The 54,429-nt window shown below is 71.3% G+C and carries 57 protein-coding genes (2 of these 57 only partly in view); 34 read left to right on the plus strand and 23 right to left on the minus strand.

Translation table 11 applies throughout. The features are described 5' to 3' along the window. Positions 1-173 carry the 5' portion of an FAD/NAD(P)-binding protein gene (locus OF850_RS16150; RefSeq protein ID WP_301591337.1) on the minus strand. Its footprint begins 1,279 nt before the window's first position, so the window shows 173 of its 1,452 coding nt (coding positions 1-173); it begins with the start codon at positions 171-173; the stop codon falls past the left edge of the window. A gap of 119 nt (positions 174-292) precedes the next feature. On the opposite strand from OF850_RS16150, the gene OF850_RS16155 reads away from it, so the two are divergent. Next, on the plus strand, positions 293-1,276 hold the full coding sequence (locus OF850_RS16155) for a Bug family tripartite tricarboxylate transporter substrate binding protein (protein WP_301591338.1): 984 nt from the start codon (positions 293-295) through the stop codon (positions 1,274-1,276). 7 nt (positions 1,277-1,283) lie between these two features. Here OF850_RS16155 and OF850_RS16160 read toward each other — a convergent pair whose 3' ends face one another. The 3 genes from OF850_RS16160 to OF850_RS16170 form a co-directional block, all read right to left on the minus strand. Beyond that, on the minus strand, positions 1,284-1,829 hold the full coding sequence (locus OF850_RS16160; RefSeq protein WP_301591339.1) for a DUF3576 domain-containing protein: 546 nt from the start codon (positions 1,827-1,829) through the stop codon (positions 1,284-1,286). A gap of 95 nt (positions 1,830-1,924) precedes the next feature. Continuing rightward, positions 1,925-3,334, minus strand: a complete 1,410-nt coding sequence (locus tag OF850_RS16165) for a porin (protein WP_301591340.1) — start codon at positions 3,332-3,334, stop codon at positions 1,925-1,927. A gap of 202 nt (positions 3,335-3,536) precedes the next feature. Then, the gene (locus tag OF850_RS16170) at positions 3,537-4,097 is read right to left on the minus strand and encodes a thiamine phosphate synthase (protein WP_301591341.1); all 561 of its coding nucleotides are present in this window, start codon (positions 4,095-4,097) and stop codon (positions 3,537-3,539) included. Positions 4,098-4,125: 28 nt separating this feature from the next. Here OF850_RS16170 and OF850_RS16175 point away from each other — a divergent pair, with 28 nt between their 5' ends. Further along, the gene (locus OF850_RS16175; RefSeq protein ID WP_301591413.1) at positions 4,126-4,800 is read left to right on the plus strand and encodes a YggS family pyridoxal phosphate-dependent enzyme; all 675 of its coding nucleotides are present in this window, start codon (positions 4,126-4,128) and stop codon (positions 4,798-4,800) included. Here the strand turns inward: OF850_RS16175 and OF850_RS16180 are convergent. After that, a complete protein-coding gene (locus OF850_RS16180; protein WP_301591342.1) occupies positions 4,797-5,261 on the minus strand; it encodes a hypothetical protein in 465 nt (154 codons plus the stop codon). The genes OF850_RS16175 and OF850_RS16180 overlap by 4 nt on opposite strands. 134 nt (positions 5,262-5,395) lie before the next feature. Between OF850_RS16180 and OF850_RS16185 the strand changes: the two genes are divergently transcribed. Together OF850_RS16185 and OF850_RS16190 are read left to right on the plus strand one after the other, a co-directional pair. Then, the gene (locus tag OF850_RS16185) at positions 5,396-5,956 is read left to right on the plus strand and encodes a NifU family protein (RefSeq protein WP_301591344.1); all 561 of its coding nucleotides are present in this window, start codon (positions 5,396-5,398) and stop codon (positions 5,954-5,956) included. Between the two features lie 90 nt (positions 5,957-6,046). Then, positions 6,047-6,370, plus strand: coding sequence for a DMT family transporter (locus OF850_RS16190; RefSeq protein WP_301591345.1), 324 nt, complete (start codon positions 6,047-6,049; stop codon positions 6,368-6,370). A 4-nt stretch (positions 6,371-6,374) separates the two neighbouring features. On the opposite strand, the gene OF850_RS16195 is transcribed toward OF850_RS16190, so the two are convergent. Further along, positions 6,375-7,205 (minus strand): aldo/keto reductase, encoded by an 831-nt coding sequence (locus OF850_RS16195; protein WP_301591346.1) that lies wholly within the window; start codon positions 7,203-7,205, stop codon positions 6,375-6,377. 39 nt (positions 7,206-7,244) lie between these two features. Here OF850_RS16195 and OF850_RS16200 point away from each other — a divergent pair, with 39 nt between their 5' ends. From OF850_RS16200 to OF850_RS16220, 5 genes are all read left to right on the plus strand, one after another. Beyond that, entirely contained in the window at positions 7,245-7,856 is a 612-nt protein-coding gene (locus OF850_RS16200; protein ID WP_301591347.1) for a hypothetical protein, read from the plus strand. After that, on the plus strand, positions 7,853-8,368 hold the full coding sequence (locus OF850_RS16205; RefSeq protein ID WP_301591348.1) for a sigma-70 family RNA polymerase sigma factor: 516 nt from the start codon (positions 7,853-7,855) through the stop codon (positions 8,366-8,368). Before OF850_RS16200 ends, OF850_RS16205 begins: the two co-directional genes overlap by 4 nt. After that, a complete protein-coding gene (locus OF850_RS16210) occupies positions 8,365-9,021 on the plus strand; it encodes an anti-sigma factor (protein WP_301591349.1) in 657 nt (218 codons plus the stop codon). Before OF850_RS16205 ends, OF850_RS16210 begins: the two co-directional genes overlap by 4 nt. Positions 9,022-9,119: 98 nt before the next feature. Beyond that, the gene (locus OF850_RS16215; protein WP_301591350.1) at positions 9,120-9,899 is read left to right on the plus strand and encodes a DUF4394 domain-containing protein; all 780 of its coding nucleotides are present in this window, start codon (positions 9,120-9,122) and stop codon (positions 9,897-9,899) included. A 74-nt stretch (positions 9,900-9,973) separates the two neighbouring features. Next, the gene (locus OF850_RS16220; RefSeq protein WP_301591351.1) at positions 9,974-10,456 is read left to right on the plus strand and encodes a DUF1203 domain-containing protein; all 483 of its coding nucleotides are present in this window, start codon (positions 9,974-9,976) and stop codon (positions 10,454-10,456) included. 9 nt (positions 10,457-10,465) lie between these two features. Here the strand turns inward: OF850_RS16220 and OF850_RS16225 are convergent, their stop codons facing one another. Together OF850_RS16225 and OF850_RS16230 are read right to left on the minus strand one after the other, a co-directional pair. Continuing rightward, complete coding sequence (locus OF850_RS16225) at positions 10,466-11,218, minus strand: hypothetical protein (protein ID WP_301591353.1); 753 nt, start codon at positions 11,216-11,218, stop codon at positions 10,466-10,468. 31 nt (positions 11,219-11,249) lie between these two features. Next, on the minus strand, positions 11,250-12,179 hold the full coding sequence (locus OF850_RS16230) for a BKACE family enzyme (protein WP_301591354.1): 930 nt from the start codon (positions 12,177-12,179) through the stop codon (positions 11,250-11,252). A gap of 104 nt (positions 12,180-12,283) precedes the next feature. On the opposite strand from OF850_RS16230, the gene bla reads away from it, so the two are divergent. Together bla and OF850_RS16240 are read left to right on the plus strand one after the other, a co-directional pair. Continuing rightward, positions 12,284-13,132 carry a class A beta-lactamase gene (bla, locus tag OF850_RS16235; protein WP_301591355.1) on the plus strand — a complete coding sequence of 283 codons (849 nt, stop codon included), beginning with the start codon at positions 12,284-12,286 and terminating at the stop codon, positions 13,130-13,132. 40 nt (positions 13,133-13,172) lie between these two features. Continuing rightward, positions 13,173-13,978, plus strand: a protein-coding gene (locus OF850_RS16240; protein ID WP_301591356.1) for an IS5 family transposase whose coding sequence is annotated in 2 segments (ribosomal slippage) — positions 13,173-13,500 and positions 13,500-13,978 — 807 coding nt in all. Because the reading frame shifts where the segments join, the coding sequence is not laid out codon by codon here. A gap of 69 nt (positions 13,979-14,047) precedes the next feature. On the opposite strand, the gene OF850_RS16245 is transcribed toward OF850_RS16240, so the two are convergent. The 3 genes from OF850_RS16245 to OF850_RS16255 are packed head-to-tail and all read right to left on the minus strand — an operon-like array spanning position 14,048 to position 17,693. Next, positions 14,048-15,355, minus strand: coding sequence for an ABC transporter permease (locus tag OF850_RS16245; protein WP_301591357.1), 1,308 nt, complete (start codon positions 15,353-15,355; stop codon positions 14,048-14,050). After that, the gene (locus OF850_RS16250) at positions 15,352-16,077 is read right to left on the minus strand and encodes an ABC transporter ATP-binding protein (protein ID WP_301591359.1); all 726 of its coding nucleotides are present in this window, start codon (positions 16,075-16,077) and stop codon (positions 15,352-15,354) included. Before OF850_RS16250 ends, OF850_RS16245 begins: the two co-directional genes overlap by 4 nt. Then, positions 16,077-17,693 carry an efflux RND transporter periplasmic adaptor subunit gene (locus OF850_RS16255; RefSeq protein ID WP_301591361.1) on the minus strand — a complete coding sequence of 539 codons (1,617 nt, stop codon included), beginning with the start codon at positions 17,691-17,693 and terminating at the stop codon, positions 16,077-16,079. Before OF850_RS16255 ends, OF850_RS16250 begins: the two co-directional genes overlap by 1 nt. 63 nt (positions 17,694-17,756) lie before the next feature. Here OF850_RS16255 and OF850_RS16260 point away from each other — a divergent pair, with 63 nt between their 5' ends. Further along, a complete protein-coding gene (locus OF850_RS16260; RefSeq protein WP_301591362.1) occupies positions 17,757-18,662 on the plus strand; it encodes a 2-dehydropantoate 2-reductase in 906 nt (301 codons plus the stop codon). Between the two features lie 13 nt (positions 18,663-18,675). Here OF850_RS16260 and OF850_RS16265 read toward each other — a convergent pair whose 3' ends face one another. The 3 genes from OF850_RS16265 to OF850_RS16275 all read right to left on the minus strand — a co-directional run bounded on the left by OF850_RS16265 (position 18,676) and on the right by OF850_RS16275 (position 21,896). After that, positions 18,676-20,331, minus strand: coding sequence for a histidine kinase dimerization/phosphoacceptor domain -containing protein (locus tag OF850_RS16265; protein WP_301591414.1), 1,656 nt, complete (start codon positions 20,329-20,331; stop codon positions 18,676-18,678). Positions 20,332-20,598: 267 nt separating this feature from the next. Then, entirely contained in the window at positions 20,599-21,210 is a 612-nt protein-coding gene (locus OF850_RS16270) for a sigma-70 family RNA polymerase sigma factor (protein WP_301591415.1), read from the minus strand. Positions 21,211-21,371: 161 nt separating this feature from the next. Next, on the minus strand, positions 21,372-21,896 hold the full coding sequence (locus OF850_RS16275) for a sigma-70 family RNA polymerase sigma factor (protein ID WP_301591364.1): 525 nt from the start codon (positions 21,894-21,896) through the stop codon (positions 21,372-21,374). Positions 21,897-21,946: 50 nt separating this feature from the next. Between OF850_RS16275 and OF850_RS16280 the strand changes: the two genes are divergently transcribed. From OF850_RS16280 to OF850_RS16295, 4 genes are all read left to right on the plus strand, one after another. Then, entirely contained in the window at positions 21,947-22,666 is a 720-nt protein-coding gene (locus OF850_RS16280; protein ID WP_301591365.1) for a response regulator, read from the plus strand. Between the two features lie 161 nt (positions 22,667-22,827). Beyond that, entirely contained in the window at positions 22,828-22,992 is a 165-nt protein-coding gene (locus OF850_RS16285; RefSeq protein ID WP_301591367.1) for a DUF1328 domain-containing protein, read from the plus strand. A gap of 2 nt (positions 22,993-22,994) precedes the next feature. After that, entirely contained in the window at positions 22,995-23,630 is a 636-nt protein-coding gene (locus OF850_RS16290; RefSeq protein ID WP_301591368.1) for a hypothetical protein, read from the plus strand. Next, positions 23,627-25,498: an ABC transporter ATP-binding protein/permease gene (locus tag OF850_RS16295; RefSeq protein ID WP_301591369.1), complete on the plus strand. Its 1,872-nt coding sequence runs from the start codon at positions 23,627-23,629 to the stop codon at positions 25,496-25,498. Before OF850_RS16290 ends, OF850_RS16295 begins: the two co-directional genes overlap by 4 nt. Here the strand turns inward: OF850_RS16295 and OF850_RS16300 are convergent, their stop codons facing one another. The 3 genes from OF850_RS16300 to pnp form a co-directional block, all read right to left on the minus strand. Next, entirely contained in the window at positions 25,499-26,080 is a 582-nt protein-coding gene (locus OF850_RS16300) for a hypothetical protein (RefSeq protein WP_301591371.1), read from the minus strand. 76 nt (positions 26,081-26,156) lie between these two features. After that, the gene (locus OF850_RS16305) at positions 26,157-27,557 is read right to left on the minus strand and encodes an NAD(P)H-dependent flavin oxidoreductase (protein WP_301591372.1); all 1,401 of its coding nucleotides are present in this window, start codon (positions 27,555-27,557) and stop codon (positions 26,157-26,159) included. A 95-nt stretch (positions 27,558-27,652) separates the two neighbouring features. After that, the gene (gene pnp, locus OF850_RS16310) at positions 27,653-29,887 is read right to left on the minus strand and encodes a polyribonucleotide nucleotidyltransferase (RefSeq protein ID WP_301591374.1); all 2,235 of its coding nucleotides are present in this window, start codon (positions 29,885-29,887) and stop codon (positions 27,653-27,655) included. A 389-nt stretch (positions 29,888-30,276) separates the two neighbouring features. On the opposite strand from pnp, the gene rimP reads away from it, so the two are divergent. From rimP to rpsO, 7 genes are all read left to right on the plus strand, one after another. After that, positions 30,277-30,816 (plus strand): ribosome maturation factor RimP, encoded by a 540-nt coding sequence (gene rimP, locus OF850_RS16315; protein WP_301591375.1) that lies wholly within the window; start codon positions 30,277-30,279, stop codon positions 30,814-30,816. Between the two features lies 1 nt (position 30,817). Further along, positions 30,818-32,353: a transcription termination factor NusA gene (gene nusA, locus OF850_RS16320; RefSeq protein WP_301591376.1), complete on the plus strand. Its 1,536-nt coding sequence runs from the start codon at positions 30,818-30,820 to the stop codon at positions 32,351-32,353. Then, on the plus strand, positions 32,334-33,035 hold the full coding sequence (locus OF850_RS16325; RefSeq protein WP_301591377.1) for an RNA-binding protein: 702 nt from the start codon (positions 32,334-32,336) through the stop codon (positions 33,033-33,035). The genes nusA and OF850_RS16325 overlap by 20 nt, the downstream gene beginning before the upstream one ends. A 58-nt stretch (positions 33,036-33,093) precedes the next feature. Next, positions 33,094-35,850, plus strand: a complete 2,757-nt coding sequence (infB, locus tag OF850_RS16330; RefSeq protein WP_301591378.1) for a translation initiation factor IF-2 — start codon at positions 33,094-33,096, stop codon at positions 35,848-35,850. 161 nt (positions 35,851-36,011) lie between these two features. Further along, complete coding sequence (rbfA, locus tag OF850_RS16335) at positions 36,012-36,434, plus strand: 30S ribosome-binding factor RbfA (protein ID WP_301591379.1); 423 nt, start codon at positions 36,012-36,014, stop codon at positions 36,432-36,434. Then, positions 36,427-37,368 (plus strand): tRNA pseudouridine(55) synthase TruB, encoded by a 942-nt coding sequence (truB, locus tag OF850_RS16340; RefSeq protein ID WP_301591380.1) that lies wholly within the window; start codon positions 36,427-36,429, stop codon positions 37,366-37,368. The genes rbfA and truB overlap by 8 nt, the downstream gene beginning before the upstream one ends. A 47-nt stretch (positions 37,369-37,415) precedes the next feature. Continuing rightward, positions 37,416-37,685 carry a 30S ribosomal protein S15 gene (gene rpsO / locus OF850_RS16345; RefSeq protein WP_301591381.1) on the plus strand — a complete coding sequence of 90 codons (270 nt, stop codon included), beginning with the start codon at positions 37,416-37,418 and terminating at the stop codon, positions 37,683-37,685. A gap of 48 nt (positions 37,686-37,733) precedes the next feature. Here rpsO and trmB read toward each other — a convergent pair whose 3' ends face one another. The 3 genes from trmB to OF850_RS16360 form a co-directional block, all read right to left on the minus strand. Then, positions 37,734-38,405 carry a tRNA (guanine(46)-N(7))-methyltransferase TrmB gene (trmB, locus tag OF850_RS16350; RefSeq protein ID WP_301591382.1) on the minus strand — a complete coding sequence of 224 codons (672 nt, stop codon included), beginning with the start codon at positions 38,403-38,405 and terminating at the stop codon, positions 37,734-37,736. Positions 38,406-38,482: 77 nt separating this feature from the next. Then, on the minus strand, positions 38,483-39,670 hold the full coding sequence (gene metK / locus OF850_RS16355) for a methionine adenosyltransferase (protein ID WP_301591383.1): 1,188 nt from the start codon (positions 39,668-39,670) through the stop codon (positions 38,483-38,485). 108 nt (positions 39,671-39,778) lie between these two features. Beyond that, on the minus strand, positions 39,779-41,119 hold the full coding sequence (locus OF850_RS16360) for a D-amino acid dehydrogenase (RefSeq protein WP_301591384.1): 1,341 nt from the start codon (positions 41,117-41,119) through the stop codon (positions 39,779-39,781). Between OF850_RS16360 and OF850_RS16365 the strand changes: the two genes are divergently transcribed. From OF850_RS16365 to OF850_RS16375, 3 genes are all read left to right on the plus strand, one after another. Beyond that, complete coding sequence (locus tag OF850_RS16365; RefSeq protein WP_301591385.1) at positions 41,118-41,852, plus strand: class I SAM-dependent methyltransferase; 735 nt, start codon at positions 41,118-41,120, stop codon at positions 41,850-41,852. The genes OF850_RS16360 and OF850_RS16365 overlap by 2 nt on opposite strands. Further along, the gene (locus OF850_RS16370; RefSeq protein ID WP_301591386.1) at positions 41,849-43,024 is read left to right on the plus strand and encodes a BaiN/RdsA family NAD(P)/FAD-dependent oxidoreductase; all 1,176 of its coding nucleotides are present in this window, start codon (positions 41,849-41,851) and stop codon (positions 43,022-43,024) included. Before OF850_RS16365 ends, OF850_RS16370 begins: the two co-directional genes overlap by 4 nt. A gap of 84 nt (positions 43,025-43,108) precedes the next feature. Further along, a complete protein-coding gene (locus tag OF850_RS16375) occupies positions 43,109-45,514 on the plus strand; it encodes a PAS domain-containing protein (RefSeq protein ID WP_301591387.1) in 2,406 nt (801 codons plus the stop codon). Between the two features lie 18 nt (positions 45,515-45,532). On the opposite strand, the gene OF850_RS16380 is transcribed toward OF850_RS16375, so the two are convergent. After that, positions 45,533-47,242, minus strand: coding sequence for an AI-2E family transporter (locus tag OF850_RS16380; RefSeq protein ID WP_301591388.1), 1,710 nt, complete (start codon positions 47,240-47,242; stop codon positions 45,533-45,535). 84 nt (positions 47,243-47,326) lie between these two features. Between OF850_RS16380 and OF850_RS16385 the strand changes: the two genes are divergently transcribed. The 7 genes from OF850_RS16385 (at position 47,327) to OF850_RS16415 (ending at position 52,202) form a co-directional block, all read left to right on the plus strand. Beyond that, entirely contained in the window at positions 47,327-47,773 is a 447-nt protein-coding gene (locus OF850_RS16385) for a Dps family protein (protein WP_301591389.1), read from the plus strand. Positions 47,774-47,823: 50 nt separating this feature from the next. Then, positions 47,824-48,219, plus strand: coding sequence for a hypothetical protein (locus OF850_RS16390; protein WP_301591391.1), 396 nt, complete (start codon positions 47,824-47,826; stop codon positions 48,217-48,219). Between the two features lie 33 nt (positions 48,220-48,252). Then, positions 48,253-49,071 carry a PRC-barrel domain-containing protein gene (locus tag OF850_RS16395; protein ID WP_301591392.1) on the plus strand — a complete coding sequence of 273 codons (819 nt, stop codon included), beginning with the start codon at positions 48,253-48,255 and terminating at the stop codon, positions 49,069-49,071. A 74-nt stretch (positions 49,072-49,145) separates the two neighbouring features. Continuing rightward, a complete protein-coding gene (locus OF850_RS16400; RefSeq protein ID WP_301591393.1) occupies positions 49,146-49,988 on the plus strand; it encodes a YihY/virulence factor BrkB family protein in 843 nt (280 codons plus the stop codon). A gap of 248 nt (positions 49,989-50,236) precedes the next feature. Continuing rightward, entirely contained in the window at positions 50,237-50,572 is a 336-nt protein-coding gene (locus OF850_RS16405) for a hypothetical protein (protein WP_301591394.1), read from the plus strand. Between the two features lie 53 nt (positions 50,573-50,625). Continuing rightward, the gene (locus tag OF850_RS16410) at positions 50,626-51,459 is read left to right on the plus strand and encodes a diacylglycerol/lipid kinase family protein (RefSeq protein ID WP_301591395.1); all 834 of its coding nucleotides are present in this window, start codon (positions 50,626-50,628) and stop codon (positions 51,457-51,459) included. After that, positions 51,456-52,202, plus strand: a complete 747-nt coding sequence (locus tag OF850_RS16415; protein ID WP_301591396.1) for a metallophosphoesterase family protein — start codon at positions 51,456-51,458, stop codon at positions 52,200-52,202. The genes OF850_RS16410 and OF850_RS16415 overlap by 4 nt, the downstream gene beginning before the upstream one ends. 7 nt (positions 52,203-52,209) lie before the next feature. Here the strand turns inward: OF850_RS16415 and OF850_RS16420 are convergent, their stop codons facing one another. Continuing rightward, positions 52,210-52,833 (minus strand): response regulator transcription factor, encoded by a 624-nt coding sequence (locus OF850_RS16420; protein ID WP_301591397.1) that lies wholly within the window; start codon positions 52,831-52,833, stop codon positions 52,210-52,212. Between the two features lie 180 nt (positions 52,834-53,013). Here OF850_RS16420 and OF850_RS16425 point away from each other — a divergent pair, with 180 nt between their 5' ends. Then, positions 53,014-54,357 (plus strand): PRC-barrel domain-containing protein, encoded by a 1,344-nt coding sequence (locus tag OF850_RS16425; protein WP_301591398.1) that lies wholly within the window; start codon positions 53,014-53,016, stop codon positions 54,355-54,357. 57 nt (positions 54,358-54,414) lie between these two features. Here the strand turns inward: OF850_RS16425 and OF850_RS16430 are convergent, their stop codons facing one another. Then, positions 54,415-54,429, minus strand: partial view of a vWA domain-containing protein gene (locus tag OF850_RS16430; protein WP_301591399.1) — the final stretch only. The gene runs 1,173 nt beyond the window's last position; the window shows 15 of its 1,188 coding nt (coding positions 1,174-1,188); its start codon lies off the right edge, out of view; its stop codon occupies positions 54,415-54,417.

The raw sequence follows: 54,429 nt of genomic DNA on the forward strand, positions 1-54,429 counted from the left end.
CCGTTCATCCCGGCGCCCACCACCGCCACGTCCAGCACCGCCTCGCCGTTGCGCTCCAGCCGCGGCACCCAGGGCTTCGGCGGCAGCGTCAGCGCCTCCAGGTCTGCGGCCACGCGGCGCTCCAGGGCCAAGAGGCCGGGTGGCGGGGCGGGACGGGCGGCGTGGTTCATCATGGGTCCGTGCGGGTTGAAGGGACAGCTATCCTGTCATTCGCGCTGCGGCGCCGCAAATCGGTGGCGCGAGAGGCGACAGCGCGGCAGCATGCGGGGCGAATCCCTTGAAAGGAAGCGCCATGCCCCTTCCGTCCCGCCGCCACCTCCTCGCCGGCATCGCCGGAATGCCGGCTGCCGCCGCGGCGCAGGCCCTTCCTGCCGGCTGGCCGGATCGTCCGATCCGCCTCGTCGTGCCGGCGGCCGGCGGCGCGGGAACGGCAGACACCATCGCGCGGCTGCTGGCCATCGAGCTGGACAAGCGCCTGCCGCAGCGCACGCTGGTGGAGAACCGGCCCGGCGCCAACGGCAACGTGGGCGCCACCGCCGTGGCCCGCGCCGCGCCGGACGGCCACACCTTCCTGTTCTCCTGGTCCGGGACGCTGGCGACCAGCCCGGCGCTCTACCGCGAGCTGAGCTTCGACCCGAAGCGCGACTTCGAGCCGGTGATCCTGCTGGGCAACGTGCCCAACATCCTGGTCGTCACCAACGGGATCGGCGTCCGCACGCTGGAGGAGCTGACGGCGCGGCTGCGGAGGGAACCGGGGGCACTCTCCTTCGGCTCCTCGGGCAATGGCTCCTCCATGCACCTCGCGGGGGAGTTGTACCGCCAGCGCACGGGGACGGAGATGTCCCACGTCCCCTACGCCACCATCCAGCAGGGATTCACCGACCTGTTCACCGGGCGCATCCAGCTGATGTTCAACCTGGTGACGGGGGCGGCGCCCCAGGTGCGCGGCGGGCAGGTGACGCCGGTCGCCATCCTGTCCGACCGCCGCTCCTCCGTGCTGCCCGACGTGCCGACCACGGCGGAGCTGGGAATGCCCGGCCTGGAGTTCGGCTCCTGGTTCTGCATCATGGCGCCGCGCGGCACGCCGGCGCCGATCGTGGCGACGATGAACCGGCTGGTGAACGAGATCCTGACCGCGCCCGAAAGCCGCGCACGGATGGAGGCGCAAGGACTCGACATCATCGGCGGCGAGCCGGAGCAGCTCGCCACGCTGCTGGACGCCGAGCTGGCGCGCCATGCGGAGCTGGTGCGCTTCTCCGGCGTGCGGGTGGAGTGAGCGCGGCCTAGCGAAGCCCGGCGGACTGGGAGCGCAGCTCCCGCGCGCGGGCGAGGACGCGGTCTTCCAGCTCTGAGTTGGTGGCGGCGGAGGTGGGGGCGTCCACCCAGGCGCCGCGCTGGTTCACCTGCCGGAAGACCTGGACCCGCACGCCGTCGGAGCGAAGCTGGCGCGTCGTGACATAGGCGGTGGCCTTGAAGCGCTCGCCCTCGGCGGCGGGGGGCGTGTACCAGTCGGTGATGATGACGCCGCCAAACGGGTCGGCGCTGGCCAGCGGCATGAAGGACAGGGTGTCGAGCGTGGCGCGCCACAGGAAGGCGTTCACGGTCATGCCCGCGCCGCCGCCGCCGGCCGCCTGGTTCTGACGCGAACGGTCCACCCCGAACACGACGAGGCCCGAGGCGCCGGGGTCGCCGCCGGTCTGGCGCAGGATCATCTCGCGCTGGTTGTCGGTGCCGTATTCCTCGTTCCCGACGAAACGGCTGTTGCTGCAGGCGGCGAGCAGCGCCGCGACGGCGGTGAGCGCGAGGGCGTTCTTGCGGATGTGCGACATGGCGCCCCTCGTTAGAGGCGCCGGCGGAAAAAGAAAAGGGGCGGCGAGGAAACCCTCGCCGCCCCCGGAGACACTCCGTTCCCGGAGCGACTGGCTCAGAAGGCCAGGCGCGTACCGAGGATGAAGGTGTTGGAGTAGCCGCGGTTCTGCGGACCCGCGCGACCCACGTCCTGGTCCGTACCCTGCTCGCGGATCGAGTGGTGCACGTACTCGGCGATCAGGCTCAGGCCCGGAGCCAGCGTGTAGTTGGCGCCGACGCCCATGCCCCAGCGGCGCATCCGCGCACGGCCCGCCGTGGCGTTCCGCGTCACTGCGCCCGTGGTCGGGTCGAAGGTGCTCGGACCGTTGCCCTCGAACAGGCCGCTCATGAAGTTCGCGCCGACCGTCAGCGGACCGGCGGTGTAGGCGAGACCGGCCGTCAGCTGCTCACCCGGGCGCGAGCCACGGATCGTGTTGCCCCAGAAGAAGTTGGTGTTGCCGCGGAAATAGGCCGCACCAGCCGTGAAGCCCATGTACGAGGCCTGCACGCCGACCTGCCACACATCCAGACCGTTCAGGGTGCGAATCTGGCGGTTGTCGAGCGTCATGTCGAGCGCGGTGCCGGAGCCGATGTAGCCCGCGGTGGCCGCCAGACCGACGCCGGCCAGGTTGCCGCGCCAGCGCGCCGCGACCTGCCACTCGTTGCGGCGGGCCGCGAGCTCACCACCACGAACCGGGATGGCGGCGTCGGTGGCGCCACGGAACGCATAGGCGCGGTCGCAGAAGGTGTTGACGGCGTCGGAGATACAGCCGTGCTGACCCATCGAGCCGAAGTTCGGGGCGTAGGACGCGCCGAAGTCGAACCCGAAGAACTGCGGGGTCATGTAGACGATCTTGGAGTTGTCACCGAGACCGCCCGGCGCCGTCTGCGTACGGTTGCCGTTCTGGCGGGTCTGGAAGTTCTCCCACACGCCGAACACGCCACCCGTGCCGAAGCCCGTGATCCAGCCCGAGTTCATCAGGCCGCCCATGACGCCGTCCTCGTCGCCGAAGCGAATCTGGCCGAGGCGCGGGTGGGCGATGAACACGTAGGCCTCGTCAACCGCCGGGGCGGAGCGCGAGACGCCGACGTTGCGGTTGATGACCGCGCGGCTCTCCTGGTTGTTGAACGTCAGGTCGATGTTGCCGCCGTAGGTGATGCCGTTGGCCAGCTTGCCCGTCACGATCACGCTGAACTGCGGGATGGTCACGAAGTCATGCTTGCCGAGGCGGCCGAAGGCGCCGGTGGGGCCCGTCGGGGCCGCGGCCGCGCCGCCGCCATTGGCGCCCGGAACGCCGATCGGCGTCGTGGGCGACCAGCCCGGATCGGACTGCTGACCGCTCTGCTGAATGTAGCCCCAGTAGGCCTGGATCGACCCGCCGATGCGGACCGTCGGGGCCTGTTGGGCGGAGGCCTCCGGCGCCATGACGGCGGCGCCGACGACCGCCGAGACGACCGCCGTCGTGCCCAGCAAAATCTTGCGCATGTTACACTCTCCTCACGCGCCGGGCACGCCCGGCTTGTTCCCCTGACCCCCCATCCGACGGATGGGCGGTGACCCCGACGATGCCTGCCCCCGCCCGGAAGCGGAGCGCGATGGCAAGCCGGCCATCACCTGGGTCCGCGCCGACTATGCGTTCCGGTAGCGGGAGGCGGCAACCGGGTTTCCGGGGGTGGCGCGACATCCGTCACACACTGTGGCGGAGAGAACACAGGCCCCTGCGGCACCCCCAGGCATCGATCGCCGCCCAACCTGCGGCGCGTGGACCCAGTTGGCGGGAACGCCCGGCATCCATGCCGCCCAATGCGATGGCGGGACAAGGCAGTGCCCGGGTCAGGGCCCGCCAGCGCAGCGGACCAAGCGCCGGCGCGCCCGGATGGCTTCGCGTCGGGAAGGCCGGGGAAACCAGCGCAGCATCCGCATGCAGTCGCCGCGCCCGCGCCAAGCCGGCCCGGCCATGCACCGCAACGGTCAACAGGCGCCCGCGCCGGTTCAACAGGAAGGGCAGGAGATGACGCGCCCCCCGCCGATCCGGCACGTGCAACCCCGCCCGCGCCGCGAGGGCAAGGCGCCCATCCTCCTGCACCATGACGCGCAGTCGCCGGGTCCGGCACAGCCGGGCCACGCGGATCGCCCCTTCCCGGTCCATGTCGCGCAGCAGCACCGCCGCCCCTCGGGGAAGGCGACGGAGAAGCTTGGTCGGGTCCGGCAGGCGCGCCCGGTCGGTGAGCAGCCAGATTCGCGGCACCGCCCTGCCCTGCCCTATCCTCCCGCGCATGACCGAATCCATCCGCGCCAATCTGGCCCGGCTGCGCGAGCGAATCGAGGCCGCCAGCGCGCGGGCCGGCCGCGCCCCGGGCAGCGTCACCCTGGTGGCCGTGTCCAAGACCCATCCGGCCTCGGCGGTCGAGGAGGCGCTGGCGGAAGGCCAGCACGTCTTCGGCGAGAACCGGGTGCAGGAGGCGCAAGGCAAGTTCCCGGCGCTGCGCGCGGCCCATCCGGGGCTGCGCCTGCACATCATCGGCGGCCTGCAGACCAACAAGGCGCGCGATGCCGTGCGCGTCGCCGACGTGATCGAAAGCCTGGACCGCCCCCGCCTCGCCGAGGCGCTGGCCGAGGCCATGCAGAAGGAAGCGCGCCGGCCGGACTTCCTGGTCCAGGTGAACACGGGCGACGAGCCGCAGAAATCGGGGGTGGCGCGGGAGGAGGCGCCGGGCTTCATCCGCCGTTGCCTGGAGGAATGGCGCCTGCCGGTGCGCGGCCTGATGTGCATCCCCCCGGCGGAGGAGGATCCCCGCCCGCATTTCCGCACCCTGGCCGCCCTGGGAGGCGAGTTCGGCCTGCCGGTGCTTTCCATGGGCATGAGCGGCGATTTCGAGGCGGCGATCGAGGAAGGGGCGACGCATGTGCGCGTCGGCTCGGCGATCTTCGGGGCGCGGATCGCCCTCTAGGCCAGGGCGGTCCGCGGCGCGGCGTGGTCGCGCGCCCATCTCGCGTAGGCCTCGGTCGCATTGCGCGCCGAGGCCAGGGCTGCGGCGGGCGGCGCGTCCAGCCAGGGGTCCGGCCGCCCTTCCAGCCCGGCGCGGATGCGGTCCAGCGGCTGGCTCATCTCCACGAAGGCCATTACCCCGGCCATCGCCATGCCGAGCGGCCCGCCCGTGACCGCGCCGCCGAGGACGCGCATCAGCGGGTGGATCTGCGCGCCCGTCGCCGCCCGGTAGATCATGCCCACCCCCGGCAGGTGGTGCAGCGGGTTCAGCCCCTCCACCACCTCGTCGAAGGTGATCTCGCCGGGGATGGGAATGGCCTGGTCCCCGTCCAGCGGCGGGCCGCCATCGGCGGGCGCGGGCAGGTCGGCGCTGCCGGCCGGGCGGAAGGCCAGGCGAATGGGATCGTTGACAGGGAAGATCATGCGCGGCGGCCCTCGCCATCGTGGGTGACAGGGCCTCGCAAGCCTCATGCCAGGGGCGACCGGGGCGCGACTTGCACCTCGGCGCAAAGCGGACCACATCGGTCGGGATCGACCTAGCCAGCCAAGGACGCGCCATGTTCATCGAGACCGAAGGCACCCCCAACCCCGCGACCCTGAAGTTCCTGCCTGGCCGGGACGTGATGGGCGCCGCCGGCACGGCCGATTTCGTGGCGGGCGACGACACCACGCGCTCCTTCCTGGCGCATCGCCTGCTCGCCCTGCCCGGCGTGGCGCGCGTCTTCCTGGGCGCCGACTTCGTGACCGTCACCAAGGGCGACGATTTCGACTGGCAGGCGCTGCGCCCGCAGGTCCTGGGCGCGATCATGGAGCATTTCATGGCCGGGCTGCCCGTGATCGAGGGCGCCGACGAGGCGGGCGAGGAGGATTTCGACCCCGCCGATGCCGAGGCCGTGGCCCAGATCAAGGAATTGCTCGACACGCGCGTGCGCCCAGCCGTGGCCGGGGATGGCGGCGACATCGTGTTCCGCGGCTTCCGCGACGGCATCGTGCGGCTGAAGATGCAGGGCGCCTGCTCGGGCTGCCCCTCCTCCCGCGCCACGCTGAAGCACGGGGTGGAGAACATGCTCCGCCACTACATTCCCGAGGTGGTGGCGGTCGAGCAGGTCGAGGCCTGACCGCCTGACAGGGGGCCACGTCCCCCGCCCGCGCCACGAGCGCGGGTCCCCAAGCCCGGGACGGCCCGGCCCTTTGAAAGGAGGGCCGGCATGGCCTGGATTCTGTTGCTGCTCGCCGGCCTGCTCGAGATCCTGTGGGCGTTCTCCATGAAGCGGTCGGAGGGCTTCACCCGCCCCTTCGACACGGGCGTCACGCTGGTGGCGATGCTGGCCAGCGTCGTGCTGCTGGCCATCGCGATGCGGACCCTGCCGCTCGGCACCGCCTATGCGGTCTGGACCGGCATCGGCGCGGCGGGCGCCTTCCTGCTCGGCATCCTCGTGCTGGGCGAGGCGGCGACGCCGGGCCGCATCGCGGGCGCGACGCTGATCCTCGCGGGCATCGTCGTGCTGAAGCTCTCCACCTCCGAAGGCTGAGGCCTCACAGCATCGCCAGCGACTGCTTGCGCCGGGGCGGCGGGAAGGCGGCATCCAGCGCCGCCCGCTCCTCCGGCGTCAGCACCATCGCAGCGGCTTCCGCATTCTCGCGCAGGTGCCCGAGGCTCGTCGCCTTGGGGATGGCGATCACCCCTTCGTGTCCTAGCACCCAGGCCAGCGCCACCTGCGCGGGGGTGACGCCGCGCGCCTCGGCCACCGCGCGCAGCGCCTTGTGGCGCAGCAGCCTGCCGCCCTGCCCCACGGGCGAGTAGGCCATGACCGGCATGCCCTGCTTCCGGCAGAAGGGCAGCAGGTCGAACTCCGCACCGCGATGCTCGAGGTTCAGCAGCACCTGGTCCGTGGCGCAGCGCGCGAGGTCCGGCCCCAGCTCCTCCAGGTCGTCGACATCAAGGTTGCTGACGCCCCAGGCGGCGATGTCGCCAGCCTCGCGCAGCTTCTCCAGCGCCTCGGCCGTCTCCTCCAGGGGCGTGTCGCCGCGCCAGTGCAGCAAATAGAGGTCCAGCTGTTCCACGCCGAGGCGCTTCAGCGAGCGCGCGCAGGCCTGCGGCACGGCGCGGCGGGACGCGTTCCAGGGATAGAACTTGCTGACCAGGAAGACGTGCTCGCGCTGCCCGGCGATGGCCTCGCCCACCACGCGCTCGCTTTCGCCCTCGCCATACATCTCGGCGGTGTCGATCAGCGAGAACCCACGCTCGATGCCCTCGCGCAGGCGCGCCACCTCCTCCTGCCGGCGTGTCGGGTCCTCGCCCATGCGCCAGGTGCCCTGGCCCAGCGCCGGCACCTCGCGCCCATCGGGGAACGCAATCATCCGCATGGTTTCCGCCGCCTCTCCCGCTGCGCTATCCTCGCACGCATGACGCCGCTCCGCACACTGGCCCTGCTGGCCCTGCTCGCCACCCCTGCGCTGGCGCAGCCCCAGGGCGAGGAGATCGGCTCGTGGCGCCTTCATTGCTTCAACGACCGGATGACCGACCGCGTCGCCTGCTCCATGCGGCATCGCGACTGGGTGGAGCGCCCGGGCGCGCAGCCCGGCCTGGCGCTGGAGGTGGTGGAGCGGAACGGGCGCCTCGTGCCCGCCGTGACGGCGCGCGACCTTTCGCTGGACGGCGCGGCGCGCGGGCTCCTCGCCCTCACCGGCACGGCGCAGCTTCGCTTCGACACCAACCCGATGATGGAGCTGCCCTGCGGGCTGGAGGGGCGCTCGCTGATCTGCGCGCCGCGTTCCGCCGACGCGCCGCGCGCGGCGGAGGAGCTGGCCGGCGCCGCGCGCGCGCTGATCCGCATGGGCGGCATGGGCAGCGGGGCGACGCCGGGCGCCGAGCCCGCGGAGCTTCGCCTCGCGAACACCGCCCAGGCGCTGGAGCGGTTCCGCCGCCAGCAGCCGCCGGGCAGCGCGCCGCCCGCGCCGGAACCGGGTCTCGACCTGCGCGACATCCTCCTGCGGCTGCGGAGCTTCTTCTTGTGAATTCCCTCCTGCCGCGCGTCGCGCGCGGCGACCGCGCCGCCCTGCGCGAGATCTACGAGGCGCAGGCCTCGCGCCTCTTCGGCATCGCGCTCGCCATCCTGCGCGACCGCGACGCGGCAGCCGATGCGCTGCACGACGCCTTCGTCAAGGTGGCGCGCGCCGCCGGGCAGTTCGACCCGGCGCGCGGCTCGGCCGAAGCGTGGCTCGCCGCCATCGTGCGCCACGCCGCGCTCGACCTCGCCCGCGCCCGAGGTCGCGAGATCCCGGCCGAGGGCCTGCCCGAGCCGGCGGAGGAGGCGACGCAGCTTCACTCCCTCGCCTCGGCGCAGGACGGGGTGCGGCTGCGCGAATGCCTCGCCACACTGGAGGAGAAGAACCGCACCGAAATCCTGCTCGCCTTCGTGAACGGGCTGTCGCACCCGCAGGTGGCGGCGCGGCTGGACGTGCCGCTCGGCACCGCCAAGGCCTGGATCCGGCGCGGCCTGCTGTCCCTGCGGGAGTGCCTGGCATGACGCCGGAGGAGCGCGACGCACTCGCGGGCGAATACGTCCTCGGCACGCTCGATGCGCGCGAGGCGGCGGCCCTCCGCGCCCGCCTGGCCTCCGACCCCGCGCTGCGCGAGGCGGTGGAGGCGTGGGAGCGGCGCCTGCATCCCCTCGCCGCGCTGGCCGCGCCGGAAAGGCCGCCGCCCGGCCTGTTGAACCGCATCGAATCCACGCTGGATGCCGCACGGCCGCGCCGCCGCGCCCTGCTCTGGCCGGCGCTCACCGCCGCCTCGGCCGCGGTCGCGGCGGGCCTGGCGCTCCTGCTGCTGATCCGGCCCGAGCCCTCGCCGCTGATGACCGTGCTGCTCACCGAAAGCGACCAGCCCGCCTGGCTGGTCGAGGCGCGGGGCGGGGCGATCAGCCTCGCGGCCGTGAACCCGCGCGGCATCGCGCCGGACCGGGTCGCGGAACTCTGGGCCCTGCCGCAGGGGGCGACGGCGCCCACCTCGCTGGGCCTGATCCCGACCGAGGGGCGCGTCACGGTCCCGCCCGGCCGCATCCGGCCGGAAGCGGGGATGCTGATCGAGATCACGCTGGAGCCGCCCGGCGGCTCGCCCACCGGGCGGCCCACCGGCCCCATCCTGTTCATCGGCCGGCTGATGCCGGCGCGGGGCACGTGATTTTTTCGCCCGGCGCTGCGTCCAGGCGCATCCCGGCTCCGTAAGGCGCACGGCACGGGGTCCTGCCCCGGCCGCGAAGCGCAACACGGAGCCGAAACATGACGAGACTCGCGACCGCCCTCCTGCTGGCCTCCACCGCCCTCGCAGGCACGGCCAGCGCCCAGACCATGGTGGCGCTGACCGCCGACAACCAGCTGGTCCGCATCGATGGGGAAAGCCGCCGCGCCTCCGCGCCGGTGCGCGTCTCCGGCGCAGAGGGGCGGCTGCTCGGCATCGACCAGCGCCCGGCGGATGGGCGGCTCTACGGGCTGACGGATGCGGGGCAGATCGTGACGCTCGATCCCATGACCGGCCGCGCCACCGCGGTTTCCCGTCTGTCCGAGCGGCTGGATGCGGGCGGGCGCGCCGTGGTGGACTTCAACCCGGCGGCCGACCGGCTGCGCGTCATGGGCCTGTCCGGCCAGAACCTCCGCGTCAATGTGGAGAACGGCCAGGCCGTGGTGGACGGCACGCTGAAGTATGCGCCGGGCGAGTGGTCGGGAACCTCGCCGCGCGTCACGGCGGGCGCCTACACCAACAGCATGGCCGGCACGACCTCCACCATGCTGCTGACGCTCGACACCACGGCCGGGCTGCTGAACCTGCAGAACCCGCCCAATGACGGGGTCCAGGCGCCGCGCGGGCGCGTGTCCATGCCGCTGCCGGCCGGCACCGCCTTCGACATCCTGTCCACTGGTCCCGGCAACAACCGCGGCTTCCTGATCGCCGGCGGCGCGCTGCACACGATCGGCCTGGAGGATGGCCGCGTGGAGACGCTGGGCGCCGTGGCCGGCCTGCCCACCGGGTCGGAAGTGATCGACGTCGCGGCGATGCGCTGACGACAGCGCCCGCGCCGCGTTCCGCCGCAACGGGCGGGAGGCGGCGCGGGGCCCGCCGGATGCACCGTGGGTGCATGACACGCTTTCGCTGCGTCCCCATGGACGCCGACTCCGCCCGGCGCTTCCGCGCCACCCGCCGCGACGACCGTGGCGGGGACGCCCACTCCCGCGTCGCGGACGGGCCGGGCTTTCCCTGCCGCCGCTGCCTGCGCCTCGCCCGGCCGGGGGAGGAGATGCTGCTGTTGAGCTGGGACCTGCCGCGCCCGCTCGGGCCATACTGGACGCCCTCGCCGGTCTTCCTGCACGCGCGGGATTGCGAGCCGGAAGCGGCAGAGGACGCGTTGCCCGAGACGGTGCTGGCCAACCCGCTGGTGTCGCTGCGGCACTACGACGCGGCGGGGATGTGCCTCTACGACCTCGGCCTCGTGCTGCCGGGCGCGGAGGCGGAGGCGCCGCTGCGCGAGCGACTCGCCGACCCGCGCGTCCACTTCGTCAACATCCACACCGCGAGGCCGGGATGCTGGCTGGCGGGGGTGGAGCGCACCGAGCCTCGTTAGCCTCCGCTGTTACCTCGGTGGCCATGCCCGGCTCCGTGTTTCCTCAGGGTCCAGCGCGCAAGCAAAGATGCGCTCCAGCGAAGCCGCCATGGCGCGGTACTGGGGAATCGCCACGCGCTGGAACGTCATCTCCAGCCGCAGCGGGCCGCCGATCCACCGCTGTGTCGTACACAGCGGATTAGGCGGCATTTTCCTCCCGTCGGGCTCCGGACGGGCGATCATGCAGTGGAAGAGATGCTCAGGCCCGTCTGGTGAGACTCGCACCTCAGCCCAATTGTTGCTCAATCCCATGGCCGAGGTTGCGCGGAGCACGGTGAAGCCGGCCTCGTCGCGCTCCCGAGTGTCCTCAAAGCGTGCGAGGTTGCTCATCGCGTCCAGCAGCGCCTGCCCGTGCAGGAAGGGTTCATGCCCGAACACCGTGATGCGCACATAGGGTGAGGAGGGCTGCGTCAGGACGCGGCGCTGCTCCTCGGTCGGCGGTGCCAGCCGGGGTGGCCAGGCAAACAGCACCACCGCGCCATCCGCGCCCCGCCTCGGGTCCGGGATACCGCCCAGGAAGGAGGGCGGCACGCGCAGCGTATACCCGACAAAGGGCACGCGCACCGGCGCCTCGTCCGGCCGGGCGTGGCCCAGATCGGCCAGCAGGCGCCGCCAGCACTCCTCCGCCCGCGCATCTTCCGGCGGCGTGGCCCGCGCCGGCCCGGCCCAGCAAGCGATCAGCGCGCCGATGGCAAAGAGCCGAGGGAGGGCCCGAAGCTTCAAGACAACCGACCGCCCGCTCGCGACCGCGCCTCTAGAACCCAACTAGGTCGCCGCCCTTCAACGCCAGCATCTGCCGCGCTTCCGTCGGGGTGGCGATCTCGTTGCCCAGCTCCTCCAGGATGCGGCGGATCTTCCGCACCTGCTCGGCGTTGCTAGTGGCGGCCTTGCCGGGGCCGATCCACAGGCTGTCCTCCAGCCCGACGCGCACATTGCCGCCCAGCATGCCGGCGATGGTGGTGAAGTTCATCTGGTGGCGCCCCGCCGCCAGAACCGACCACACGTACTGGTCGCCGAAGAGGCGGTCCGCCGTTTCCTTCATGAACATGAGGTTGCGCGGCTCGGCGCCGATGCCGCCCAGGATGCCGAAGATGGTCTGAACGAAGAGCGGCCCCTCCACCACGCCGCGATCCAGCATGTGCGCGAGATTGTAGAGGTGGCCGACATCGTAGCACTCGAACTCGAAGCGCGTGCCGTGGCCCTTGCCCAGCCGCTCCACGATCTGCTCGATGTCCTGAAAGGTGTTGCGGAAGATGTGGTTCACCGTCCGCTCCAGGTAGGGCTTCTCCCAGTCGTGCTTCCACTCCTTCACGCGCCCCGCGCTGCCGGAGATGTTGAAGTTCATCGAGCCCATGTTGAGGCTCGCCATCTCCGGCTTCGCCTGGAGTGGCGCGGCGAGGCGGTCGTCCAGCGTCATGTTCAGCCCGCCGCCTGTGGTGATGTTCACCACCGCATCGGTGCTCTGCTTGATGACGGGCAGGAACTGCATGAACAGCGCCGGGTCGGGGCTGGGCTCGCCCGTCTCGGGGTCGCGCGCGTGCAGGTGGATGATGGAGGCGCCGGCTTCCGCGGCCTCGATGCTGGCCTGGGCGATCTCCGCCGGGGTGATGGGCAAATGCGGCGACATGGACGGGGTGTGGATCGCCCCCGTGACGGCGCAGGTGATGATGATCTTGCGGGCCATGGTCGCCTCTCCCTTCGCGTTTTCCTCGCTGCATGGTGGCGCGGGGCGGGACGGTTGCGAAGGGCCGCGTTGACGCGCCGCGCCCGGCGTGACACCCCGCCGCCATGACCGGACGCCGCTCCTTTCTGCTCGCCGCCGGGCTGGCTTCTCCCGCCCTGGCCGCGCCCACGCTCACCGATGCCTTCCGCGAGGCCGAGGCGCTGGGCGGTGGCCGGCTGGGCGTGGCCGCACTGGACACCGGGACGGGCCGGCGCGCGGCGCATCGCGCGGAGGAGCGCTTTCCCTTCGCCAGCACCTTCAAGATGGTGCTGACCGGCGCGGTGCTCGCGGCCGTGGCGCAGCGCCGCGAATCGCTGGACCGCGCCGTGCCCGTCTCTGCTGCCGACATCGTGCCGCACGCGCCGGTCACCGAACGCCAGGTGGGCGGGACCATGACGGTCGGCGCGCTGTGCGAGGCGACGATGGTCTGGAGCGACAACCCGGCCGCGAACCTGCTGCTGCCCATCGCCGGCGGACCGGCGGGGCTGACGGGCTTCACCCGCTCCCTGGGCGATCCGGCCTTTCGGCTGGACCGGATCGAGACGGCGCTGAACCAGGCGACGCCCGGCGATCCGCGCGACACCACCACCCCCACCGCCATGCTCGGCACGATGCAGCGCCTGCTGCTGGGCGACGCCCTGCCGCCCGAGGGGCGCGAGCGCCTCACAGCCTGGATGGTCGCCTGCCGCACGGGCGGCGCGAAGATCCGCGCCGGACTGCCGGAGGGCTGGCGATGCGGCGACCGGACCGGGGGCGGCGGTCACGGCACCAACAATTGCGTCGCCATCCTGTGGCCGCCAGGGCGTGCGCCGATCCTGGTCGCGGCCTACCTCACCGAAACCGCCCTGCCCTTGGCGCAGCGTGACGCCGCGCTGGCCGCGGTGGGACGGGCCCTGGCCGAAGCCTGGGGCTAAAAACGCCTAACAGAACTGGGTTCTGAGCGTTGGGGCTCTCATGGCGAAGCCTCTTGTTTCCGACGAGTTGTGGGCGGCGGTAGCGCCGCTTTTGCCGCCCGAGAGGCCCAAGCCGAAGGGCGGCCGTCCGCGCGTGCCGGATCGTGCGGCGCTGACGGGCATCCTGTTCGTGCTGAAAACGGGCACGCCCTGGGAGCACCTGCCCGCCGAGATGGGCTGCGGTTCTGGCATGACCTGCTGGCGGCGACTTCGCGACTGGCAGATGGCCGGCGTCTGGGCGCGGCTGCACAAGCTCCTGTTGAACAAGCTCGAGGCGGCGGGCCGCATCCGCTGGGAGCGCGCTGCGCTGGACAGCACCTCTGTCCCAGCAAAAAGGGGGGCGCGGAGACCGGCCCGAACCCCACGGATCGCGGTCGGCCGGGCACCAAGCGGCACATGGTCACGGATGCCGAGGGTACGCCGCTCAGCCTGACGCTCAGCCCCGCCAACCGCCATGACAGCAAGATGGCTGCGGCCACGCTGGATGCCGTGCCGCCCGTCAGTGGCGGCAGGCGCGGTAGACCGCGCAGGCGGCCGAAGAAGCTGCACGCCGACAAGGCTTACACGGGCCGCCCCGTCCGCGAGGCCCTGCGAAAACGCGGCATCACACCGCGCATCGCCCGCCGCGGCGTCGACGACAGCAGACGCCTCGGCCGTCATCGCTGGGTGATAGAGCGCAGCTTCGCGTGGATGGCTCGCTTCCGTCGTCTCGTCGTGCGCTACGAGCGTCGCGCCGACATCCACCTCGCCTTCGCCACCCTCGCCGCAGCCCTCGTCTGCCTCAGCCAAATCAAGCGGTTCTGTTAGATGCTTTAATTGCGGCCAGGAAAGGACGAGCAGACGGTTCCAGTTCCTCGCTGCTCACGCGCGGCGCGTTCACTCGTGTCGCAGCGCCTGGATGGGGTCGAGGCTCGCGGCGCGCCGCGCCGGCCAGTAGCCGAAGAACAGCCCGGTCAGGCCTGAGACGGCGACGGCGAGCGCCACCGCGTCCCATTGGATCAGGACCGGCCAGCCGCCGGCGGCTCCCAGCGTGTGCGCCAGCGCGATGCCGACCGCGACGCCGGCCGCGCCGCCGAGCAACGCCAGCAGCACCGCCTCCAGCAGGAATTGCCGCAGGATGTCCTGCCGCCGCGCTCCGACCGCAAGGCGCAGCCCGATCTCGCGCGTGCGCTCCGTCACGCTCACCAGCATGATGTTCATCACGCCGATCCCACCCACCAGCAGCGACACGGCGGCGACCGCGGCCAGCAGCAGGGACAGGGTGCGCGCCGAGGCGTCGCGCGTCGCGGCGATCTCGCTCAGGTTGCGGATGTTCACCGTTTCCGGCTCGTTGGCGGCCACGCGGTGGCGCTGGCGGAAGAAGGCGCGCAGCTGCTCCTCCACCTCGGCCATGTCCTCGCCTTCCGCCACCTTCACGGAGATGGAGCCGACCGAGCGGGCGAAGGCGCGGCTCGCCCCCATGACGGAGCGGCGCGCCGTCCAGTAGGGCATCACCACCATGTCGTCCTGGTCCTGGCCCATGGGGTTCTGCCCCTTGCGGCCGAGGACGCCGATCACCTCGAAGGGCGTGGCGCGGATGCGGATCTCGCGCCCCACCGGGTTCTCGTCGCCGAACAGGTTCTCCGCCACGGTCTGGCCGATCAGCGCGACCTTGCGGCCGGAGGTGGCTTCCTCCTCCGAAAAGAAGCGGCCCTCCGCGACCACCCATTCATGGGCGACGAACCAGTCCAGGTCGGTGCCGTTGACCCAGGTGGACCAGTTCTGGTTGCTGTAGACGATCTGCAATTGCTGGCGGATCGTGCCTGCGGCGGCCTCCACCGCCGGGATCTCGCGCGGGATGGCCTGGGCGTCGTCCCACGACATGTTGGGCCGCTGCCCCGCGCCGAGCGAAACGCCGCCCATCCGCACGTTCGAGCCCCAGACCAGCAGCAGGTTCGCGCCGAGCGACTGGATCTGCGACAGCACCTGCTGCCGCGCCCCGGCCCCCACCGCCACGGTGACGATCACCGCCGCGACGCCGATGAAGATGCCGAGCGCGGTGAGCGCGGCGCGCAGCTTGTTGGCGGCAAGCGCCGACAGCGCGGCCAGCCCCGCCTCGCCGAAGGAAAGCCCGGCGCGGCCGGGTGGCAGCGGGGGAAGCGGCGTCGCGACGGGGCGCGCAACCTCGCGCGTGATCACGTTCATGCGAAGGGCACCCCGATCATCGCCGCCGCGTCCACGGGCGGGTGCGTCTCGTCCTCGAAGAGGCGCCCGTCGCGGAAACGCAGCGTGCGCCCGGCGAAGGCCGCCACGTCCGGGTCGTGGGTGACGCAAAGGATGGACACGCCCGAGCGGTTGAGCGCCTGGAACAGCGCCATGATCTCGAGGCCCGTGCGGCTGTCCAGCGCGCCGGTCGGCTCGTCGGCCAGCAGCAGTTCGGGGCCGCAGACCAGGGCGCGCGCGATGGCGACGCGCTGCTGCTGCCCGCCCGAGAGCTGGCTCGGCGTGTGGTGCATGCGCGAGGCGAGGCCGACGCGCTCCAGCGCCATCTCCGCCCGCTCCCGCCGGATCTTCGGCGGGATGCCGCGATACAGCATCGGCATCATCACGTTGCTGAGCGCGTCGGAGCGCGGCAGCAGGTGGAAGGACTGGAACACGAAGCCGATCTTCTCGCCGCGCAGCGCGGCCAGGCGCTCGGGCGATAGCGTCCCCACCTCCTCCCCGGCCAGGCGGTAGGAACCGCGCGTCGGCTGGTCCAAACAGCCGATCAGGTTCAGGAAGGTGCTCTTGCCCGAGCCGGAGGGGCCCATGGCGGCGACGAACTCGCCGGGCCGCATGGAGACGTTCACCCCCTCCAGCGCCGCCACCACCCCCTCGCCGGACGGGTAGTGGCGGGTAAGGTCGCGCGTCTCGATCAGCGCGTCCATCAGAACAAGTTCCGCGAGGGCGGCGCGCGTCCGGCAGTACCGGAGGCGCGCTCCGTCCCGGTCACGACCTGCGCGCCCTCGGCGATCTCGCCGGACAGGATCTCGGTGACGCTGCCATCGGAAAGGCCGATGCGGACCGGGACGGCACGCGGCGCCGTGCCCTCGCGCTCCACCACCCAGACCGTGCCCGTGGCGCCACCGCGTCCGCCGCCACCCCCACGCGCGGCGGCGAGGCGGGCGCGCTGCTCGGGCGTCAGCACGGCGTTCAGCCGGGACTGGAGGCGCTGCCGCGCCGCCTGCATCCCCTGGCGCCGCGCCTCGGCTTCGCCCGGCATCGCCGCCATGCGCTCACGCATCTCGGCCAGGGCTGCCTCCACCTCCTGCCGCTGGGTGGGGCTCAGGTCTTCCATTTGGCGCAGCGCGGCGGCCATCGGGCTTTCGGGCGGCGCATTGGCGGCGGTGGCGGACTGGCCCGCCGGGCGCCAGCGCAGCGCGGCGTTGGGCACGCGCAGCACGTCGCGGCGCTCGTCGGCCACGATGCGCAGCGTCGCGGTCATGCCGGGCAGCATGCGGCCATTGTTGTTCGGCGCGGCGATGATGACGGTGTAGGTGACGACGTTGTTCACCGTGGCCGGCGTCAGGCGGATGTCCTTCACCGTGCCACGCAGGTTCAGCTGCGGGTGCGCCGCCACCGTGAAGGTGACGCTCTGCCCGGTGCGGATGCGGCCGATATCGGCCTCGTCCACCGTGGCCCAGACCTCCATCTCGTCCAGGTTGGCGGCGATGGTGAACAGGGTCGGCGCTTGCAACGAGGCTGCGACGGTCTGCCCCAGATCCACCGAGCGCGACACGACGATGCCGTCGATCGGCGAGCGGATGACCGTGAAGGACAGGTTCACCTCCACCTGCCGCAGCACGGCGGCGCGCTGCTCGGCCTGGGCCTCGGCCGTCTCGACCTGGGCGGCGGCGGTGCGGGCGGCGGCCTCGGCGCTGAGCTGGTTGGCCTCGGCCTGCTCGGCCTGGGCGCGCTGCGTGGCCAGCGCGGCCTGCGCGCCCTCGAAGGTGAAGCCGGCGCGGGTCGCGTCGCGCACGGCGCCGACGCCGGAGCGGCGCAGTTCCTCCGTCCGGTTGCGCTCGAAGGTCGCGTCGCGCAGCAGCGCCTCGGAGCGCTGCACCTCGGCCTTGGCGGCGGCGACGGCGGCGCGGGCCTGTCCTGCATCGGCGGCCGCGCGCTCCGCCTGGGCGCGGGCCACGACCACGGCGGCGCGGGCGGCGAGCAGGTCGGCCTGGGCGGCCGCGCGCGTGGCCTCCAGCTGCTGGGTGTCGAGGCGCGCCAGGGCCTGGCCGGCCGTGACGCGGGTGTTCCAGTCGGCCATCACCTCGCGGATCTGGCCGGAAAGCTGCGAGCCGACGATGACGCTGTTGACCGGGTTCACCGTGCCCGTGGCGCTGACCACGGCGGTGATCGTCCCGCGATCCGCCTCGGCGAGGCGCAGGCGCGGCCCGGCCTCCGCGGCAGCACCCAGGCCGAGCACCCCAAGGGCGGGGGCACCCCAGAGATAGGCGCCGCCCGCGAGGAGCGGCAGGATCAGGAGGAAGGCGAGTGGCCGGCGCATCGTGCCCCGCATATAGGGTGATCGTTGTAACAACCGTGTTGCTGGACAGGGAAGGAGGGTGACATGCGTCTCCTGGTTCTGGGGGCGGGCGCCCTGGGTGGGTATTACGGCGGGAGGCTGCACGAGGCCGGGGGCGACGTCGCCTTCCTGGTCCGCCCCGCCCGCGCCGAGGCTCTGCGCCGGGACGGCTTGCGGATCGAAAGCCCCTATGGCGACGCCCACCTCCCCGTCCGCGCCGTCACCGAGGCCGGACCGGGCTTCGACGCGGTTCTGCTGACCTGCAAGAGCTACGACCTGCCCGGCGCCATTGAGGCGGTGCGGCCCGCCGTGGAAGCCGGCGCGCCCGTGGTGCCGGTGCTGAACGGCATGTCCCACATCGCCGCCCTGCAGGAGGCCTTCGGGCCGGAGCGCGTGCTCGGCGGGCTGGCCAAGATCCAGGCGACGCTGACCCCCGAGGGCACGGTGCGCCACTTCAACGACTGGCGCTGGCTGTTCTTCGGCCGCCTCGACGGCGCCCCCTGCCCCGTCTCGGCGGCGCTGGAAGAAGCCTTCGTCCCGGCGAAGGGCGTGGTGGCGAAGCAGGTGCCGGACATGGAGCGCCGCCTGTGGGAGAAGATCGTCCATCTCGGCACCTCAGCCATCGGCACGGTGCTGCTGCGGGGCGATGTGGGGCGCATCGTGCGCGCGGGCGGGACCGGGCTGCTACACCGCGTTCTGCAGCGCAACGCCGCCATCGCCGCCCACCACGGCCACCCGGTGACGGACGCCTTCATGGCCGAATACGGCGCCCTGTTCAGCGACGCGGGCAGCGCCTACGTCACCTCCATGCTGCGCGACATCGAGCGCGGCGCGCGCAACGAGGGCGAGGCGGTGCTGGGCTTCCTGCTGGAGGCGGCGCGACGCGCCGGCGTGCCGGACGAGATCCACGAGGCGGCGCTGCTGCACGCCCGGGTGCAGCAGCCGGGGTGACGCGCCCGCGCGGCTAGGCCGCTTCCCCCATCGCGGGGCCGGGGAGCGGGAACTCCACGCGCAGGACGGTGCCGTCGCATTGCTCCAACTGCGACGTGCCACCCAGATGCGCCGCAAAGCCCCGGATCAGCGAAAGCCCCATCCCCTCCTCCCGGCCGTCGGGCAAGCCGCGTCCGTCATCGCGCACCTCCAGCACGGCCTGCCCGGCCTTGCGCCGCAGCGTGATGGTGACCCGCCCGGACTCGCCTTCCGGGAAGGCGTGGCGGGACACGTTCAGCAACGCCTCGGTGACGAGAAGGGCGAGCGAGGTGGCCTGTTCCGCCGGCAGGATCACGTTCTCCGCCTCGACGACGGTGTCCGACCCGGCGACCACTTGGCTCGCCAGTTCGCGGAGCAGCGGCGCCACTGGCACAACGGTGCCGGCCCCTTCCGTGTCCAGGTAGCGGTGCAGCGTGGCCAGGGCCTGCACCCGGTCGCGCGCCGTTTCGAACTCGGCGCGCATCTCCGAATCGCCGATGCGGTCGCACTGCATGTTCAGCAGGGAGGCGACGATCTGCAGGTTGTTCTTCACCCGGTGGTGGATCTCGGAAAGGAGGCGGTCGCGCTGGCTGAGGGCCTTGCGCAGATCCGCCTCGCGCCGCGCGATGGCACGCGACGCTGAGGCGAGGGCGGAGCCGACATCCGACACCTCGGCCGGGTCCCAGGCGGTGGTGGGCGGGGCGAAGGTCGTTTCGGGCTTCCAGGCGCGCACCGTATGGGCCAGCCGGCGCAACGGGCGGGCGCAGGACAGTTCCGTTCCGGCCAGGACGATGAACAGGCAGGTTAGCAGAAAGAAGGTCAGCTCCGTGAGGCGCGTGATCAACTGATTGCGCGCCTCGCGCCGCGCTTCGGCGGCAGGGACGCCGACCAGCACCCGCATCCCCCGGTCGGGAGCCGAGATCGAATAGGCGAAGTCGCCGCCCACGCTGCTCGCGCCCACCCGCGTGTATCGTCCCGGCGCCTCGCTCAGCGCCGCCATCAGCGTCGCCTCGGGCAGCAGCGCAGCCTGGCGTTCATCCTGCGGCGGATAGGGACGGTGAGCGGAATCGAGCAACCAGGTGTGGTGGCGCGTCGCATCCTCGCGATTCTCGGCGGTGAACCAGTCCGCACGGATGGAGGCCCCCGCCACGGCGATCACCGCGTCGCCTTCCAGCAGCGGCGCGGCGGCTGGCAATTCGACCCGACCCGAACCGGGATCGAGCACGAACTTGCCAAGGATGTAGCTGCGTTCCTGCCGCAGGCGCGCCAGAAAGCCGGCATTCGCCGTTTCGCTGCCTTGCGTGCCATGGGAATTGCAGAGGAGCCGCCCATCCGGATCGAGAAACCAGAGGTCGGTGTAGCGGCCGTCGAACAAGCCACGCATCCGGCCGAGGATGCGGGAGCAATCCACGGGGCTGAGGCTCGCGAAGTTCTGGAAGCGGGCCAGCCCGCGAACGAGGTTCTCGAGGTCGTTGAGGGCCAGGGCGTGACGCACCGCGTCGGCCTCGCCAATGACCGTCGCCCTTTCGGCAATGGCGGTGAGCGACTGCTCGTATTTCTGCCAGGCATTGGCCCCGGCGATGATGGCCACCGGGATTCCGGCGACCAGCACAAGCGCGACCAGCCTTGACCTGATGCCGGAGAAGATCATCCAGCCCAATGCGGTACTCCGTCCGGGCCGGGACGGCTCCTGTTCTATTTGCTCTTGGCTTGGTCGCGCTCGATCAACGCAAGGATCTCAGGCGGAATCGGTTCTTTCGCGACATCGTCGAAGAGCGAGTGAAGACCTCGTTGGAGCCACAGATCGAACGCCGCGTCGGGCGAGGACCGACGTCCCCGCCCGCTCGACTTGCCATCCGGCCTCATTTCAGAGTGCGACCTTGCTGGCTTCTGTGGCGTCTCGCTCACCAACGCTCCCTTACACCGCGCCGCTGCGCCGCTCATCCGTGGCCAACATACGACGCTGAGGGGAGCGGGGGGAAGCGGTCCGGCCAGCGGAAGGCCGCTGCGCCACACCCGGGCGCTGGGCCACCGGCTCCTCGCCGAGCAGCCAAGCCTGGAGCTGCTTGCGGGCGCGGAAGACGCGGCACTTCAGCGTGCCGACCGCGACGCCCAGCTGCTCCGACACTTCCTCGTAGGACATGCCTTGCACCGTCACCATCATCAGGGCGAGGCGCTGGTCGGCCGGCAGCTTCCCAAGGGCGTGACGGAGTTCCTGCAGGGCGATGCTGTCCTCCTGGCCCGCGGCACGGGCGAAAGCATCGGCCGGAGCCTCTTCGACCTCCACCGTCTCGCGACGGCGGCGCATGTCGGACAGGAAGCGGTTCCGCAGGATGCGGCTCATCCACGCCTTGAAATTGGTGCCCGGCGTGAAGGAATGCTGCGCCGCCAAGGCGTTGGTGACGGCGGCCTGGACCAGGTCATCCGCGTCGGCCCGGTTGCGCGTCAGGGCGAAGGCCTGCTGCCGGAGGGCCGGGAGGGCCTGGACCATCAATTCATGGAAGGGGGTGCCGGGATCGGTGGCGCCCATCTGGTCCATCACGGTGGGGGCCTTCGGGTCGCGCATCGGGTTAGTCCTCTCCATTCTCATGCCAAGGCAATACCGATCGAAGGAGTATCGTTGCGACGCAGCGAGGAGAAAATTTCCGATCTTTTCATCCCATTGATGAAACCCCCCTTAAGCCTTCCTATTTAGGAGGAGGAATGCGTGTTCGTCCTGTCCAGGTCCGGCCCAGCGCGATGGACCAGCGCGGCCCGCAAGGCAGAGCGGGCACGGCTGACGCGCGCCTTGATGGTGCCCTCCGCCACGCCCACCACCTCCGCCACCTGCGCCGTTGTCATGCCCTGCACGCCCACCAGCATGAGCGCCTCGCGCTGGGCCAAGGGGAGTTCCGCCATGGCACGCGCCAACTCGTCCAGTTCCAGCCGGTCACCCTGGCTGGCGGGGCGGCTTTCCTCCGGACGCTGCGCCTCCAACGCGCGGCGCTCGCGGCCCGCCTTGCGTGCCTGTCCGAGCCAGACGTTGCGGAGAATGGTGAACAGCCAGGCCCGCAGCTCCGTCCCCGGCTCGAATTGCGTCTCGGCCCGGAGTGCGCGGAGGATCGTTTCCTGCACGAGGTCATCCGCCGCGGCGGCGCTGCGCGCCAGCGTGCGGCCATAGGCACGCAGCGCCGGCAGAAGCCGGGGCAGTTCCGGACGGATGGAGAAGGAATCCATTCGCCGTCTAATATCTCTCAACGATTGCCGTTTCAGGAGTCCCCCCACGCATGACTTCCCTGCCCGATGCCGAGCTGATGCAGGCCCTTCCCTATGCCCGCCGCTACGCCCGCGCCCTCGCCGGCAGCCAGGCGGCGGGGGATGCGATGGTGGCGGGCGCCCTGCGCGCCGGCCTTCCCGAATTGCCCGGGCGCCTTGCCCTTTATGCGGGGGTGACCCGCCTCGCCGGGACGGAGGCGCCGCCGGGCCGCCTGTCGGCGCTGGAGCGGCAGCTGCTCCTCCTCACCTCGTTGGAGGAGCTGGATGTGGAGGAGGCGGCGCGGGTCGTTGGCGTCGAGCAGGCGGAGGCGCAGCGCCTGCTGGAGCAGGCGCGCCAGAACCTGCGCGAGGCGACGGCGACCGACGTGCTGATCATCGAGGACGAGCCGGTGATCGCCATGGACCTGCGGATGCTGGTGCAGCGCTGCGGCCACCGTGTCGTCGGCGTGGCGTCGAGCGAGACGGAGGCGGTGCGCCTCGCCAATGAGCGCCCGACCGGCCTTATCCTGGCCGACGTGAACCTCGGCCGCGGCGGCGACGGCATCAACGCGGTCCGCCGCATCATGCAGAGCGTGAAGGTGCCGGTGATCTTCGTCACCGCCTATCCCGAGCGTCTGCTGACCGCCGAGGAGGTGGAGCCGGCCTTCATCATGTCGAAGCCCTTCGATCCGCTTACCCTCGCCATCTCCACCTACCAGGCGGTGACGGCCGGCCAGATGCCCATCGACTGAGGCGGGCCCCGTCCCGGCCCAGCTTCGCTTGAACCCGCAGGCGGCCCCCCATGGGGGCCGTCTCGCTTCCGGGCCTCTCCGCGATTTGGGACGGGTGCGGATCAACCTCCCCTCGCGGCGCCGCGTTCCGGCGGCACGGAAGTCCCGTGAGGAGTAGGCAAATGCTGTACTGGTCCCTCGTCTTTCTCGTGGTGGCCATCGTCGCGGGCGTGCTGGGTTTCGGCGGCATCTCCTCGACCTCGGGTGGCATCGCCCGGGTGTTGTTCTTTGTGTTCCTGGTCCTGTTCGCCGTGTCCCTCATCACCGGGCGGGGCATTGCCGGCTGACCATGCAGAGACGATCCCTCCTCCTCGCGAGCCTTGCCGCGCTGGTCGCCTCTCCTGCCCTTGCGCGCTCGCCGCGCGGCCTCTGGTTCGACCCGACCCAGCTTCCTTCCTACACCGGGCGGCTGGAGCGCTTCCTGATGGATCCCGCCGGCGAGGTGACGCGCGCCCTGCTGCGCGAGGGAACCCAGATCATCTTCCCCGCTTCGGAGGCCGAGGCGCTGACGAGCACGATCCAGCAGGACCAGACCCTGACCGCCTATGGCGTCAGGGCCCGCACCGCCCCCGTTGTCATCATGCTCGCCTGGGCGCGCAACGACCGGGAACCGGCGAATTTCGTCGCCAACCCGTCCTGGTTCGCCTCCGACCGCCGCGGCTCGGAGGAATTGTCGCTCCAGGGCCGGATCCGCGCGCCGCTCCTTTCCCCCCAGGGCGAGCCGATGGGCGTCATCACGGAGGAGGGCCACTTGGTGCGCCTCCCCGTGGGCATGAATGAGCGCTTCGACTGGCTGCGGCCCGGCGAGATCGTTGCGGCCGCCGGCCTCGGCACGCGGCGCGAGGAGAGCGTCGCCCTCGACGCCGTGCGGCTGGGACGGGAACCCGACAAGCTCGAACCCTTGCCGGAGGAAAACCGCCAGTGAGCGAAACCCGCGCACAAGCGGAAAAGGACGAGACCAAAGCCGGAGCCCTTCCCGAGGCCGAACTCGTCAAGCGGCCCATGGCCGCCTTCTGGAAGCTTACCAAGGCCTGGCTCACCGCGCCGGACCGTGGCAATGCCCGCTGGCTGATCCTTGCCCTCGTCCTGCTAACGGTGGGGCAGGTCGCCGTGCAGATCCGCCTCAACATCTGGAACCGCGACTTCTTCAACGCGCTGGAGAATCGCGACTTCGCGGCCTTCCGCTGGCAGATGGTCGTGTTCCTCATGCTCGCCGTCGGGGCCATGGCCGTGGCGGTGTACCAGCTCTACACGAAGCAGCTCATCCAGCTCGCCTGGCGCGAATGGCTCACGAAGCGCATCCTGGAATCCTGGTTGCATGAGGGGCGCCAGTACCAGCTGGAGATGGCCGGGGCCTCCGCCGACAACCCGGACCAGCGCATTGCCGAGGATATCCGCGTTTCCGTGGACCTCGCGGTGGATTTCGTCGGCGGCCTCCTGACATGCTCGATGATGCTCGCGGCCTTCGTTGGCATCCTTTGGACCATCTCGGGCCCGCTGCACCTGGGCTTCGTCGGCATCGACGCCTCCATTCCCGGCTACATGGTCTGGGCGGCGCTCACCTACGCCATCATCGGCACGACCCTGACCCTGGTGGTCGGGAGGCCCATGGTGGGGCACAACTTCGCCCGCGTGGCGGCGGAGGCGGATTTCCGCTTCGGCCTGACCCGCGCCCGCGAATCCGGCGAGGGCATCGCGCTGATCCGCGGCGAGGTCGACGAGCGGCGCGGCCTGGAGCGGCTGTTCGGCAATGTGCGCGGGGCGGTGCGGCGGCTCATGCGCTCGCAGCGCAACCTCATGTACCTCACCAGCGGCTACCACTCGCTGGCGATGATCTTCCCGACCATCGTGGCCTCGCCTGCCTATTTCTCCGGTGCGATCACCCTGGGCGGGCTGATGCAGATCGGCGCCGCCTTCGGTCAGGTGCAGAGTTCGCTTTCCTGGCTGGTCGACAGCTTCCCGCGCATCGCCGAATGGCGCGCTGCGGTGAACCGCATGGTGAACTTTCGCGAGGTGCTTGACGAGCTGGACGCGCTGGTCGCCGACCCCAGCCAGCCCACCATCACGGTGACGGAAGGTGATCCGGACACGCTGGTGTTCAAGGGGATCGAGGTCGCCTTCGCCAACGGAACCACCGTCATCCAGGACGCGACCGCCGAGATCCATTCCGGGGAGCGCGTGCTGATCCAAGGCGAGAGCGGCACGGGCAAGAGCACGCTGTTCCGCGTGATCGGCGGGCTGTGGCCTTGGGGCGCGGGCGAGATCGTTACCCCGCCGCGCGAGACGATGATGTTCATGCCGCAGCGCCCCTATCTGCCGCTCGGCACGCTCAAGGAATCGCTCAGCTATCCCGCCGGGCCCGACAAGTATCCGGACGAGGAGTGCCACAAGGCGCTGGAGCGTGTCGGGTTGGTACGCCTGCCCGAACGCCTGCACGACGAGGAGCGCTGGGACCGCGTGCTCAGTCTCGGCGAGCAGCAGCGCCTCGCCTTCGCGCGGCTGCTGCTGCACCGCCCGGCCTGGATCTTCATGGACGAGGCGACGGCCGCGCTCGACGAGCGCAACCAGGACGCGATGATGCAGATGGTGCTGGACGAGCTGCCGGAAAGCGCGCTGGTCTCCATCGGCCATCGGCCGGGGCTGGAAGCCTTCCACACCCGCACGCTGAAGCTGCAGAAGGCCGAGGGCGGGGCGCGCCTCACCCGTCCGCCGCGGCCGCCGCGGCAGCAGCCGCGCTGGAAGATCCCGGGGCTGAAGAACCCGCTGAAGCGGCGGCCGCGCGTGCCGGTGTGATCAGCAGCGCCGCTCCACGGTCGAGACCGCGGCGCCGCTGCCACGCAGGCTGAACGGCACGCGGCCACGGCCGGTCAGCAATTCCTGGCTGGCGCCGTTCCGCAGCGCCGCCAGCAGCGGCGGCGTCGCCTCCCAGGCAAGGAGGCCGTCGCGACCGGGGGGCGGCGCGGAAAGGTGGAAATCCTGCCCGTCCACGCGCAGCAGCAGCAGGTGGCCCGGCGGGAAGCGCTCATGCGCCGGATCGAGGCGAAGCCTCAGGGCGCCAAGCGCGGCGCAAGCAATCTCCAGGCAAACTCCCTCGGGGGCGCAGAGGCCGGCGGCCGGGCGGCCGGATTGCGACTTGACGCGCCAAGTGGCCTCCGCGGCGCGGGTTGGTTCGGAGCAACGCGGCGCCGATCGGGGCGGCGCGCCCAACCCGCTGCACATTCGCTCCACGCAGGCATGGTAGCGCGGGTCGTTGGCGCCGCGGGATTGCGCCAGGCACGACCAGACGCAGCGCTGCTCGGCCATCGGGTCGGGCTGCGCGGCGACCGGCAGGGCGGTGGCGCAAAGGAGGAAGGCGAGGAAGAAGCCAGCGCGCATGCGGCGCCCCCTTTCGTCGGAACATCCTTCCGAAAAGGGAAGCACCGCCGCGCCGGCGCGGCAAGCGAAAGCCGGCTTAGCGCCCGGTCATGATCCGCTCGACCAGCTGCTTCACCGTCGGCACGAAGCCGTTGGAGTAGAAGGGGTCGGAGCCGAAGCGGTAGGCGTTGTGCCCCGCGAACATCAGGTTGTCCTCCAGGCTGCCGTCATGGGCGATGTCCTGAAGCGTCTTCTGGATGCAGAAGGAGCGCGGGTCGGCCTTCTTGCCGTTGTCCAGCGTGGGCGAGTGCTGTGCCCAGTTGGAAAAGCGGCACTGGCTGAGGCAACCCATGCAGGCCACCTGGTCCGCCAGGATCTCGCGCGAGCTTTCGGGCGTCACGAAGATCAGGGTGGAATCCGGTGTCCGCATCGCTTCGGTGAAGCCCGAGGCAGTCCAGTTCTGCGCCCGCTCGCGATCCGCCGGGGCGAGCCAGACGAGGCGCTTGCGCGGGCCGATGCCGAACTCGGCCGTGTGCTCGCCCACCTTCTCGGAGGAATAGGCGACCTGGCGCTCGCTGCGCGCCTCCAGGTCCCGCAGGAAGTCGTTGCGGACGGCGGAGGAATAGAAGCCCGTCGGCGAGAAGGGCTGCAGCAGCACGTCGCCGGGCTTCAGCTCGGTCAGCTTGCGCTTCCACGCCTCGCTGATCGGGGATTCGCGGGTCAGCAGCGGGCGGGTGCCGAACTGGAAGGCGATCGGCCCGAGCTCCGGGTTGTCGATCCAGTCCTCCCACTCCTCCAGCCACCAGACGCCGCCCGCCATGATGATGGGGGTGTCGTCCAGGCCGAAGCTGCGCATCTGCTCGCGCAGCTTGCGGACGCGCTCGTAGGGGGCCTCGGGCTTACGCGGGTCCTCGCTGTTGGACAGGCCGTTATGGCCGCCCGCCAGCCAGGGATCCTCGTAGACCACGCCGCCCAGCCACTCGCTCACCTTGCCGTAGGAACGCTTCCACAGCGCGCTGAAGGCGCGGGCGGAGGAGACGATCGGATAGTAGTGCACGCCGAAGTCGCGCGCGATCTCGGCCAGCTTGTAGGGCATGCCGGCACCGCAGGTGATGCCGTTGATGATGCCCCTGGCCCCCTCCAGCACGCCGCGGATCACGCGCTCTGCCCCGCCCATCTCCCACAGGATGTTGGCGTGGATGCGCGCCTTCGGGCCACCGACGTCGCGCGCCTCCCTGGCCTGCGCGATGCCGCCGGCGATGCCGTAAGCCACCAGCTCCTCGTGCCGGTCGCGGCGGGTCTTGCCGTGGTAGACCTGCCGGATGGTCCGGCCCTCGGCGTCGTAGCTGTCGGCGTTGACGGCGCTGAAGGTGCCGACGCCGCCTGCGGCCGCCCAGGCACCGGCAGTGAGCCCGTTCGAGACGGCGACGCCCTTGCCGCCTTCCACCAGGGGGAGGACGTCCGCACCGCCCATCCGGATCGCGTTGATCGCCTTCACTTCGCCAAGCCTTGCCGTGTCACGTTTCGATATATGTCACTCAAATGACCAGGGCCAAGGCCGCGCACGGCCTTGGCCCCTTATTTCATGCGAGGTCAGTCGTCGCGGCGCTCGCGGCGGGGGCGGTCGCCCCGGTCGCGGTCACCGCGGTCGCTGCGCTCACGGCGGGGCCGGTCCTCGCCGTCGCCCTCGCGCGGCTCGCGCGGGCGGCGCTCGCCGACCTGCTCGGTGATGTCGGCGCCGGTCGCCTGGTCCACGACGCGCATGGACAGCTTCACCTTGCCGCGGTCGTCGAAGCCGATGACCTTCACCTTCACCGCGTCGCCGTCCTTCACCACGTCGGTGGTGCGGTTGACGCGCTCATTGGCCAGCTCGCTGATGTGGACGAGGCCGTCCTTGGCGCCCAGGAAGTTGACGAAGGCGCCGAACTCGGCGGTCTTCACCACCTTGCCGTTGTAGATCACGCCCACCTCCGGCTCGGCCACGATGCCGCGGATCTTGTCGATCGCGGCCTGGGTGGCCTCGGGGGAGGTCGAGGCGATCTTGATCGTCCCGTCATCCTCGATGTCGATCTTGGTGCCGGTCTGCTCGACGATCTCACGGATCACCTTGCCGCCGGTGCCGATCACCTCGCGGATCTTGTCCTTGGGGACGTTGATCACGGTGATGCGCGGCGCGGTGGCCGCCATCTCGCCGCGGGCGCCGCTGATGGCCTTCGCCATCTCGCCCAGGATGTGCAGGCGGCCGTCCTTCGCCTGACCCAGCGCGGTGCGCATGATGTCGAAGGTGATGGAGGTGATCTTGATGTCCATCTGCAGGGCGGTGATGCCCTGCTCGGTGCCGGCCACCTTGAAGTCCATGTCGCCGAGGTGGTCCTCGTCGCCCAGGATGTCGGACAGCACGGCGAAGCCCCGATCCTCCTTGATGAGGCCCATGGCGATGCCCGCCACCGGCCGCAGCAGCGGGCAACCCGCGTCCATCAGGGAAAGCGAGGTGCCGCACACCGTCGCCATGGAGGAGGAGCCGTTGGACTCCGTGATCTCCGAGACGACGCGCATCGTGTAGGGGAACTTGTCCGGCCCCGGCAGCACGGGACGGATGGCGCGCCAGGCCAGCTTGCCGTGGCCGATCTCGCGCCGGCCCGGGCTGCCCATGCGGCCCGTCTCGTTCACCGAGTAGGGCGGGAAGTTGTAGTGCAGCATGAAGCGCTCGCGGTACTCGCCCACCAGCGCGTCGATGATCTGCTCGTCCTGGCCCGTGCCCAGGGTCGCGACGCAAAGGGCCTGCGTCTCGCCGCGGGTGAAGAGCGAGGAGCCGTGCGCGCGCGGCAGCACGCCGACCTCGGCCATGATGGGGCGCACCGTCTTGGTGTCGCGCCCGTCGATGCGCATGCCCGTGTCGAGGATGGCGCCGCGGACCACGTCGGCCTCGAGCTGCTTCAGCATGCCCTTGGCAGCGGCGGCGTCCAGCCCCTCGGCCTCCAGCGCGGCGACGACGGCCTTCTTGGCCTCGCCCACCTTGCCCTGGCGGACCAGCTTCTGCGTCTCCTTGTATGCCTCGGCCATCGGTGCGGCGCCCAAGGCGGAGATGCGGTTGCGCAGCGCGGCGAGGCTCGCATCCTCCTCCGGCAGCGCCCAGGCATCCTTCGCGGCGACCTCGGCCAGGGCAATGATGCCCTCGATCACCGGCTGGAAGCCCTTGTGGCCGAACTCGACGGCGCCGAGCATCACGTCCTCGGACAGTTCCTGCGCCTCGGACTCGACCATCAGCACGCCCTCGGCCGTGCCGGCGACGACGAGGTCCAGCTGGGACAGCTTGCGCTGCGGCAGGGTCGGGTTGAGCACGTACTGCCCGTCCACGTAGCCGACGCGGGCGCCGGCGATCGGGCCGAAGAAGGGAATGCCGGAGATGGTCAACGCGGCGGAGCAGCCGACCATCGCCACCATGTCGGGGTCGTTCTCGCCGTCATGCGACAGCACGGTCGCGATGACCTGGACCTCGTTGCGGAACCCCTCGGGGAAGAGGGGACGGATCGGACGGTCGATGAGGCGCGAGACCAGCGTCTCGTTCTCCGAGGGACGACCCTCGCGCTTGAAGAAGCCGCCGGGGATCTTGCCCGCGGCGAAGGCCTTCTCCTGGTAGTTCACGGTGAGCGGAAAGAAATCCTGGCCCGGCTTCACGTTGCGGGCGCCGACCACGGTGCAGAGCACGATGGTGTCGCCCAGCCGCGCCATCACGGCGCCATCCGCCTGGCGCGCGACCTTGCCGGTCTCCAGCGTCAGGATCTGGCCGCCCCAGGGGATTTCCTTGCGGAAGTAGTTGTCGAACATGCGTCGTCCCAATCTACGCGACGCACGGCAAGGTGGCAGTCCGGACACGGTCCGCCCCGGTTGGGAGGCTCTCGGCGTCTCGGGGCGCATGGGGGGCCGGGCGCAAGCGCCGCGGCGGGTGCCATGTGGCCGGAAACGCCGCCAGACCCGTTGCCGGAAGGGATGTGCCTGGAGGCTCTGCGAACCCGCCGCGATCGCGGGGTTGCGCCGCCGGACGTGCCGGTCGGCGGCGGGTATATGGACCGGATGGACCGTCGGGAAAAGGGGAAAGCGCTTCTGGCCTTGCAACGTGGCCCGAAAACCCCCATAAACCCGGCCTGAACACAACCCGGTCCTTAAGGGGGGTGGCCTTCCGGGGCCGCCCTTTTTGTTTGCCCGATCGAAACATCATGACGCCCGAACGCCCCCCACTCGAACGTCCCCGGCACGAAGGGCTCGACGCCCGCATCGCCGACCTCGTCGCCCCCACGATCGAGCACATGGGCTATGAGCTCGTGCGCGTGCAGGTCAGCGGCAAGGAGCGCCCGGTCGTCCAGATCATGGCCGACCGCGCCGACGGCACGCCCTTCACGGTGGAGGATTGCGAGCAGATCAGCCATGCGGTCGGCGCCGTGCTCGACGTGTCCGACCCCATCAAGGCCGAATGGACGCTCGAGGTGTCCTCGCCCGGCATCGACCGCCCGCTGACCCGCGCCAAGGACTGGGAGCGCTTCGCCGGCCACGTCGCGACGGTGGAGATGCTGGTGCCGCTGGACGGACGCAAGCGCTTCCGCGGCATCGTGCTGGGCGCGGACGCGGAGAATGCGCGGCTGCGCCTGGACGAGGGCGGCGACATCACCCTGCCCCGCGCCGGCATGCGCCGCGCGAAGCTCGTGCTCACCGACGAACTCATCGCCGCCGCCGCGGCGCAGACCCAAGGGAAGAACTGACATGGCCCTCGAGATCGCGCCCCCGCGCCCGGAGTTCCTCCAGGTCGCAGAAGCCGTCGCGCGCGAGAAGATGATCGAGAAGGAGGAGGTGCTGGAGGCGATGGAGCTGGCCATGGGCCGCGCCGGTCGCCAGACCTACGGCATCAACAAGGACATCCGCGCCGAGATCGACCGCAAGAACGGCGCCGTGAAGCTTTCCCGCTGGACGCTGGTCGTCGATGACGACGCGGTGGAGGACGAGGAAACGCAGATGCCACTGCGCATCGCGCAGAAGGTGAAGCCCGGCATCCAGGCCGGCGAGTACATCGTCGACCCGCTTCCCCCCATCGATTTCGGCCGCATCGGCGCACAGACCGCGAAGCAGGTCATCGTGCAGCGCGTGCGCGAGGTGGAGCGCAAGAAGCAGTTCGAGGAGTTCAAGGACCGCGTCGGCGAGATCATCAACGGCACGGTGAAGCGCACCGAGTACGGCAACCTGATGGTGGAGCTGGGCGGCCGCGCGGAGGCGCTGCTGCGCCGCGACGAAACCATCCCCCGCGAAGCCTTCAAGAACGGCGACCGCGTGCGCGCCTACATCTATGACGTGCGCGAGGAGCCGCGGGGCCCGCAGATCTTCCTGTCGCGCACCCATCCCGGCTTCCTCGCCAAGCTCTTCGCGCAGGAAGTGCCCGAGATCTACGAGGGCATCATCGAGATCAAGGCCGTGGCGCGCGACCCCGGCTCCCGCGCCAAGATGGCGGTGATCTCGCGCGATGCCTCCATCGACCCCGTCGGCGCCTGCGTCGGCATGCGCGGCTCGCGCGTGCAAGCGGTGGTGGCGGAGCTGCAGGGCGAGAAGATCGACATCATCCCCTGGTCCTCCGACATCGCCACCTTCATCGTGAACGCGATGGCTCCGGCCGAGGTCAGCAAGGTGGTGCTGGACGACGAGGGCAAGCGCGTCGAGGTGGTGGTGCCGGACGAGCAGCTTTCGCTGGCCATCGGCCGGCGCGGCCAGAACGTGCGCCTCGCCTCCCAGCTGACGCGCTACGACATCGACATCCTGACCGAGGCGGGCGAGAGCGAGCGCCGCCAGGAAGACTTCCGCAAGCGCTCCGGCCTGTTCGTCGAGGGGCTGGACGTGGACGACGTGATCGCCGGCCTGCTGGTGACGGAAGGCTACGGCTCGATCGAGGAGATCGTCGAGGTCGATGACGAGGAGCTGGCCTCCATCGAGGGCTTCGACGAGAACATCGCCGCGGAGCTGAAGCGCCGCGCCGTCGCCTTCCTGGAGCTGAAGGAGGTCGAGGCCGACCAGAAGCGCGTGGAGTTGGGCGTCTCGGACGAGCTGGTGGAGCTGGGTTCCTTCACGGCTGCCATGCTGGTGACGCTGGGCGAGAAGGGCGTGAAGACCCTCGACGACCTCGCCGATCTCGCCTCCGACGAGCTTGTCGAAATGCTCGGCGAGGACCAGATGGACGAGGAGACGGCGAACGCGATCATCATGGCCGCGCGCGCCCATTGGTTCGGGGAAGAGGGTGAACCCCAGAACGGATGACCCCGACCGCGAGCGGGGGCCGCTCCGCCGCTGCATCGTTTCGCGCGAGACCCGCCCGAAGGAGGAGATGATCCGCTTCGTGCTGGGACCATCGCGGGAGTTGGTTCCCGATCCGGGTGGACGTTTGCCCGGCCGGGGACTATGGTTGACGGCGCAGGACGAGATTCTCCGGAAGGCCCTGAAGACAGGCGCCTTCGCGAAGGCGGCGCGGGGGCCGGTCCAGGTCCCGGATCAACTGGCGCAGCTGGTGATCCGGATGCTCCAGGCCCGCATCCGCGACTTCCTCGGTTTTGCCCGCCGCGGCGGGGAGGCGGTGGCCGGACGGGAGGCGGTGCTGGAGTGGCTCAGGACGCGCGAGGTCGCGTTCCTGCTCCAGGCCTCGGACGGCAGCCCGGCGGAACGGGATCGGCTGGTGGGCAGGCGGGAAATCCCGGTCTACACCCCGCTGTCCGGTGCCGAGCTGGGGTCCGTCTTCGGCAGGGACCGCGCGGTTCACGTGGCGGTGCTGCCGGGGCGCCTGGCGGGTTCGTTGCAGGCGGAGGCGGCGCGACTGGCTGGCCTCCTGCCCGCAGGTCCGGGATCGGCCGCGGCGGAAGCCGGGGGGCACGGATCCCGGCCGCAGGAGTTTGGGCCGGATGCGCCGGCGGCAGGGGCCGCAGGCGCGAATCCGACCCTCGATTGACAGGTTTCGTGCCGGTTCCCAGGAACCGGCCGCAAGGGAATGTGGTTCGGAACGGCGAATGAGCGACCAGAATGATCAGGATGCGGCCAAGAGCCGGTTGAGCCTTCGCCCGGCGGGCCGCCTGGAGCTGAACAAGACCGTCGACGCGGGCAGCGTCCGGCAGAGCTTCAGCCACGGCCGCTCCAAGGTGGTGCAGGTCGAGGTGGTGAAGAAGCGCACCCCGGGCGCGGCCCCCGCCCCGACGGGCGGCGCGCGTCCGCCCAGCGGCTCCCCGCGCGCCGTGCCGCCCGGCAGCAAGGCCCAGCCCCCGTCCCGCCCCTCCGGTCCCGGCGGCCGTCCGCTGACCGCGGCCGAGCTGGCGACGCGCCAGCGCGTGCTGGAGGAGCAGCGCCGCCTGGAGGCCCAGCGCGAGCGCGAGCAGCGCGAGCAGCAGGCCCTGATGTTGCGCTCCGCTGCCGAGGAGGCCGCTCGCCGCGAGGAAGAAACGCGCCGCCGCGAGGAAGAGGAAGCGCAGGCCCGCGCCGAGGCGGAGGCCGAAGCCAAGGCTGCCGAGCGCGCGGCCAAGCGCGAGGCCGAGGCCCGGGTGGCCCCGCCGCCAGCCCAGCCCGCGCCGAAGCCCGCCGCTGCCACGCCCACCGCGCCTGCGACGCCGCCCGCCCCCGCTGCTGCCCCGGCCGAGACCGCGCGTCCGCGCGTGACGCCGCTCGCGGCCCGTGCGCAGATGGCGCCGCTGCGCCAGACGCCGGCTCCCTCTGGGCCGTCCTCGCGCTTGTCCCTTACCCCCCGTGCCCGCGAAGGCGAGGAGGATGACCGTCGCGGCCCGCCGCGCCGCCCGGGCGGTGGCCCCGGCGGTCCGGCCGGCTTGCGCCGCCCTGCGGGCCCGCCGCCGAAGAAGACCCCCCTCGCCGGCCCGCGCCGCGAGGGAAGGATCGACGTCAACGCCGCGCTTGAGGGCGAGGACGACCGTTCCCGCTCCATCGCCTCCATCCGCCGCGCCCGCGAGCGCGAGCGGCGGCAGGCCGAGCTGGCCCGCCTGCGCTCGGGCCAGGAGCGCGTGGTGCGCGACGTGGTGATCCCCGAGACCATCACTGTGCAGGAACTGGCGAACCGCATGGCCGCCCGTGGCGGCGAGGTGGTGAAGGCCCTGTTCCGCATGGGCGTGATGGCCACGCTGACGCAGAGCGTGGACGCCGACACGGCGGAGCTGGTCGCGCAGGAATTTGGCCACCGCGTGAAGCGCGTCGCCGAGGACGACATCGAGACGGGCCTGGAAGGCGCGGTGGACGAGGAAGGGGAGATGCTGCCCCGCCCGCCCGTCGTGACCATCATGGGCCACGTCGACCACGGCAAGACCTCGCTGCTCGACGCGCTCCGCAAGACGGACGTGGCGGCGCGGGAGGCCGGCGGCATCACCCAGCACATCGGCGCCTATCAGGTCGAGGTGCCGGGCGGCGGCAAGGTCACCTTCATCGACACGCCGGGCCACGAGGCCTTCACGGCGATGCGCGCCCGCGGCGCCTCCGTCACCGACATGGTGGTGCTCGTGGTGGCGGCGGATGACGGCGTGATGCCGCAGACGATCGAGGCCATCAAGCACGCCCGCGCGGCCGAAGTCCCGCTGATCGTCGCGGTGAATAAGATCGACAAGCAGGGCGTGAACCTGGACCGCGTCCGCAACGAGCTGCTGCAGCACGAGATCGTGGTGGAGAGCCTGGGCGGCGACGTGCAGGAGATCCAGGTCAGCGCGTTGAAGGGCACCAACCTCGACAAGCTGCTGGAAGCCATCTTGCTACAGGCCGAGATCCTGGACCTGCGCGCCAACCCGGCCCGCGCCGGCGAGGGCACGGTGATCGAGAGCAAGCTGGACCGCGGCCGCGGCCCGGTGGCGACCGTGCTGGTGCAGAAGGGCACGCTCAGCACTGGCGACATCGTCGTGGCCGGCTCCGAGTGGGGCCGCGTGCGCGCGCTGGTGGACGACAAGGGCCGCCCGGCCAAGGTCGCCGGCCCCTCCGCCCCTGTCGAGGTGCTCGGCCTGTCCGGCGTGCCCGGTGCCGGCGAGACGGTGCTGGCCGTGGAAAGCGAGGCCCGCGCCCGTGAGGTGAGCGAGTTCCGCCAGCGCAAGGCGCGCGAAAAGACGGCGGCGGCGATCAGCGCCGGCCGCGGCACCCTGTCCGACATGCTGGCCCGCATCCAGGCGGGGCAGCAGAAGGAAGTGGCCGTCGTGGTCAAGGCGGACGTGCAGGGCTCGGCGGAGGCGATCAACGCCACCCTGTCCAAGCTCGGCAACGAGGAGGTGCGCGTGCGCGTGCTGCACTCGGCGGTCGGCCAGATCACGGAATCCGACGTGCAGCTGGCCAAGGCGTCCAACGCCGTGGTCGTCGCCTTCAACGTCCGCGCCACGGCGCAGGCGCGGGAGATGGCGCAGCGCGACGGCGTGGATATCCGCTACTACTCGATCATCTACCAGGTGCAGGACGACATCGAGGCGCTCTACAAGTCCCGCCTCGCCCCCGTTCAGCGCGAGAACTTCATCGGCTACGCGTCCATCCTGCAGGTCTTCGAGGTCAAGCGCCTCGGCAAGGTGGCCGGTTGCCGCGTGACCGAGGGCGTGGTGAAGCGCGGCTGCGGCGTGCGCCTGATCCGCGAGGGCGTCGTGATCCACGAGGGCGAGCTTTCGACGCTGCGCCGCTTCAAGGATGACGTGAAGGAAGTCACCAACGGCTACGAGTGTGGCATGGGCTTCCGGAACTACGACGACATCCGCATCGGCGACCAGATCGAGTGCTTCGAGACGGAGACCGTCGCCGCGGCCTAGGCCGCGGCAGTTTCCCTGCCCTCAGACGCCGGGCGGCGGCTTTAGCCGCCTGGGCTGAACGCGCCGCCACGGTTTCGTGCGCGGCGCGTTCAGCCTGGGCGCGCCGGCCGCCGTGCGGCCGGCTTCTCACAGCGGGGTCCCAATCCCCGGAAGGAGTTCCCATGGCCAACAAGCGCCCCCATCATGACCCCGCCCAGGGCCCATCCCAGCGCCAGCTTCGCGTCGCGGAGGAGGTGCGCCACGCCCTCGCCTCCGTGATCGAGCGCGGCGACTGGCAGGACGAGGCCCTGTGGGGCGTTCCCATCACGGTCACCGAGGTTCGCGCCTCGCCGGACCTCAAGCACATGACGGCCTTCGTGTCCGGGCTGGGCCGCGACCTCGCGCCGGACAAGATGGCGGCGCTGAAGGCCAATGCCCCCTGGCTGCGCCAGCAGGTGGCGCGGCGGGTGCGGCTGAAATTCGCCCCCGAGATCCATTTCCAGCCCGACACGGCGCTGGACCACGCCGTGCGGATGAGCGCGCTGATGCGCCAGCCCGAGATCGCGCGCGACCTTCAAAAGAAAGACGAGGACGGGGATGCGTAACTTCCGCCGCAAGCCCAAGGGCCGGCCCATCGATGGCTGGCTGATCGTGGACAAGCCCACGGGCATCGGCTCGACAGAGGTGGTGAACATCGCCAAGCGCGGCTTCCAGGCGCAGAAGGCGGGGCATGGCGGGACGCTGGACCCGCTGGCCACCGGCCTCCTGCCCGTGGCCTTCGGCGCCGCCACCAAGACCGTTCCCTACGTGATGGACGGCACCAAGGTGTACCGCTTCACCCTGCGCTTCGGCGAGGCGCGCGACAGCGACGACGCGGACGGGGCGGTGACGGAAACCAGCGACGCCCGTCCCACGGACGAGGCGATCCAGGCCGCCCTGCCCGCCTTCCGCGGCGACATCATGCAGGTGCCGCCCATCTATTCCGCCATCAAGGTGAATGGGGAGCGGGCCTACGACCTCGCGCGCGACGGCGTGGCGGTGGAGCTGGAGGCCCGCCCGGCGCGGGTGGACCGCTACGAGCTGATCGAGCGTCCGGATGCCGACACCGCCATCTTCGAGGTGCAGTCGGGCAAGGGCGTCTACATGCGTTCCCTGGCGCGCGACCTCGCGCGGGCTGTCGGCACGGTGGGCCACATCGCCGCCCTGCGCCGGACGCGGGTCGGACCCTTCCACGAGAAGGACGCCGTCGCGCTGGACAAGATCGCCGCTTCGGGCGATACCCCGCCTCCTTCGCTGGACTTCCTTCTCCCGCTCGCGACCGCGCTGGCCGACATCCCGGCACTGGCCGTCTCGGAAGGGGAGGCCGCGCGTCTCGGCTTCGGCCAGGATCTCAGCCTGGTGGATTTCATGGGGCGCGTTCCGGACGCCGCCAACCCCGATGGGGGCCTGGTGCGCGTGACGGCGGCAGGACGGTTCGTGGGTCTTTGCCGCCTGGAGGAAGGGCGGCTGCGGCCCGAGCGTCTGATGGCACAGGCCTGACGGCGCGGCGCACCGGCTTCGCACTCCAGACACAAGGGACACACCCGATGTCGATCACCGCGGAGCGCCGCACAGCGCTCATCTCCGACTACGCCACCAAGCCCGGCGACACGGGCAGCCCCGAGGTGCAGGTCGCCCTGCTCTCCGAGCGCATCTCCAACCTGACCGAGCACCTGAAGACCCACGCGAAGGATTTCCATTCGCGCCGTGGCCTGCTGGTCCTGGTCGGCCAGCGCCGTGGCCTGCTGGACTACGTGAAGAAGAAGGACCAGGGCCGCTACGAGGCGCTGATCGGCCGTCTCGGCCTGCGCCGCTGAGGCGCTTTCTTCGAGGGATCGGGAAAAGGGGGCTTCGGCCCCCTTTTTTCATGCCCGTTGGAACACCCAGTAGAAGGGCGTCCGCCCCTCGCGCAGCGCCTTCTGCTCGTAGCGCGTCGGCGGCCAGCATTCGGGGCGCAGCGCGACGCAGCTGACCTGCTCGAAATGCCGCTGGTCGCGGAATGTCTCCATCACCCAATCCTGGTAGGTCGGGTCGTCGCTGGCGATGCGCCATTCCGCGCCCGGCTTTAGCACGCGCGCCACCACCGGCAGCATGGCCGGATGGACGAAGCGCCGCTTGGCATGGCGCGCCTTGGGCCAGGGGTCCGGGAACATCAGGAACAGGCGCGACAGCGACGCATCCGGCAGCGCGGCGATCAGGTCCCGCGCATCCTGCGGCCACAGGAACAGCCGCTCCGGCAATGGTGCCGTCCCCTCCTCGCCGTCGGGCACCAGCCGCGACAGGAGCGAGCACAGCCCGTTCTCGAACACCTCGCTCGCCACCAGTGTCACCTCGGGATGCGCCGCGTGCTGCGCCAGCGCGTGCTCGCCGCCGCCGAAGCCGACCTCCAGCCAGAGCGGATCGGGCAAGGGACCCTGCGACGGGTCGAAGCGCAACCGGGGCAAGGTTTCAGCCAGCAGCCTTTCCTGGCGCGGGCGCAACGGGTGGCCGCGCCGGCGGCCATAGAGCCGCAGCGGGACGCCTTCGGGCAGGGTCATCCGGCTTCTCTCCCCCAAGAAATGCAAAGGGCGGGACCGAGGCCCCGCCCTCCAGCGCCATCAGGAAGGCGGTGGTGTCAGCGGCCGAAAGCGCGCTTCAGCTCGTCCACCAGGTCGGTCTTCTCCCAGGTGAAGGTGCCCTTCTCCGAGTCGGGCGTGCGGCCGAAATGCCCGTAGGCGGCGGTCGGCACGTAGATCGGGCGGTTCAGGTGCAGGTGCTCGCGGATGCCGCGCGGCGACAGGTTCACGAGCCCGTCCATCACCTTGGCCAGCTTGGCCTCGTCCACGTCCTTGCCGGTGCCGTGCAGGTCGAAATAGACCGAGAGCGGCTTCGACACGCCGATCGCGTAGGAGACCTGGATGGTGCAGCGCTCGGCGAGGCCGGCGGCGACCACGTTCTTCGCGACGTAGCGCGCGGCATAGGCGGCCGAGCGGTCCACCTTGGTCGGGTCCTTGCCGGAGAAGGCGCCGCCGCCATGCGGGGCCGCGCCGCCATAGGTGTCCACGATGATCTTGCGGCCGGTCAGGCCGCAATCGCCGTCCGGGCCGCCGATCACGAAGGTTCCGGTCGGATTCACGTAGAGCTCGGAATCCGGGCACATCCAGCCCTTGGGCAGGCTGCTCTCGATGATGGGCTGCACCATCGTTTTGATCTGCGCCTGCTCCATCCCCTCGACATGCTGGGTGGAGAGCACGACCGAGGTGGCGCCGACCGGCTTGCCGTCCACGTAGCGCAGCGTCACCTGGGACTTGGCGTCGGGCAGGAGGCCGCGCACCGCCACGTCGTTGGCGCGGCGCATCTCGCTGATGCGGCGCAGGATCAGGTGCGCGTAGTAGAGCGGCGCGGGCATGAGGTCCGGCGTCTCGGTGCAGGCGTAGCCGAACATGATGCCCTGGTCGCCCGCGCCCTCGTCCTTGTTGCCGGCGGCGTCCACGCCCTGGGCGATGTGGGCGGACTGGGCATGGAGGTGGCACTCGACGGTGGCATGGCGCCAGTCGAAGCCGTCCTGCTCGTAGCCGATATCCGCCACGGCCATGCGGGCCTTGTGCATCAGCAATTCCGGTGTGATGGAGCCGGGGCCGCGCGTCTCGCCGGCGATGACGATGCGGTTCGTCGTGACCAGCGTCTCGCAGGCCACGCGCGCATAGGGGTCGGCCTCCAGGAAGGTGTCCAGCACGGTGTCGCTGATGCGGTCCGCCACCTTGTCGGGGTGGCCCTCGGAGACGCTCTCCGAGGTGAACAGGTACTCGCCCTTGTCGCGCATGGCGTGGTTCGGCCTCTTGTCGCTTTGTTGGGTGGAACCGGACACCCCCGGTCGGAGCGCCTGCCGATGGCGGCGCGCCGCACCCCTTGGCAGGGTGCGGCGCGGGGGTCAAGGCAGGGTGAATCCATCTGTGGGAATCGGCGCGGGGCGACCGACCATCATCGCCGCCACCACCGCGGCGCTGCCCATCGCCAGCGTGAAGCCGAGCGATCCATGCCCCAGGTTCAGCCAAAGATTGGGCGCCGCCAGTGTCGGGCCGAGGATGGGCAGGCCGGTGGGGGTCGAGGGGCGCAGGCCCGCCCAGGGACGGATCTCGCCCCAGTCGCTGGCCCCAGGGAAGGTGGCGCGGGCCTGGCGCAGCAGGGTGGTCAGCCGGCTTTCCTCGATGCGCCGGTCATGGCCGACCAGGTCGGCCATGCCGGCCACGCGCAGCCGCTTGCCGAGGCGCGCATAGACCACCTTGGCCGCGCTGTCGGTAACCGAAAGCCGCGGCGCTTCCGACTCGTCGACCACGTCGAGGGTGAGGGAATAGCCCTTGAGCGGGTAGATCGGCAGGTCGAGGCCAAGGGGCCGCAGCAGCGGCCGCGCGCCGTTGCCCAGCGCGACGACGAAGTGATCCGCCTCGATCGGCCCCTCCTCCGTCGCCACGGCGCGGATGCGGCCATCGGCGCGGATGATCTGGCGGATGCGCGCGCCGAGGCGCAGCGTGACCGCCGCGTTGCCGCGCGTCAGCCGCTCCGCCAGCGCCTCAGAGAAGCGGCGCGCGTCGCCCGCCTCCTCGCTCTCGGTCAGGATGCCGCCGGCGATGCGATGGGCGATGTGGCGCAGCGCCGGCTCCGCTTCCAGGCATTCCTCGCGCGACAGGGCGCGCTGCTCGCTGCCCAGCCGCGCCTGGAGTTCCATCTGGCGCCGCGCCCCCGCCATGCCCCCTTCGTCCGGCTGCACCACCAGCTTGCCGGCGCGCGTGAAGTCGAAGTCGAGGTCGGGCAGCGCAACGGTTTCGCGCATCAGGTCGCGCGAAAGGTAGGAAAGCAGCAGGAGGCGGCGCGTGGTCTGCTCCGCCGTGTCGGCGTTGCAGGCGCGGATGAAGCGCAGCAGCCACTTCCACTGGTGCGGGTCGGCTTCCGGCCGTAAGCGCAGCGGCCCATCCGGGTCCATCAGCCAGGACGGCACCTTGCGGAGCACGCCCGGCCCGGCGAAGGGCGCGACATAGGAATAGGAAAGCTGCCCGCCATTGGCGAAGGAGGCGCCCCGGCCCGGGGAGGGCTCCGCGTCGAGCACGGTGACGCGCCAGCCTTCGGCGGCAAGCAGATGCGCAGTCGAGAGCCCGACGACCCCCGCGCCCAGGACCAGGACATGCATGACGCCATGGTGCGGCGCGGCCGGGCGGAGGTCCAGGGTGGGCGGGCGTTTCCGCTGGCCCGAATAGGGCGCTAGACACGCGCCCATGGATGACGAAGCCCTCCGCGCCGCGATCGCCCGGCATTTCTGGTTCCACAGCATCGAGCTGCGCCCCGGCATCGTCACGCCCGGCCTGAAGACGCCAGAGATCATGCATGCGGAGGAGGAGGCGCTGCTGGGCTCCTTCGACCTGTCCGGGTTGTCCGTGCTGGATATCGGCGCCTGGAATGGCGGCTTCACCCTGGCGGCGCTGCGGCGCGGCGCGGGGCGCGTGCTGGCCACGGACAGCTTCACCTGGGACGCGCCGCATTTCCGCGGCCGCGAAACATTCGACCTCGCCTGCGCCGCCTCCGGCCTCCGGCCCGAGGCGCGGCATCTGGACCCGACCGAGCTGCCGGCCGGTCTCGATCCCTTCGACCTCGTGCTGTTCCTGGGCGTGTTCTACCACCTGCGCGACCCGATCCCGGTCGTGGACGCGCTGGGCCAGGTGACGCGGCAGGTGCTGCTACTGGAAACGCACCAGGATGCGCTGGAGGAAAAGCGCCCGGCGATGATCTTCTATCCGGGCGACGAGCTGGTGGGCGACGCGACCAACTGGTGGGGGCCGAATCCGCCGCTGATCCTGCACCTGCTGCTCCAGGCCGGATTCGACCGGGTGCTGTACCGCCCCCACCCGGTCTTCGGTCGCTCGCGCGGGCTCTACGCCGCCTTCCGGCCCAGGGCCTCCCCGGCCCTGCGAGAGGCCCTGCCCGCCCCCTGGACGGAGATGTCGCCCGCTTGAAACCGGAAGCCTTCGACGTGGTGGTGCTGGGGGCCGGCGCCGCCGGCCTCTACTGCGCCGCCACGGCGGGGCAGCGCGGGCGGCGCGTGCTGGTGCTGGACCATGCGCCGGAACCGGGGCGCAAAATCCTGATCTCCGGCGGCGGGCGCTGCAACTTCACCAACCTCCACGGCGCCGACCCGGCGCGCTACCTGTCGGGCAATCCGCGCTTCGCCCGCTCCGCCCTGGCCCGCTGCACGCCGCAGGATTTCCTGGCCCTGGTCGAGCGGCACCGCATCCCCTGGCACGAGAAGACGCTGGGTCAGCTGTTCTGCGACCGCTCGGCGCGCGACATCCTCGGCCTGCTGCTGGCGGAATGCGACGCGGGCGGGGTGGATCTGCGCTGCGGCCATCGAATCACCGCGCTGGACCGGGCGGAACGCTTCCGCGTGGAAACCGATCGCGGCACCTTCGAGGCGCCGTCCCTGGTCCTCGCCACGGGCGGCCCGTCCATCCCGAAGATGGGCGCCACCAGCTTCGCCGCCGAGGCGGCTCGGCGCTTCGGCCTCGGCGTCACGCCGCTGCGCCCGGCCCTGGTGCCGCTGCGGTTCGAGGGTCCGTCGCTCGACCTCATGCAGCCCTTGTCGGGCGTTTCCCTGCCTGTCCGCGCCGCCTGCGGCGGGGCGCGCTTCGAGGAAGCGCTGCTCTTCACCCATCGCGGCCTCTCGGGGCCCGCCATCCTGCAGGTCTCCTCCTTCTGGCGCGAAGGCATGCCTCTCGCGCTCGACCTGCTGCCGGGGGTCGATGCACGGGACTGGCTGCTTTCCCTCAAGCGAAGCCAGGGGCGCAGCGAGGCGCGCACCGTGCTGGGAACCCGCCTGCCCGCACGCCTCGCCGCCGCTCTGGCTGAGGGGATGGGTCGCCTCGCCGACCTGCCGGACCGCAGCCTCTCGGCCCTGGCCGCGCGGCTGTCGGACTGGCAGCCGGTTCCTTCCGGCACCGAAGGCTACGCAAAGGCCGAGGTGACGCTGGGCGGCGTGGACACGGCGGATTTGTCGCAGAAGGACATGCAGGCGCGCAGCGTGCCGGGGCTGTTCGTGGTGGGCGAGGCGGTGGACGTGACCGGCTGGCTCGGCGGCTACAATTTCCAATGGGCCTGGAGCAGCGGACGGGCGGCCGGCCTCGCGGCGTGACGCGCCGGGGCGATTCATGCAAGAGTGAGTCGAACCCATCCTCTCAACCGCCGGTCCCCATTGCCCCTGGTTCTTCGCGCCCTGTTGCTGCTCCTTTTCGCTCTGATTCCGGCCGCGCTGGTGCAGGTCTGGATGGAGCGCGAAGCCCGTGAGACGCGGGCGGAGCAGGTGGCCGAGCAGTCGATGCGGCTCGTGCGCTTGGTCGCGGCGCAGCAGGTCCGCACGCTGGAAGGAGCACAGCAGGTCCTCGCCGCCATGGCCGCGCACCGTGCGGTGCAGGCGCTGCGGCCCAGCGACGAATGCGAAGACTTCCTGCGCGGCGTTCTGCAAAGCTACACGCGCTACACCATCGCCAACGTCTTCGACCTTGCCGGCAACTCGGTCTGCTCCCCCTGGCCGGAGGAGATGCGCAACATCAACGTCCGCGACCGCTGGTATTTCAGCGAGGTCCTCCGGACGCGCAGCTTCGTGATCGGCACGTTCGGCACGGGCCGGGCCACCAGCACCCCGAGCATCCACCTCGCCGCGCCCCTTTTCAACGACGCGGGCGAGGTACGGGCGGTGATGGTGCTGGGCCTGTCGGTGGATTGGCTGGTCCGCGACCTCCTGTCGCTGGAACTGCCCGAAGGCTCCTCCTCCACCATCGCGGATCGCGAGGGAACGATCCTGGCCCGGTCGCGCGACCCGGAGAGCTTCGTGGGGCGGCGCATGGCGCCCTTTGCCATGGCGCTGCTGAACAAGCCGGAGCCCGGCATTATCGACGCGCCGGCCCTGGACGGCGTGCGTCGCGTCGCCGCCTATCTTCCCGTCCAGGCGGCGCCGGAGGGGCTGTTCATCACCATGGGCCTCGACGCCAGCCGGGTGCTGCGCGACGCGGCGGCGCGGGACCGGCGTTCCGTGTCGCTGATCCTCGGCTCGCTCCTGCTCACCTTCCTTCTGTCCCTCGCCGGCTTCGGGGCGGCGGTCCAGAGGCCGGTGCGGCGCCTCCTCGCCACCGCGCGGCGCTGGGGGCGGCAGGACTGGGATGCTCGGGTCGGGCCGATCGGGGGCGGGCGGGAATTCGCCCGCCTGGCCGAGGCCTTCGACGCCATGGCGGCCGAGGTGCAGGCGCGCGAGGCAGCACGGGCCGAAAGCGAGAGCCGGCTTTCCGCCCTGCTCGACCTGTCGCCGCAGATCGTCTTCACCGCCGACTCTCGCGGCCACATTACCTGGATCAACCGGTTCTGGTACGAATACACCGGCCAGCCCCAGGGCTCCGGCCTGGGCACAGGCTGGGCCGCCCCCATCCACCCGGACGACCGCGCCCGCACCGGCGAGGCCTGGACGGCCGCCGTCGCGCGAGCAGACACGACGGGCGCGGAACACCTGCTGGAGATGCGCATCTTCCACGCCGCCAGCCGCAGCTATCGCTGGCAGGTGGTGCGTGCGCGCCCGCTGCGCGACATGGCGGGCAAGGCGATGGGCTGGATCGGCATCTCCGTGGACACGCACGAGCTTCGCGAAGCACAGGCCGAGGCCGAGGCCGCGGCCCGCCGCCTCCGCGCCACCTATGAAAGCGCGCCCGCCGGGCTGGCCCTGTTGAACCGCGACCTGCGCTTCATCGCGGTGAATCGTCGCCTCGCCGCCCTCGATGACCGAGAAGCGGGCGACTACGTGGGCCACACGCCGGAGGACCTGGGACTCGATCTTGCCCCGCAGATCATGCCCCTGCTGCGCTCCGTCGTGGAAAACGGCGAGGCGCATGAGGAGGTGGAGGTCACGCTGGACACGGAACAGGGGCGCCGCGTCCTGCTCTGCGGCTTTCGGCCCGTGTACGACACCAGCCCGGCAGCGGCCGCCGTCACCGCCGCCGTGCTGGACATCACCGCCCGCAAGCGCGCGGAGGACGTGGAGCGCCTCCTGTCACGGGAGGTGGACCACCGGGCCAAGAACGCGCTCGCCGTCGTGCGCTCCCTGGCCCGGCTGTCCCTGGCCGAGGGCCATGGCAGCGCCGAGGCCGTGGTGGAGGCGCTGGAAGGCCGGATCTCGGCCATGGCGCGGGTCCACACCGTACTGGCGCGCGAACGCTGGACCGGGGCCGAACTTGGCGAGTTGGTGCGCGGGGAGCTGGAGGCCTATGGCAGCGCGGCGCAGGCCGAGGGGCCCGAACTTCGCCTGTCCAGCGAGGCGGCGCAGCCCCTGACCATGGTGCTGCACGAGATGGCGACCAACGCGGCGAAATACGGCGCGCTTTCCGTCGGCACCGGCCAGGTCCTCGTGCGCTGGCGGCGCGAGGCGGATGGCGGCGTCGTCCTCACCTGGGAGGAGCGCGGCGGCCCCGAGCTGCCCGGCACGCCCCCCGTGCCCGGCTTCGGCTCCCGCCTCATCGAGGCGAACGTGAACGGGCCGCTGGAGGGCGAGGCGGAATTCCTCTGGGAAAAGGAGGGGCTGCGCGCGACGCTGCGGATCGCGCCGGAGGCGACACTGCCCCGTCCCGAGGGCGAGGGCTGATCCCTCGATCCGCCGCGCTCACTGCGCGGCCTCGGCCTTGGCCTCCGGCCCCTCCTCTTCCGCCTCCTCCTCCTCGGGGAGAAGCGGGCGCGCCTCGTCCATCAGCCGCGGCAGCTCCGTGATCCAGGGGCCGATCGCGGCGCCCGAAACGGCCTGCTCCGCCTCGTCGGTCACGGCGAAAAGGATGGAGCGCGGGGCCAGTTGCCGCGCCGTGCGCAGGGCACGCCAAAGGCGCGGGCGCCCGGCGCCCGATGCCATCACCAGCACCGCAAGGTCGGCGCGGCGCGGCTCCAGCGTCACGCAATGCCCCTCCTCCACCAGGGCGAGGCTCACCGCCGCCGCCGCGGCGTGGTCCAGCGCCCCGGCCATGGGACGCACGACGATGTGAGGCTCCGCCGACTCCTCGCCCCGCTCCTCCAGCACGCGCAGCAGGGTGCGCGACGCCCGCAGCGCCAGGGCGGGGCCGAAGCCCTCGTGCCGGCGGTCGGCTTCCACCTGAGCGATGGCGGGGAACACGAACCGGTCGAGCGCGTCGTTCAGGTCCTCGGCGGTGGCGTGGCGGTCGAAGATCAGGCCTGCCCCATCCGCGTCGCCGGCCAGGAGGCGCTGGTAGAACCGCGCCTGCGGCTCAAGCGGCGGGCTGTCGCCCAGCAGCACGTCCAGGAAGCGGAACCCCGGCACGTGGCGCCCGACGATCACGATGCAGGCGGTCAGCGCCGGGGCGAGGATCAGGCCGAGCGGCCCCCACAGCACCGCCCAGAACCCGGCGGCCAGCACGAGGGCGATGGGCGTCACGCCGATGGAATGGCCGTAGATCCACGGCTCCAGCACATAGGTCACGAGCCCGTCCACGACGACGAACAACCCGATGACACCCAGCACCGCCCACCACCCTTCCGTGGCGGCAAAGGCCAGCACCATCGGAAAGAGGACGGAAAGCGGGGCGCCCAGATAGGGGATGAAGCGCAGCGTGAAGCACAGCGCGCCCCAAAGCGGGGCATTCGGCAGGCCGAGCAGCCACAGCCCGATCCCCATGGAGGCGCCGAACACCGCATTCATCATGACCTGCATCAGCAGGAAGCGCCCGACGCGGTCCGTCGCGTCCAGCATGGCATTGGTGGTGCGGTGCAGGTCGTGCGTCCCGGCGAGGCGCAGCACGCGGTCGCGCAGATCCTCGCGATACACCAGCAGGAAGGCCATCAGCAGCAAGGTGATCAGCACGGTGGCGACGGGCGCCATCACCATGTGCAGCACCCCGAGCATGGTGGCGAGCGGCGACGACGCGCCGGCGGCGACGGCCACCGTGGCCGCCGGATGCTCGCGCGGCGGGGCGAGCGCAGCCGAAAGCCGCTCGAACAGCGCCATCACCCCCTGGATCGGGCCGGAGCTTTGGGTCAGCGCGACGAGCTTCTCCCGCAGCGTGGTCTCGTAGGAGGGAAGTTCGGCCGCCAGGGCCAGGGCCTGCGACACCACGGTCCACAGCACGCCGCTGATCACCCCCAGCAGCAGCAGCATCACCGCCAGCACGGCGACCACGCGCGGCACGCCCACCTTCTCCAGCCAGTTTGCGATGGGAAGCGCGGCGATGGTCAGCAGCAGGGCCAGCGCCAGCGGGGCCAGGATGTCCCGCCCGAGCCACAGCACGGCCACGACACCCGCGACGACAAGCAGCCTCTGCACGAGATCGGAGCGCGAGGGAACGGCGTAGTGCGTCTGGAAGGGTGCCATGAGTCCTCCGGCCCCGCTGCAACGCGGCGCCGCGCGCGGGCGTTGCTGGCCCGGAATTGACATTCAGTTCATAGGAGACATGGGATGTCCGGCAAGAACGAGGGCGTGACCGAAGGTCTGAAGGGCTTCCTGGCGGACACCTACGTGCTCCTCGCCAAGACGCAGGCCTGCCACTGGAACGCGCGCGGCAAGAACTTCTACGGCATCCACAAGCTGACCGAGGAACAATACGGGGAGCTGTTCCAGGCCGTGGACGAAATCGCCGAGCGCATCCGCGCCCTGGGCGGCGATGCGCCTGTTTCCCTGGCCGACATGCTGGGCCTCGCCAGCCTCGACGAGGCGAAGGAGGTGCATGCGACGGATGAGGCGGTGCGCCTGCTCACCGCCGACAACCGTGCCCTGGCCGAGCGCGCGAAGGAACTCGCCCTCGACGCCGACGAGGCGGATGACCTCGCCACCGCGGACATGCTGACCGAGCGCGTGCAGGTGCACGAGAAGGCGGCGTGGATGCTCTCCAGCCACCTCGGCTGAAACCCCCGGGGCGGCGAGCCCGTTTCGAAGACACCCAAGCAAGGAAGCGGATGATGGACACCCCCACCACCTACGGCGACCTGCGGAACACCGCGGATGACAAGGCCCGCGACCTTGGCAGCAAGGCGCAGGGCATGGCCGACGACATGTCCGAGAAGGCCCAGGACCTGGCCCGGGACGTGAGCGACCGCGCCCAGCATCTTGCCGAGGACGCCCGTGCCGAACTCATGGCGCTGCGCGAGAAGGTCGAGACGCTGATGAGCGAGCGCGTCACGCCCGCGCTGAACCATGCGGCCGACCAAGCCGAGGCGACGATGAACGCGGCGCGCACGCATCTGCGCGACGGCGGCGAGCGGATCGGCGAGCGCGTGCGCGAGCAGCCGCTGCTGGCCCTCGCCCTTGCGGCCCTCGCGGGCTTCATCGTGGCGGCGCTGGTTCGCCGCTGAGCGACAACAGGGAAACGCGAAAGGAAGACGGAAATGCAAACCAAGCACACGCTGGGCATGACGGTTCTGGCGGGCGCCCTGGTGGCGCCGATGCTGGCCTTCGGCCAGGCCGCCAACCAGTCCACCACAGCGCCCGGCACTGCGCCTGACACCGCCATGTCGCGCCAGCCGGACGGCACGCCGAGCAACCCGCCGGGCACTGCCGCGACGCGCGCCCTGGACCGCGCCGCCGGCACCAATGTCTCGGGCGCCAACCCTCAGAACGCGGACGGCACGGCCAACAACCCGCCCGGCACGGCGGTCGGCCGCGCGGCGGAACGCGCGGGTGACGCGGCGCGCGAAGGCGCCCGCAACACCACGACCAGCAGCACCTCGGGCAGCGGCACGTCTGGCAGCACCAGCAGCAGCACGGGCACCGTCCAGCACGGGCACACCGGCTCCTCTGCCATGGGCACGATGGGCAGCAGCACCACGTCGACACCGGCCCCTGGCGCCACGACGGATGGCCGCGCCAATGTCTCCACCACCGCGGCCGGTGCCGCCGGTGCGCTGGGCACGGCGGGCGGGCTGCTGGCGGAACGGCAGCGCATGAGCCAGATCATCGGCTCGCGCGTCTACAACGACCGCAACGAGACGATCGGCGAGGTGGACGACATCGTCGTCACCGGCAGCCAGCCGACGGCGATCATCTCCGTCGGCGGCTTCCTGGGCCTCGGCGCCCGACTCGTGGCCGTGCCGATCTCGGACCTGCAGTGGAACCAGGAGCGCGAGCGGATCATGCTGCCCGGCGCGTCGAAGGAGCAGCTGCAGAACCGCCCGGCCTTCGACTACAGCAGCCTGCGCCGCTCCTGATCGGGGTGGCTCAACATGGGGGCGGCGCGTCTGCGCCGCCCCTTTTCCATGCTCGCGCGCCCGCAAGGTGAGCCGTGTCCGACCTCGCCATCGCCGCTGAACGCCGCCCCGGCATCCTGCGCCGCGCCTACGCGGTCGCAACCTCGGACAAGATCTCGCTCACCTCCGCGGGGTGCGCCTTCTACGCCATGCTGGCGCTGTTCCCGGCGCTGAGCCTCGCCATCTCCATCTACGGCATGGTCTTCGACCCGGTGACGGTGGAGCCGCAGCTGGAGATCCTGCGCCGCGTCCTGCCCGAGAGCACCTTCTTCCTCATCGCCACGCGCGTGCATGAGCTGGTCTCGACCCCACGCCCCACGCTGGGGATCGGCATGGGCATCAGCCTTCTGATCGCGCTGTGGTCGGCCTCGGCCGGGGTGCGGTCTCTGATGGCGGCGCTCAACCTCGCGCACGACCAGGCGGAGGAGCGCGGCGCGCTCGCCTTCTACGGCACGGCACTGACCATCACGATCGGCGCGATCCTCGCGGTGGTGGTGGGCATCGCCCTGCTGGTCGGCCTGCCGCAGGCCCTGGCCTTTCTTGGGCTCGACGAGTTCACGGCGCTGCTGGTGCGCATCGCCTCCATGGTCCTGCTGCTGGGCGCGGTGCTGTGCGCGGTGAGCATCCTCTACCGCCTCGGCCCGGCGCATCCGCCGGAGAACTGGCGCCTGTTCAGCCCCGGCGCCATCGCCGCGACACTGCTCTGGGCGATCGCGAGCGCGCTCTTCTCCTTCTACGTCAGCAGCTTCGCGGGCTACGACGCGACCTATGGGCCGCTGGGCGCCGCGGTGGCGCTGCTGATGTGGTTCTACGTCAGCACCTATGTCGTGCTGCTCGGCGCCGAGCTGAACGCGGAGGTCAACCGTTCCGCCGCGTGAACCCGGCGCCGCTCGTGGCCTCGCTCAGCTCAGCACGCCGAAGAGCCACAGCAGGATGATGATGGGGATAGGAATGCCGATCAGCCACAACAGGATGCCGCGCATGGTCTGTTTCCTTTGCTGCAATGGGCAGGATGCCCATGGCCCGGGAACGTTGCCTGCGCAGGGGGGGTTTCCGGCAACCGCAACCTTCCGGGCGCGTTCGATTGGCACCCGAAAGGGTTGACTTCATCAGGAAGGATAAGCTGATGCGAAACCTGCTTCTGTTGCCGGCTGCCGTGCTGGCCCTTGGCGTGACCGCCTGCGCCGATACGCGCGATGGAACCCGCGGCAACCCGCCCGGCACCGAGGCGACCCGCGCCCTGGATCGCGCCGCTGGCACCAATGTCTCGGGCGCTTATCCGGGCCAGTCCGATGGCACCGCGGCGAACCCGCCGGGCACGGCCGCCACGCGCGCCGTGGACCGTGCCGCCGGCACCAATGTCTCGGGCGCTTATCCGGGTCAGTCCGATGGCACCGCGGCGAACCCGCCGGGCACGGCCGCGAGCCGCGCCGCGAACCGCGCAGCGCGCACCCGCCGCTGACGCGAACGGGACTGGGCCCTCGCTGGCCCAGTCCCATCTTCCCCCGTCCAGGCATGAAGGCCGCGCTCCTCCTCAATCCGCTCTCTGGCCGCCTGTCCCGCATGGAGGAGCCCCGCGCCGCCATCGAGGCCGCGATGCGCGAAGCCGGATTCACCCCACTCCCCGTTCCTGACGGCACGCTTGACGCGCAATGGGACACCGCGCGCGAAGCCGGTGCCGAGGCGATGTTCATCGCCGGCGGCGATGGGACGCTGCGCGCCTTCGTGCAACGCCTCATCGAGGCCCGCCTGCCCTGCGCCTTGCTACCAGGTGGGACGATGAACCGCGTCTGCCTGCGCCTGGGCCTGCCAGAGGATCCGGTGGAGGCCGCCCGCCTTTACCGCCCGCTTCCGCCCGAAGGGCTGGATGTCGGCTTCGTGAACGGTGAACCCATGCTTTACCAGAGCATCGTCGGGCGCCCTGCCCGGCTCCTGCGCTTTCGAGAGATGCAGCGCGCCGGCGGTTCCTGGTGGCCACTCCTCGTCACCGCCTGCCGCAACCTGTTCCGCCCGCCCTGGCGCGACGTGATCGTGCCGCTCGCCCCGGCGACGCGTGCCACCGGCCTCGCCGCCGTGGTGACCATGCCGGCGCCCGGCGACGGGTCGAGCCTCACCCTGCAGCTCATCCAACCCGCGGGGCCTGGCGGGCGGATTCGCCTCGCGTGGCGCTGGTTCCGTGGCCGACTGGCAGAGGATGCTTCCGTCATCACGCTGTTCGGGCAGCGCTTCGCCGTGCATGGGCGCGCACGCCTGCTGCGCGTGTCGCTGGATGGAGAGATGCGCATGCTGGTCCCGCCGCTGCGCTTCCGCCTCGCGCCGCTGGCGCTTGCCGTGCTGCCGCGCGCATGATCCGCCTCGCTTTCCTGTCCGACCTGCATTTCGGCGAGGGCACGCTGAAGGCCGAAGAGGCGTTGCTCGACGACCTCCTCGCCGCCGACCCCTCCGCCGTGCTCGTGGGTGGCGACCTGACGCGCCGCGCCCGCGCCCGTGAGTTCGCGGCGGCGCAGCGCTTCCTGGCGCGGCTGGAGCGGCCAGTGCTGGTGGTGCCAGGCAATCACGACATCCCGCGCGGCGACCTCTGGGCGCGCTTCACCTCGCCTCGCGCCGCCTGGGCGGAAGCCGGGCTTCCCGTGGCCGATGGCGAGCTGGTGATCGGCAATTGGGCCATTCTGGGCCTCGATACGGTGCGTCGGATCCAGAGGCATCTCGACTGGTCGGCGGGCGGGGTGTCGCGCGCGCAGCTCGCCTCCCTTCCAGCGCGGGTCGCGATGGTCGGCGAACGTCGGCGGCTTGTGCTGTGCCATCACCCGCTGCGCCACCCGGCGGGGCTGACGGGACGGCAGCGCCCGCGCCGCGCCGACACCGCCCTTGAGGTCTTGGCGCAGCTGGGAGTCGAGGCCGTGCTGTCCGGCCACCTCCACATCGCCGCGCGCATCGCCGGCAAGCCGGAGCAGGTGCTGGCCCCCACCGCCCTGTCGCCGCGCACGAAGGGCTCGCACATGGGCTGGCTGAAGCTCACCCTCGGTGACGGGCCGCTGGGCATTGAGGCGCACGAGGCGACGGAGGAAGGCTGGCGCGTGCGGACGCTCTAGCCGGGCTTCACGGTGCCTCCAGTGGATGAAGCCCGCCTTCCAGGGCGATGCGCACCGCCTCCGGCAAGCTCGTGGCGCCGATCTTTCCCATGGCGTTGCAGCGATAGCTTTCCACCGTGCGCGGGCTCAGCCCGAGGTCTCGCGCGATCTCCTTGTTCTGCCGCCCGGCGACGACATGGCGCAGCACCTCCGTCTCCCGCGCCGAAAGCCGCCCGAGCCGGCTTGCGGCCTCCGCCCCGGGGGAGGACGTGGGCGCCTGTCCATGGGCGAGCGCCGCTTCCACGCAGCGCAGCAGGGCCTCGGCGGAGAAAGGCTTCTCGATCACGTCGCAGGCGCCTTCCTTCATCGCCTGCACCGCCAGGGCTACGGAGGCATGGGCGGTCATGATGACCACCGGGTGCGGCAGTCCGCGCTGCGCCAGCTCGCGCTGGATGCCGAGGCCGCAGGAGCCGGGCATGCGGATGTCGAGCAGCACGCAGCCGCGCGGCAGAGCCCCGGCGAGGCGAAGGAAGGCCGCCCCGTTGGGAAAGGTCCTGACGTGGCGGCCCGTCTCCTCCAGCAGCAGCGCGACGGCATCGCGCAGCGTGGGGTCGTCATCCACCACGTAGCAGGCGCCGGACGTCCCGGTCATCCGCTGCTCCGTCGGTTACGGGCGGAACGCGCGGGAACGCCGCATGGATGCAGGAGTTGCCGGGCGTGGCCTCCGTGCGGATACGGGTGCCGGCGCGTCAGGCGGGTCCCCAGCTTCCTGGCTGGACGCGGCGTGGGCCCTCCCCCTTCCCGCCTGCCGCGCAATCAAAGGGAAAACGCCATGACGAAAATGACCCGCGCCGAAGGGCGCCACGTTTCCATTCCAGCCCTCCCCGGCCGCGCCGCGCTGCTGGCGGGTGCCGCGGCCTTCAGCCTTATGGCCGGGGGCGCCTTCGCGCAGGGCACCACCGCCCCGTCGGGGGCCGGCGCGCCGCCGCAGGCGAGCCCGACCCAGGGCACGGGCCAGACGGGCGCCACCGGTCAGACCGGCATGGGCCAGATGGGCGCCGCCGGGCAGACCGGCACGACTGGGCAGGCTGGCGCCCAGGGCGGCGCATCGCAGCAGGCGGGCATGGCGGACCAGCTTCGCGCTGTCGAACAGTCGCTGCGCAATTCCGGTGAGCAGCTGAATGCCGCCCAGGCCGGCCAGACGCCCAATTTCGACCAGGCCCGCGCCGCGGTGCAGGCGGGGCAGCAGGTGCTGGGCCGCGTGCCGCAGAACGCGCAGGGCCAGGACAGCTTCCGCAATGCGCAGCGCGAGCTTTCCGAGGCGCAGCAGGCCATGCAGGGCGGGCAGCCCGATCGCCAGCAGGTGGCGACCCAGTTGCGTGAGGCGGCGGACTCGTTCGGCGCGCTGATGCGCGGCATGGGCGGCACCGCTTCCGCCCAGGGCACCACCGGCCAGCAGCAGGTGGCGGTGCAGCAGGGCCAGGCCCAGGTGAACGTGCAGCAGCCGGCCCCGCAGATCACGGTGCAGCAGCCGCAGCCGCAGATCACCGTGCAGCAGCCCCCGCCGCAGGTGACCATCAACCAGCCGCCGCCGCAGGTCACGATCAACCAGCCCGAGCCGCGCGTGACCGTTCAGCAGCAGCAGCCGCAGGTGCGCGTCCAGCAGGCCGAGCCGCAGGTGACCGTGCAGCAGCCGGGTGAGCCGCAGGTGCGCGTGCAGCAATCCGGTCAGCCGCAGGTCACCACCGAGGGCGGCCGGAACACGCAGCAGGCGCAGCAGGGTTCGCAGCCCGGCCAAACGAACCAGGGCGGGGCGGCGAACGTCCAGCGCACCGTTTCCCCGGGCGCGGCCACCAACCTTCAGAGCGCGCAGAGCCTGATCGGCACAAACGTGGTCGGCTCGAACGGGCGTGACGCCGGCGAGGTGCGGAACCTCGTCGTGGACAGCAGCGGCCAGGTGCGCGCCGCGCTGGTCGAGTGGGGCGGCTTCCTGGGCCTGGGCACGCGCGAGGCACTGGTGCCGATCGACCGGATCCGCATGGGCCAGGGCAATGAGCGCGCCACGCTCAACATGACGCGGGAGGAGCTGGAGCGGCTGCCGCGCTACGAGAGCAACCGCCTGGCCGAGCAGGGCCGCGAGCAGGGCTGGGGCGACAACCTCCGCCTTGCCCGGTAAGCCTGCCGCAGCCGAAACGGGGCGGCCCTTTCGCGGGGGTCGCCCTTTTTCATGCGCTCAGCGCAGCGCCTT

Origin of the sequence: Sabulicella glaciei (assembly GCF_026183895.1) — a bacterium.
GTDB classification, from domain to species: Bacteria; Pseudomonadota; Alphaproteobacteria; order Acetobacterales; family Acetobacteraceae; genus Roseococcus; species Roseococcus glaciei.

Coding starts and splice junctions, on each gene's coding strand:
- OF850_RS16155 (WP_301591338.1), top strand. CDS start 293: ATGCCCCTTCCGTCCCGCCGCCACCTCCTCGCCGGCATCGCCGGAATG.
- OF850_RS16160 (WP_301591339.1), bottom strand. CDS start 1,829: ATGTCGCACATCCGCAAGAACGCCCTCGCGCTCACCGCCGTCGCGGCG.
- OF850_RS16165 (WP_301591340.1), bottom strand. CDS start 3,334: ATGCGCAAGATTTTGCTGGGCACGACGGCGGTCGTCTCGGCGGTCGTC.
- OF850_RS16175 (WP_301591413.1), top strand. CDS start 4,126: ATGACCGAATCCATCCGCGCCAATCTGGCCCGGCTGCGCGAGCGAATC.
- OF850_RS16180 (WP_301591342.1), bottom strand. CDS start 5,261: ATGATCTTCCCTGTCAACGATCCCATTCGCCTGGCCTTCCGCCCGGCC.
- OF850_RS16185 (WP_301591344.1), top strand. CDS start 5,396: ATGTTCATCGAGACCGAAGGCACCCCCAACCCCGCGACCCTGAAGTTC.
- OF850_RS16190 (WP_301591345.1), top strand. CDS start 6,047: ATGGCCTGGATTCTGTTGCTGCTCGCCGGCCTGCTCGAGATCCTGTGG.
- OF850_RS16195 (WP_301591346.1), bottom strand. CDS start 7,205: ATGCGGATGATTGCGTTCCCCGATGGGCGCGAGGTGCCGGCGCTGGGC.
- OF850_RS16200 (WP_301591347.1), top strand. CDS start 7,245: ATGACGCCGCTCCGCACACTGGCCCTGCTGGCCCTGCTCGCCACCCCT.
- OF850_RS16210 (WP_301591349.1), top strand. CDS start 8,365: ATGACGCCGGAGGAGCGCGACGCACTCGCGGGCGAATACGTCCTCGGC.
- OF850_RS16215 (WP_301591350.1), top strand. CDS start 9,120: ATGACGAGACTCGCGACCGCCCTCCTGCTGGCCTCCACCGCCCTCGCA.
- OF850_RS16220 (WP_301591351.1), top strand. CDS start 9,974: ATGACACGCTTTCGCTGCGTCCCCATGGACGCCGACTCCGCCCGGCGC.
- OF850_RS16230 (WP_301591354.1), bottom strand. CDS start 12,179: ATGGCCCGCAAGATCATCATCACCTGCGCCGTCACGGGGGCGATCCAC.
- bla (WP_301591355.1), top strand. CDS start 12,284: ATGACCGGACGCCGCTCCTTTCTGCTCGCCGCCGGGCTGGCTTCTCCC.
- OF850_RS16245 (WP_301591357.1), bottom strand. CDS start 15,355: ATGAACGTGATCACGCGCGAGGTTGCGCGCCCCGTCGCGACGCCGCTT.
- OF850_RS16250 (WP_301591359.1), bottom strand. CDS start 16,077: ATGGACGCGCTGATCGAGACGCGCGACCTTACCCGCCACTACCCGTCC.
- OF850_RS16255 (WP_301591361.1), bottom strand. CDS start 17,693: ATGCGCCGGCCACTCGCCTTCCTCCTGATCCTGCCGCTCCTCGCGGGC.
- OF850_RS16260 (WP_301591362.1), top strand. CDS start 17,757: ATGCGTCTCCTGGTTCTGGGGGCGGGCGCCCTGGGTGGGTATTACGGC.
- OF850_RS16265 (WP_301591414.1), bottom strand. CDS start 20,331: ATGATCTTCTCCGGCATCAGGTCAAGGCTGGTCGCGCTTGTGCTGGTC.
- OF850_RS16270 (WP_301591415.1), bottom strand. CDS start 21,210: ATGGGCGCCACCGATCCCGGCACCCCCTTCCATGAATTGATGGTCCAG.
- OF850_RS16275 (WP_301591364.1), bottom strand. CDS start 21,896: ATGGATTCCTTCTCCATCCGTCCGGAACTGCCCCGGCTTCTGCCGGCG.
- OF850_RS16280 (WP_301591365.1), top strand. CDS start 21,947: ATGACTTCCCTGCCCGATGCCGAGCTGATGCAGGCCCTTCCCTATGCC.
- OF850_RS16285 (WP_301591367.1), top strand. CDS start 22,828: ATGCTGTACTGGTCCCTCGTCTTTCTCGTGGTGGCCATCGTCGCGGGC.
- OF850_RS16290 (WP_301591368.1), top strand. CDS start 22,995: ATGCAGAGACGATCCCTCCTCCTCGCGAGCCTTGCCGCGCTGGTCGCC.
- OF850_RS16300 (WP_301591371.1), bottom strand. CDS start 26,080: ATGCGCGCTGGCTTCTTCCTCGCCTTCCTCCTTTGCGCCACCGCCCTG.
- pnp (WP_301591374.1), bottom strand. CDS start 29,887: ATGTTCGACAACTACTTCCGCAAGGAAATCCCCTGGGGCGGCCAGATC.
- rimP (WP_301591375.1), top strand. CDS start 30,277: ATGACGCCCGAACGCCCCCCACTCGAACGTCCCCGGCACGAAGGGCTC.
- nusA (WP_301591376.1), top strand. CDS start 30,818: ATGGCCCTCGAGATCGCGCCCCCGCGCCCGGAGTTCCTCCAGGTCGCA.
- infB (WP_301591378.1), top strand. CDS start 33,094: ATGAGCGACCAGAATGATCAGGATGCGGCCAAGAGCCGGTTGAGCCTT.
- rbfA (WP_301591379.1), top strand. CDS start 36,012: ATGGCCAACAAGCGCCCCCATCATGACCCCGCCCAGGGCCCATCCCAG.
- truB (WP_301591380.1), top strand. CDS start 36,427: ATGCGTAACTTCCGCCGCAAGCCCAAGGGCCGGCCCATCGATGGCTGG.
- rpsO (WP_301591381.1), top strand. CDS start 37,416: ATGTCGATCACCGCGGAGCGCCGCACAGCGCTCATCTCCGACTACGCC.
- trmB (WP_301591382.1), bottom strand. CDS start 38,405: ATGACCCTGCCCGAAGGCGTCCCGCTGCGGCTCTATGGCCGCCGGCGC.
- metK (WP_301591383.1), bottom strand. CDS start 39,670: ATGCGCGACAAGGGCGAGTACCTGTTCACCTCGGAGAGCGTCTCCGAG.
- OF850_RS16365 (WP_301591385.1), top strand. CDS start 41,118: ATGGATGACGAAGCCCTCCGCGCCGCGATCGCCCGGCATTTCTGGTTC.
- OF850_RS16360 (WP_301591384.1), bottom strand. CDS start 41,119: ATGGGCGCGTGTCTAGCGCCCTATTCGGGCCAGCGGAAACGCCCGCCC.
- OF850_RS16380 (WP_301591388.1), bottom strand. CDS start 47,242: ATGGCACCCTTCCAGACGCACTACGCCGTTCCCTCGCGCTCCGATCTC.
- OF850_RS16385 (WP_301591389.1), top strand. CDS start 47,327: ATGTCCGGCAAGAACGAGGGCGTGACCGAAGGTCTGAAGGGCTTCCTG.
- OF850_RS16390 (WP_301591391.1), top strand. CDS start 47,824: ATGATGGACACCCCCACCACCTACGGCGACCTGCGGAACACCGCGGAT.
- OF850_RS16395 (WP_301591392.1), top strand. CDS start 48,253: ATGCAAACCAAGCACACGCTGGGCATGACGGTTCTGGCGGGCGCCCTG.
- OF850_RS16405 (WP_301591394.1), top strand. CDS start 50,237: ATGCGAAACCTGCTTCTGTTGCCGGCTGCCGTGCTGGCCCTTGGCGTG.
- OF850_RS16410 (WP_301591395.1), top strand. CDS start 50,626: ATGAAGGCCGCGCTCCTCCTCAATCCGCTCTCTGGCCGCCTGTCCCGC.
- OF850_RS16415 (WP_301591396.1), top strand. CDS start 51,456: ATGATCCGCCTCGCTTTCCTGTCCGACCTGCATTTCGGCGAGGGCACG.
- OF850_RS16420 (WP_301591397.1), bottom strand. CDS start 52,833: ATGACCGGGACGTCCGGCGCCTGCTACGTGGTGGATGACGACCCCACG.
- OF850_RS16425 (WP_301591398.1), top strand. CDS start 53,014: ATGACGAAAATGACCCGCGCCGAAGGGCGCCACGTTTCCATTCCAGCC.